The organism is Streptomyces albiaxialis (genome assembly GCF_039530985.1).
In the GTDB taxonomy this organism is placed as follows: Bacteria; Actinomycetota; Actinomycetes; order Streptomycetales; family Streptomycetaceae; genus Streptomyces; species Streptomyces albiaxialis.
In genome coordinates, this window is sequence record NZ_BAAAPE010000012.1 from 57,043 (window position 1) to 113,712 (window position 56,670).

The window sequence follows — 56,670 nt, forward strand, 5'->3', positions numbered from 1 at the left end:
GCCCGACGCCGGGGAGCGCGGCGCGGTGCTGCCCGTACGGCAGAGCACGGCGCTGCCGCGCGAGGTCACCGCCGAGCTGGCGGCGTGGGCGCGGGCGCGGGGGCTGACCCTCAACACCGTGGTCCAGGGCGCCTGGGCGGCGACGCTCGCGGCGCTGACCGGGCAGCGGGACATCGTGTTCGGCGGCACCGTCTCGGGCCGCCCGCCCGAACTGCCGGGCGTGGAGACGATGGTGGGGCTGTTCATCAACACCCTGCCCGTACGGGTGGACCTGGACCCGGCGAAGCCGTTCGCCCGGATCCTGGAGGAGCTGCAGGAGCGGCAGGCCGCGCTCCTGGCCCACCAGCACCTGGGGCTGACGCGTATCCAGCAGTGCGTGGACGCGACCGAGCTGTTCGACACCGTCCTCGTCTTCGAGAACTATCCCCTCGACCCCGGCGAGATGGAGGAGCCCGCGCCCGGGCTGCGGATCACGGACCTCCAGGCGAAGGACGCCACGCACTATCCGCTGAGCCTGACGGTGCTCCCGGGCGAGAGCCTGCGGCTCGACCTCGGCTACGCGCCGGACCTGTACGCGCCGGGGCAGGCGGCGGAGATCGCCGCCCGGCTCGTCCGGGTGCTGCGCGGGCTGCTGGACGCGCCGGACGTGCCGTTCGGCCGCCTGGACACGCTGCTGCCGGGCGAGCGCGAGGCCCTGCATCTGCGGCCCGCGCCGCCCGCCGCCGACGACCTGTTCCGCGATGTCGTCGCGCGGGTCCGCGAGACGGCCGCGCTGCGCCCGGAAGCGGAGGCCGTCTCGGACGGCACGACGTCGCTCGGCTACGCCGCCCTGGCCGCCCGTTCCGGCGCCCTCTCCCGCGCCCTGAGGGACCGGGACGTCGGCCCCGGCTCCCTCGTCGGCGTGCTGGCCGCGCCGGGCGTTCCGTTCGTCACGGCGGTCCTGGGCGTCCTGGGCGCCGGCGCCGCCTGGGTCCCCCTGGACGTGGAAGCGCCGGTGGCCCGCACGGCGGGTCTCGTCACGGACGCGGGCGCGGACCTCCTCCTGGCCGGCCCGGAGCACGCCGCTCTGGCCGGGGCGGTACGGGGGACCGGCGGCGCGGAGATCCCCGTACTGCCCCTGGACGGGACCGGAACGCCGGAGGACGGCGCGCTGCCGCCCCTGTCCGGACAGGACGGCGATCTCGCGTACGTGATCTTCACCTCGGGGTCCACCGGGAAGCCCAAGGGCGCGATGGTGCACCGGCGCGGCATGGTCAACCACCTCCACACCAAGATCGAGGACCTGGGGATGGGCGAGGGCGACGTGCTGGTGCACAACGCGCCCGTCACGTTCGACATCTCCGTGTGGCAGATGCTGGCCGCGCTCACGAGCGGGGGCACCACGCGGGTCGTCTCGCGGGAGACGGCGGCCGATCCGGCGGCGCTCTTCGGGCTCGTGGACGACGAGGGCGTCACCGTCCTGGAGGTCGTACCGTCCCTGCTGCGGGCCGCGCTCGACGGCTGGGAGAGCGGCGATCCGGCACCCACGCTCGGCACGCTGCGGCGCCTCGTCGTCACCGGCGAGGCCCTCCCCGCCGACCTCGCCGCGCGCTGGTTCGCCCGCTTCCCCGGCATTCCGCTGGTCAACGCCTACGGGCCGACCGAGTGCGCCGACGACGTCACCCACGCGACCCTCGCGGGGCCCGAGGCGCTGACCCCGCCGCACGCGCCGATCGGCGCTCCGGTGCGGCACACCGCGCTGTACGTCCTCGACGACGGGCTGCGCCCGCTGCCGCCGGGCACGCCGGGTGAGCTGTACGTGGGCGGGCTCGGCGTCGGCCGCGGGTATCTGGGCGACCCGGCGCGCACGGCGTCCGTGTTCGTCGCGGACCCCTTCCACCCCGAGCCGGGCGCGCGGATGTACCGGACGGGCGACCGGGTGCGGCAACTGCCCGACGGGCGGCTCCAGTTCCTCGAACGGCTCGACCACCAGGTCAAGATCCGCGGCCACCGCGTGGAGCTGGGCGAGATCGAGGCCGCGCTGCGCGCGCTGCCGGGACTGACGGACGCCGTCGTGACGACCGCGCCCGACGCGCACGGGACGACGCGGCTGATCGCCCACGTCGCCGGGGCGCCGCAGGCCCCGGGCCCCGACGCCGTCAAGGCCGCCGTCGCCGAGGTGCTGCCCGCGTACATGGTGCCCTCGGCCGTGGTCGTCCTCGACGCGCTGCCGCTCACGCCCAACGGCAAGGTGGACCGCAAGGCCCTGCCCGCGCCCGACCTCGTGGGCGCGACGGCGGGCCGGGAGCCGCGCACCCCGCAGGAGGAGCTGCTGTGCCGCGCGTTCGCGGACATCCTCGGCGTGGAGAAGGTCTGGGCGGACGACGACTTCTTCGACCTCGGCGGCCACTCGCTGCTCGCCACGCGCCTGGTCAGCCGGGTGCGGGCGCTGCTCGACGCCGAACTCGCCGTCCGTACGGTCTTCGACGCGCCGACCCCCGCCGCGCTCGCCGCCCGCCTGGGCGCCGCGGCCGAGGGGCGCCCGCCGCTCGTCGCCCGTACGGGCGGTGAACGGCCCGCCGAGCCGCCGCTGTCGTACGCACAGCAGCGGATGTGGTTCCTCAGCCGGCTCGACGGCTCGTCCGCCGCGTACAACCTGCCGTGGCGGCTCGGGCTCGCCGGGAAGCTGGACACCGACGCGCTCGCCGGGGCCCTGGGCGATGTCGTCGCCCGGCACGAGAGCCTGCGCACCGTCTTCCCCGAGGGCCGGGACGGCACCCCGTACCAGGCGGTCAGGGAGAACGTGCGGATCGCGCTGCCCGTGCGCGCCGTGACCGGCGAGGAACTGGACGACGCGGTCGCGGAGTTCGCACGGGAGCCGTTCGACCTGACGCGGGAGATCCCGCTGCGCGCCGCGCTCTTCGCGCTCGGCCCGGCCTCGCACGTGCTGGTCACCGTGATCCACCACATCGCCGCCGACGGCTGGTCGAACGCGCCGCTCGCGAAGGACCTCAGCGCCGCCTACGCCGCGCGGCTGGGCGGCGCGGAGCCCGGCTGGGAGCCGCTGCCCGTGCAGTACGCCGACTACGCGCTGTGGCAGCGCGAACTGCTCGGCGACCCGGCCGACCCCGGCAGCCTCGCCGCGCGGCAGCTCGCGCACTGGCGCGAGGCGCTGGCCGGAATCCCGGACGAGCTGCCGCTGCCCACCGACCACCAGCGGCCCGCGTTCGCCAGCTACCAGGGCGGCACGGTCGGCTTCACCGTCCCGCCGGAGGTCCACGAGCGGGCCGCGGCGCTCGCGAAGGAGTGCGGCGGCAGCCTCTTCATGGTCGCCCAGGCGGCACTGGCCGCGCTGCTGTCCAAGCTCGGCGCGGGCGACGACATCCCCGTGGGGACGCCGGTCGCGGGCCGTACGGACGAGGCTCTCGACGACCTGGTGGGTCTGTTCGTGAACACGCTGGTGCTGCGCACCGACGTCTCGGGCGACCCGACCTTCCGCGAGCTGGTGGGGCGGGTGCGCACGGCGGGCCTCGCCGCTTTCGAGCACCAGGACGTGCCCTTCGAGCAGTTGGTGGAGGCCCTGGCCCCCGGCCGTTCCGTGGCCCGGCATCCGCTCTTCCAGGTGATGCTGGCGTTCCAGAACAACGCGGCGGCCGACTTCCGGATGCCGGGCCTCACCGCCCGCGCGGGCTCGGCCGGCACGGGCGGCGCCAAGTTCGACCTCGCCTTCGACCTCGCGGAGAGGCGCACGGACGCGGGCGGGCCCGGCGGGCTGGCGGGGCGGCTGGAGTACAGCGCCGACCTGTTCACCGAGGACGGCGCCCGTACGCTCGCCGAGCGCCTCTGCCATCTGCTGGAGCTGCTCACGGCCCGGCCCGGGGTCCCGCTCGGGGAGATCCCCGCGCTGCTGCCCGGCGAGCGCGCCCGCGTCCTGGAGTCCTGGAACGGCGCCCCCGCCCATGTGGTGCACGCCCCGCTGCACGCTCAACTGGACGCGGCGGGCGAGGAGTTCGCCGACCGCACGGCGCTGCTGTACGAGCACCACGACGCCCCGGCGAAGAAGGGGCGGCGGCGCGAGCGGAAGGCCGAGTCCGCGCTGCGCGGGATGAGCCACCGCGAGCTGCACGAGGAGTCCAACAGGCTGGCCCGCGCGCTCGTCGCGCGCGGCGCGGGCCCCGGACGGCTCGTCGCCATCGCGCTGCCGCGCCGGCCGCGGATGGTCGTGGCCGCGCTCGCCGTCCTCAAGGCGGGCGCCGCCTACCTGCCGGTCGACCCGACGTACCCGCCGGACCGCATCGCGTACATGATCGAGGACGCGGGGCCCGTGCTCACACTGACCGACGGCGCGGTGTGCGAGACGGTGCCGGAGCTGAAGGCCGTACCGAGGCTGCTCGTGGACGAGCGGGAGGCGTACGGCGCGCTGCCCGCGCACCCGCTGACCGCCGCCGACCGCGACGGGGAGCCCACCCCCGACGACACGGCGTACGTCATCTACACCTCGGGCTCCACAGGCCGCCCCAAGGGCGTCGTCGTGCCGCGCCGGGCGTTCACCAACTTCCTCACGGACGCGGCGGGGCTGCTGGAGCTGGGCCCCGGGGACCGGTTCGTCTCGGTGACGACGTTCGGCTTCGACATCGCCAACCTGGAGCTGTTCGGGCCGCTGCTCACCGGCGGCACGCTCGTCCTGGCCGGGCACGGGACCGTCCGCCACCCGGCGGCGCTCGCCGCGCTGCTCGACCGGTGCGGCGCCACCGTCCTCCAGGCCACGCCGACGCTGTGGCACACCCTGGTCACCGAGCACCCCGGGGCGCTGCGCGGCGTGCACGCGCTGACCGGCGGCGAGGCCATCAGCCCCGCGCTGGCGGCGGCGGTGAGCGGCACGGCACGGCGGCTGACGAACCTGTACGGGCCGACGGAGACCACGATCTACTCCACCGCAGCGCGCCTCGACGGCACCGGCACCCCGCCCATCGGCCGCCCCCTCGCGGGCAACCGGGTCTACGTCCTGGACGCGGCCCTGCGCCCCGTGCCCGTCGGCGCCGTCGGTGAGCTGTACATCGGCGGTACGGGCGTCACGCGCGGCTACCACGGGCGCCCCGGACTCACGGCCCAGCGCTTCACGGCCGACCCGTTCGGGGAGCCGGGCTCGCGGATGTACCGCACCGGCGACCTGGCGCGGTGGCGGCCGGACGGCGCCGTGGACTATCTGGGGCGCACCGACCACCAGGTGAAGATCCGCGGCTTCCGCATCGAACTCGCCGAGATCGAGGCGACGCTGCTCAGCCACCCCCGCGTGGACCGCGCCACGGTCGTGGTCCGTACCGACCCGGCCGACGGCACCGACCGGCTCGCCGCGTACGTGGTGCCGTGCGGCGAACCCGGCCTCGACCTGGCCGACCTGCGGGCCCATCTCGCGCTCGGGCTGCCGGACTACATGATCCCGGCGACCTTCACCGAGCTGGCCGAGCTGCCGCTGACCCCGAACGCGAAGGTGGACCGCAAGGCGCTGCCCGACCCCGCGCCGGTGGAGGCCGGCGGGGGACGGGAGCCGGAGACGGCCGTCGAACGGGCCCTGTGCCGGGCCTTCGCCGATGTCCTCGGGCTCGAACGCGTGGGCCTCGACGACGAGTTCTTCGCGCTCGGCGGCGACTCCATCCGCTCCATCCGGCTGGTGGGCCGCGCCCGCGAACTGGGCGTGGACCTCACCCCGGCCGACGTCTTCGTCCACCGCACGGCGGCGGGGCTCGCGACGGTCGCGGTGGAGACGGAGACTCCGGGGGCGCCGGGGGCCCTTCTCACGGGCGGCACCGAGTTCACGGGCGCCATCGAGGCGTTCGGCAGGGTCCTGGCCGTACGGCCGCGGGGCACGCGCGAACCGCTGTTCTGCGTGCACGGCGGCGTGGGGCTGGGCTGGCCGTTCCTGGAGCTGGCCGGCGCGCTGCCCGAGGGAATTCCGGTGCACGCCTTCCAGTCCGGCGGAATTCTGGAGTCCGAGGAACTCCCCGGCAGCGTCACGGAATTGGCGAAGGAATATGTGGCGCGAATACTGGAAATTCAGCCCACCGGGTCCTATCGTATTCTCGGATGGTCCTTCGGCGGCCTGGTCGCCCATGAGATCGCCGTGCAGCTCCGCGCGCTGGGCCGCGAGGTCGGCCTGCTGGCCAATCTCGACGGATTCCCCGCGGGCGGCCCGGGCGGCACGGACCCCGGGTCCGACGAGCCCGACCTGAGCGAGCGCGCCCTCCTCGCGCAGCTCCTCACCCGCTTCGGCCTGGAACACCCGGCGGACGCCGAGCCGACGCCGGCCTCGGTCCTCGCCCTGCTCAAGCGGCACGCCAACCCCCTCGCGGAGCTGGACGAGCGCCGGCTCCGCAATCTCCTCGGCGTCATCCGGCACCTGAGCGCCCTCGGCGCCGCGCACCGCCCGGGGACGTACGACGGCGAGCTGCTCTTCTTCGCCGCCACCCGGGAGACCCCGGACACCCCGGACACCCCGGACGGCCGCCCGTCGCCCGAGGAGATCTGGGCCCCGTACGCGGCGGGCGGAATCGTCCGCCACGACGTGAATTCCGACCACGACGGAATGCTGGACACCGGCCCCGCGCAGGACATCGCGGAAATCCTGGGCCGGTCACTGGAAAACCGGTAACGGGAAAAAGGGAGCGACCCCGCAATGACGAATCCGTTCGACGACGAGTCCGGCACCTTCGTGGTGCTCGCCAACGACGAGGGCCAGCACTGCATATGGCCCACCTTCGCCGAGGTGCCGCCCGGGTGGACGGAGGTCCTCCCGGCGGCCACCAGGGCCGAGGCGCTGGCCCACATCGAGGAGACCTGGACCGACCTGCGGCCCAAGAGCCTCGTCCGTTCCTGACCACCCCTGACGAACCCGCACATCCACAACGGAGGAACCCGCCATGAGCACTGTCGTGATCGACGAGAAGACCGAGGCCACCGTCCGCGAGATCCTCGTGAACTCCCTCGACCTGGAGGGCGAGGAGCTGACCCGCACCGGGCTGTTCGTCGAGGACTACGGCGCCGACTCGCTCGGCGCGATCGAGGTCCTGTCCGCGCTGGAGAAGACCTTCGACGTCACCATCGAGCAGGAGGAGCTGCCCGCGATGGTGAACCTGGAGGCCGTGCTCGACGTGCTGTCGCGGGCGGCGGCCCGATGAGCGGCACCGGCGAGCGCCCCCCGGGCGGAGGCGGAGGCGAGGGCAGGCGCGTCGTCGTCACCGGCATCGGCGTCCTGTCGAGCATCGGGAACGGCGCCGCCGAGTTCACCCGGGCGCTGCGCGCCGGACGGTGCGGCGCCGGCCCCATCACCCGCTTCGACGCCACCGGCTTCCGGCAGCAGCTCGCGCACGAGGTCAAGGACTTCGACCCGGCCGACTGGATCCACCACCTGCCGCACGAGGAGCTGGGCCACGCCACGCGGTTCTCGCTGGCCGCCGCGCGCATGGCGGCCTGGGACGCGGGCCTGGAGCCCAGCAGGCTCCGCGACCTGCGCGGGCTCGTCACCATCGGCACCACCGACGGGGAAGCGGCGGAGCTGGAGGAGATCGTCGAGGCCGAGGTGACCGGCGGCGGACCCGAGGGCATCGACCCGTCGGCCGTCCGCCGGCTCCCGCCGCACCGGCTGGCGCTCGCGATCGTCCAGGAGCTGCGGCTCCCCGACGCGGCCCCGTCCGTCGTCGGCACGGCCTGCGCCGCGGGCAACTACGCGGTGGGCGACGGCTTCGACGCGATCCGCTCAGGCGAGGCCGACTACGCGCTGGTCGGCGGCGCCGACGCCCTCGCGCGCCGCACGTTCGCCGGGTTCTCCCGGCTGGGGCTCGTCGCCTCCGACCGGTGCCGCCCCTTCGACGCCAACCGCGAGGGGCTGCTGACCGCCGAGGGCGCCGGGGTCCTGCTGCTGGAGAGCCTGGACGCGGCCCGCGCCCGCGGCGCCCGGATCTACGCCGAGCTGCTCGGCTACGGCCTGAACTGCGACGCCCACCACCCCACGGCGCCCGACCTGGAGAGCGTCGCGCGCGTCATGGAGCTGGCGCTGTCCGACGCGGGCGTGAAGCCCGACGAGGTGGACCTGGTCTCCGCGCACGGCACCGGCACGAAGACGAACGACGTGACCGAGGCCCGCGCCATCCGCCAGGTCTTCGGGGACGACCCGCCGCGCACCGTCGCGCTCAAGTCGATGCTCGGCCACTCCATGGGCGCCGCCAGCGCCCTGGGCGCCGCCGCCTCCGCCATCGCGCTGGCCCGCGGCTTCGTCCCGCCCACCGTCAACCACCGCTCCACCGACCCCGACTGCGGCATCGACTGCGTGCCCAACAGGGCGCTCCCGGCGCCGCTGCGCGTGGTCGTCAACAACGGCCTGGCCTTCGGCGGCAACAACGCCTCCCTCGTGCTGGGACGTCACGAGGAGGATCAGCGATGACCAGCGACACCACCGGGCATCCGGTGATCACCGCCTGGTCGGCCGTCTCGCCGTACGGTCTCGGCCGTACGGCGCACGCCGAGGGGATCACCTCCGGGGGCCCCACCGCCGCCGCGCTCGACACGGAGGTCTGGCGCGGCCCCGACACCACCGCGTGCCTGGTGCCGGACTTCGAGGTCCGCACGGTCCTCGGCAAGGCCGGCACCCGCACCATGGACCGGATGACGGGCCTGGCCGTCACCGCCGTCCGCGAGCTGTTCCAGGAGGCGGAGGACGCGGGCAGTCCGGTGCCCGACGGCACGGGCACGGCGCTCGTGCTGGGCACCGCGCTGGGCAGCGCCCAGACCCAGCACACCTTCGTCCGCGCCTCCTTCGAGGAGGCCAAGCCCTACGACGTGCCCGCGCAGATGATGCCGAGCGTCCTCATGAACTGCCCGGCGTCCGCGACCGCGATCCGCTTCGGCCTCAAGGGCCCCAACACCACGGTCGCGGGCGGCCGTTCGGCCGGTCTGCTGGCCCTGGCGTACGCGCGCAGGCTGCTGGCCGCCGGGCGCGCCGAGCGGACCGTGGTGGGCGCCGTCGAGGAGTACTCGGCCGCGCGCGCCTGGCTGGAGAAGCACGGCGCGGAGGCGCCCGGGACCGTGCCGCTCGGAGAGGGGTGTGCCGTGCTCGTCCTGGAGCCCGGCGACGCGGAGGGCGCACACGCGCACCCGCCGCTCGCGGAGCTGCTCGCCATCGACGTACGCGCCGACGTGCGCGGAGACCTGCCGGGCACCCTGGCCGCCTGCGTCGACGAGGCGCTCGCCCGGTCGGGCACCGGCACCGAGGAGGTGTGGGCGGCGCTCGGCGGCGGCCTGCCCGGCGCGTACGGCGCGGCCGAACAGGAGCTGCTCGCCGCCCGGTTCGGCACCGAGGCCGCCGAGCGCCTCGCCGGGCACGAGCTGATCGGCGACACCTCGGGCGCCTCCGGCGCCTTCCAGCTCGCCGCCGCGCTGGTCGGCGCCGCCGACGACCCGGACTCGGCCGGCCGTACGGCCGTCGTCACCTCGGTGGACCGGGACGGCCTGGTCGCGTGCGCCGTGCTGCGCCTGTGCGGGAACGGCGGTGCCGGGCGATGAGCGCCGTGACGGCCGGGAAGCTGCCCGTCGCCCTGGTCAGCGGCGGCTCCCGCGGCATCGGCAGGGCCGCGGCCCTGCGCCTGGCCCGCGACGGCCACGCCATCAGCTTCTGCTACCGCTCCGACGAGTCCTCGGCCGAGGCGCTCGGCAAGGAGCTGGACGCGATCGGCGTGGAGTGGCTGCCGCAGCGCCTCGACATCAGCGACCCGGAGGGCGTACGGGCGTGGGTCGCACGCACCGAGAAGGAACTGGGCCCGATCTCCGTCGCCGTGGCCAGCGCGGGCGTCACCCGCGACAAGCCGCTGCTGATGATGTCCGACTCCGACTGGCAGGAGGTCATCGACACCAACCTCGACGGCGTGGCCCACGTGCTGCGCTCCGTGCTCTTCCCGATGGTCAAGCGCAAGGCCGGGTCGATCATCACGCTGTCCTCGATCTCCGGGGTCTACGGCAACCCGGGGCAGGGCAACTACTCCGCCTCGAAGGCCGGGATCATCGCCCTGACCAGGGCGCTCGGCAAGGAGGTCGGCAAGTACGGCATCCGCGCCAACGCCGTGGCCCCCGGAATGATCGAGACCGACATGACCGGCGTGCTCGGCGAGACCGCCCGCCGCCGCGCGCTCGACGCGATCCCGCTCGGCCGCTTCGGCACCGCCGAGGAGGTCGCCGAGGCCGTCTCGTTCCTGGCCTCCGACAAGTCCGCGTACATGACGGGATCCGTGCTCCAGATCGACGGCGGGATCGTCCTGTGACCGCCGCGCCCCTGCTTCCCACTCCGACAGAGGAGACCACCATGTCCGTCACCACCGTCACCACCGTCGCCGCGTCCGCGCGGATCTCCGTCGAGCCCTCCGCGAACCTCACCCCGCTCGTCGACACGAGCCGGTTTCCGGACGGGAGCCCGGGCGAAGTGCGCGCCGCACACCGGCTGTACGAGCACCTCATCGGCATGTGGGCGCCGGGCGTCATCGAGGCGGCTCAGGACCTGGGCGCGTTCGCCGCGCTCACCGAGGGCCCCGCCACCGCGGCCGGCCTCGCCGAGACCCTGGGCACCGACCTGCGCGCGACCCGCGTGCTGCTGGACGGGCTGTCCGCGTACGACATCGTGGAGCGCACCCGCGGCACCGACGGCCAGGCCGTCTACACCCTGCCCACCGTGCTGCACGGCGTCTTCGCGCCCGACGGGATCTTCAGCCTCGCCGGGAAGATCGGCCACGACCGCAACGTCGCCTGGCACGCCTGGCGCCACCTCGCGGGCAACGTCCGCGACGGCGCCCGCTCCACCGAGGGCGAGCAGCGGCTGAACCAGATATCCGAGGAGGACTACACCTCCCTGGTCCGCGGCATCAACTTCTGGGCCCCGCCCATCGTCCGCTCCCTCGCCGAGGAGCTGCGCGGCCAGGGCTGGACCTCGGGCGCGGGCCGGAAGCTGCTCGACGTCGGCTGCGGCACGGGCATCTACAGCCATCTGCTGCTGGGCGAGTTCCCCGAGCTGGAGGCCGCGGGGCTGGACGCCGAGCGCATCATCCCGATCGCCGACCGGCAGGCCGCCGACCTGGGCGTCGCGGGCCGCTTCCACGGCCGTACGGGCGACTTCTGGAACGACGACTGGGGCACGGGCAGCGACCTGGCGCTCTTCGTCAACATCTTCCACCTCCAGACGCCGGAGTCCGCGCGGGACCTGATGCTCAAGGCGTCCAAGTCCGTCTCCGACGACGGGGTCATCGCCATCGCCGACCACATCGTCGACGAGGACGGCGGCGAGGGCACCACCCAGAACCGCTTCTTCCGCCTCTTCGCGGCCTCGATGCTCGCCACCGGCGGCGGCGACGCCTTCTCGGTCCAGGACTACGACCAGTGGCTCTCCGACGCGGGCCTGCGCCGCGTCGCGCTCCTGGACACCCCCATGCACCGCGTCCTCCTGGCCCGCCACGCGTGACGCCCGCCGCGGTGGCCTCGTGCCCGGGGTCCCGGGCGCCGCACGGCGGAGGCCACCCGCCGGTACCCCGCGCCCGACCGACACTCCGCCACACAGCCACTCCGCCACACCCGGACACACCACGGAGGAGGTTCCCATGGACCATCCGATACCCCGGCTCCCCGCCGGAGGCGCGCAGGTCTGGTGGGCCACCCCGACCCACGGAACGGACGAACGCACCGATCTGCGTGCCCTCCTGGACGCCAGGGAGCACACCCGCTGGCAGCGGCTCCGCCTCCCGGCGAGCCGTGCCCTCTACCTCACCGCGCACGCCCTGGCCCGCAAGGTCCTCGGCGCGCACGTCGGACGGCCGCCGCAGTTGCTGGAGTTCAGCGCCGTGTGCGCGCACTGCGGCGGCCCGCACGGCAAGCCCCAGCTCCTCGCCCCCGGCGACTGGCAGCTCTCCCTCTCGCACTCGGGACAGCGCGTCGCCGTGGCGGTGGCCAGGGGCGCCCCGCTCGGCGTCGACGTCGAGCAGGTCACCGGGCGGCCCGACGACCTCGTCGAGACGGTCCTCACCGAGGCCGAACGCGAGGCCCTCGCCGGGTGCCCGCCGGGCGACCGTGCCGCCGGCTTCATCCGCTACTGGACCAGGAAGGAGTCCGCGCTCAAGGCGACCGGGGACGGCGTGATGATCGAGCCCGTCCAGCTCTCGGTCAGCCCGCCCGACGCGGAGGCCGAGCTTCTCGCATGGCGGGCCCGCCCCCGGCCGCTCGTCCTGCCCCACCTCACCGACCTCGCCCCGGGGCCCGGCTACCGCGCCTGCCTCGCCGTGCTCGGCCCGCCCCCGCGCGTCACCGAGCACGACGCCTCGCCCCTGCTCCTGCCGTCCCCCGTGCCCGTGGGGGCGGGCGCCGGGGCCGGGGTCTGACCACCGAAGGGAGAGAACCGTGCTGCGGACAGCCGCCCAGGAACTGGGCCGCCTGCGTGACGAGATACGCGAGGGCCCGGGCCCCGCCACCGAGGCCCAGCACGCGAAGGGCAAGCTCACGGCGCGCGAGCGCATCGAGCTGCTCTTCGACGAGGGCACCTTCACCGAGATCGAGACCCTGCGCCGGCACCGCGCCACCGGCTTCGGCCTGGAGAACAAGCGCCCGCACACCGACGGCGTGATCACCGGCTGGGGCGAGGTCCACGGCCGTACGGTCTACGTCTACGCCCACGACTTCCGGCATTTCGGCGGCGCCCTCGGCGAGGCCCACGCCGAGAAGATCCACAAGGTCATGGGCCTCGCCGAACAGGCGGGAGCCCCGCTCGTCTCGCTCAACGACGGCGCGGGCGCCCGTATCCAGGAGGGCGTCACGGCGCTCGCCGGGTACGGCGGCATCTTCCGCCGCAACACCCGCGCGAGCGGCGTGATCCCGCAGATCTCCGTGATGCTGGGCCCGTGCGCGGGCGGCGCCGCGTACTCCCCGGCGCTCACGGACTTCGTCTTCATGGTCCGCGGGACCTCGCAGATGTTCATCACCGGGCCCGACGTCGTCCGCGCCGTCACCGGCGAGGAGATCACCCAGGACGGCCTCGGCGGCGCCCAGGCCCACGCGACGATCTCGGGGGTCGCCGCGTTCGCCCACGACGACGAGGAGTCCTGCCTCGCCGACGTGCGCCACCTGCTCTCCCTGCTCCCGCAGAACAACCGCGAACTCCCGCCCGCCGAGCACTGCGCCGACCCCGTCGACCGGCGCAACGATGCCCTCCTCGACCTGGTGCCCGCCGAGCCCACGCGCGCGTACGACGTGCGGGACGTGATCGAGGAGATCGTGGACGACGGCGACTGCTTCGAGGTCCACGAGGGCTGGGCCACCAACGTCGTCTGCGCCCTCGCCCGCCTCGGCGGGCAGGTCGTCGGTGTCGTCGCCAACCAGCCCTCGTCCATGGCCGGCGTGCTCGACATCGGCGCCAGCGAGAAGGCCGCCGCCTTCGTCCAGACCTGCGACTCCTTCAACATCCCGCTCGTCACGCTCGTCGACGTCCCCGGCTTCCTGCCGGGCGTCGGCCAGGAGCACGGCGGGATCATCCGGCACGGCGCGAAGCTGCTGTACGCCTACTGCAACGCGACGGTGCCCCGGGTCTCCGTCGTGCTGCGCAAGGCGTACGGCGGCGCGTACATCGTCATGGACTCCCAGTCCATCGGGGCCGACCTGACCTTCGCCTGGCCCACCAACGAGATCGCGGTCATGGGCGCCGAGGGCGCCGCGAACGTCATCTTCCGCCGCGAGATCGCCGCCTCCGACGACCCGGAGACCCTCCGGGCCCAGCGCATCAAGGAGTACAAGGCCGAACTCATGCACCCCTACTACGCCGCCGAGCGCGGGCTCGTGGACGACGTGATCGACCCGGCGGACACCCGCCGGGTCCTCATCGGCGCCCTGCGCAGCCTGCGCGCCAAACACGCCGACCTCCCGTCCCGCAAGCACGGAAACGCGCCGGTGTGATGGCCGCGCCGACGATCCGCGTCGTCCGCGGAAACCCCGACACCGAGGAACTGGTCGCCCTGACCACGGTCCTGCACGCCATGTCCCGCGCCAACGCCGAACTCCCCGCAGTACGCCAGGAGTTCGCCGCCTGGGCCCGCGCCCGCCTCACGGACCACCGCCCGGCGACCTCCTGGCGGGCTGGGCCATGACAGGTTGTGGGCAATCACCCCGCTGGGCGTGGGGGCACCTCCCGGACGGAGTCCGGGGGAGGGTGGGCACAACCGGGCCGCACCCGCCCACCGGCCGCACCCCGCACCCGCCGTGGGCGCACTCCTCACCACGCCAAGTGGTACGAGGCGGCAACCCCAAGGACCAGCGCAGCAGCAACGGCGACAGCCGCGTAGTGGATGCGGGCGGCAACTCCCCACCACCCCCGCCACCAACTCAGCACGGCGCACACCACGACACATCCCGCGACGCCCATCGCGATCCGCAACAGCACCGGCACCGCGCCCATCAGCGCGGAGTCGCCGAGGAAGACGGCCTCGTTCATCACGTTCGGATCGGACACCAGCTTCAGGAAGCAGGCGACGGCGGCGCCGACCAGCCCGAGCACGCACCACACCAGTCCCCGCGCCACGCGCGCGCCCGGCGGCGGCGCGGGGAGCCCGCGCGCGGCGCGCACCAGCGCCGCCACGCCCCAGCCGAGCGCCGAGAGGACGAGCGCCGCCAGCCCTCCGAGCAGCACGCCCCGGTGGAGGGACGGGGCCTCGTACCAGGGCGCGCGCTCGTAGGCGACGCTCGGGTCGGAGGAGACGGTGAGCCGTCCGTCGCGGAACCCGAGCAGGTCCTGCCCGTCGCCGCCCTTCTCCCGGAACTCCCCGTCGCCGACCGGCACCCAGTGGCGCTCGGTCACGTCGGGGTCGCGGCTCAGCGGGCCCTCGGTGGTCAGCGTGCCGTCGTCCCCGGCGCTGACGGTGACCGCGCCGGTGAGGTCGGCGGCGCGGGTCAGATCGGAGCGGCTCGTACGGGTCGAGCGGTACTCGCCCTCGTACGCGCCGGCGTCGTCCCCGTCGGCCTTCTTCGCGGAAACGGGGCGCGGCTTCCCGTACAGACGGTCCGCGACGCGCTCCGCGACCTCCTGCCCGGCGAGCGCCGCGCGGCCGTCCTCGCCGTCGCCGTTGTACGCGACGTAGACGCCCGCCCCGCGGTCCGGGAGGAGGGCCATGTTGTCGTGGAAGCCGGGCATGTCGCCGTCCTTGACGAGCATGCGGTGGCCGCCCCGGCGGCGCTCCTCCAGGATGTAGCCCATCCCGGGCAGCCGCGCGTCGTTGCCGAACTGCCGCTTCTGCATGGCGCGGTACGAGCGCTCTTCCAGCGCGCCCTTCCTGGCGAGCTGGGCGCGCATCAGCCGCCCCATGTCGGCCGCCGTGGTGACGGCCCCGGCGCCGGTCGGGGACCAGGCGCCGTACTGGCCGCGCGCGGTGGTCTGCCCGTCGCCGCCGCCCGAGGGGCGGTGGCCGCGCGCGACGTCGCGCGCGAGGCGCGCGGGCAGCGGCTGCGCGAAGCTCGTGTCGCGCATGCCGAGCGGGCGCAGCACGTGCCGTTCGACATAGCGCGCGAAGGGTTCCCCGGAGACCTCCTCGACCAGGTGCCCGGCGAGCGCGACACCGTAGTTGTCGTAGCTGGCGACCCTGCCGGGCGGGCGTACGCGGCGGGGCTGGTGCGCGGCGAGGCTCTCGCCCAGCTCGCCGGGGTCCTTCACGGGCCCGTCGGCGGCCCGGCCGACGATCGCGTTGTCGAACCCGGCGGTGTGCGTGAGGAGATGGCGGGCCGTCACCGGACGGCCCGGGTAGGTGTCCTCGATCTCGACGTCGTCCAGGTAGCGGTTGACGTCGGCGCGCAGGTGCAGCTTCCCGCTCTCGGCGAGCCTGAGCACGGCCATCGCCGTGAACACCTTCGCGTCGGAGCCCATGAAGAAGCCCGTGCGGTCCGGGCTCACCCGCTTGCCGCCGTCCGCGTCGGCGACCCCGTACCCCTTCGCGTACACCTGCCTGCCGCCGGAGACGACGACCACGGCGGCGCCCGGGATGCGGTACGCGTCGAGCTGGCGCCGCACCGTCCGGTCGACGGTCTCGCCCAACGAGGGCTCGCGCGCGTCCCCTTCGCGCTCCGCCCCGTACGCCGTCCCCGGCACTCCCGTGCCGAACAGCACGGCCACCAGGGCCGGCAGGCCCAACAGCCGTACCCATAACCGCTTCCGCGCGTGCCTGTCCATCCGTCGCCCCTCCCACGAGAACGGAACTCCCATGCCCCACATTCAACGCTCCGCGTCAGCGCCCTCACATACGGTGGTGTGGCCTCCCGGGGGGTACCTGGCTACACCCCCGCAGACGCCACAGAGGTCCAGTGACCCCCCGTGCCCGCCCGAACAGACTGGAGAACACAGCGCGGCACCGGGCCGCGCGAGGGAGGGGGCCGCGATGAGCAGCACCGCGATCAGGGGAACGCACGGGAAGCAGCACGGCGGCCACGGCGGACACAGCGCCCACGGCGGCCTCGTCGTCCGGCATCTGCGCGCCGCGTTCCAGGGGCTCGCGCTCGCGGGCCTCGCCGTCCTCAACGTCCTCGCGTTCAGCGCCGTCCTGGTGGCCGTCGCGCTCCTCGGCGTCGGCGTCGGCGTCTTCCTGGTGCCCCCGGCCTGCCGGGCGCTGCACCGCTCGGCCGACCTCACCCGGCGCGTCTCGGGCCGCTGGTCCGGCGTGGAGATCGACGAGCCGTACATCCCGCGCGCCGAGCCCGAGGCCGGGGTCAAGGGCTGGGCGCAGCGCACCCAGTGGGCGCTGAGCGACCAGGGCACCTGGCGCGACATGGCCTGGGCGCTGGTGAGCTGCTTCGCGGGGCTCGTGCTGGCGCTGGTGCCGCTGGCCGTCGCCGGGTACGGGCTGATGGGGCTGCTGATGCCGCTCCTGTGGGAGCCGATCACCGACGCGGGCGGCAACAACTGGTACCTCGCGCTGAAGGTGACCGACAGCGGTTCAGCGCTGACGGCCGCCGCGCTGGGACTGCCGGTCCTGCTCGCGGGCCTCGCCGCCGCCCCGCACGTCACGCGGCTGCACGCCGGGTTCGCCCGTACGCTGCTCGCGCCGACCGAGATGGCGCGTCAGGTCCGGCACCTGACGCGGACCCGTACGGACGCGGTCGAGACGTCCGCCGCCGAACTGCGCCGTATCGAGCGGGATCTGCACGACGGCGCGCAGGCGCGGCTCGTCGCGATGGGCATGAACCTGGGCGTCGCCGAGCGGCTGCTCTCCAAGGACCCGGAGGCCGCCCGCGCGATCCTCGCCGACACCCGCGACGCCTCGGCCAACGCGCTCAACGAGCTGCGCGACCTGGTGCGCGGCATCCACCCGCCGGTCCTCGCCGACCGGGGCCTGGCCGACGCGGTCCGCGCGCTGGGCATGGACAGCCCCCTGCACGTCGAGGTCAACACCGAGCTGGAGGGCCGGTTCGAGGCGCCCGTCGAGTCCGCGATGTACTTCGCGGTCTGCGAGGCGCTGACCAACGCCGCGAAGCACGGCGGCGCCCAGCGCGTCACCGTCGAGCTGTGGCACACCGACGGGCGGCTGCGCGCCACGGTCACCGACGACGGGCACGGCGGCGCCGACCCGGCCGACGGCACGGGCCTGCGCGGCATGGAACGCCGCCTGGCCACCTTCGACGGAATCCTCGCCGTGCACAGCCCTGTGGGCGGCCCGACGACCCTGACCATGGAGCTGCCGTGCGCGTCGTCCTCGCCGAAGACCTCTTCCTGCTGAGGGACGGACTCGTCCGCCTGCTCCAGGCGTACGACTTCGAGATCGTCGCCTCCGTCGACAACGGTCCGGAGCTGCGCCGGGCGCTCGTCACCGAGCGCCCGGACGTGGCCGTCGTCGACGTCCGTCTCCCCCCGACGTTCACCGACGAGGGCCTCCAGGCCGCGCTGGAGGCCCGCCGGGAGGTCCCGGGCCTGCCGGTGCTGGTGCTCTCGCAGTACGTCGAGCAGCTCTACGCCAAGGAGCTGCTCGCCGACGGCAGCGGGGGCATCGGCTATCTGCTCAAGGACCGGGTCTTCGACCCCGACGCCTTCGTGGACGCCGTGCGCCGCGTCGCCGCGGGCGGCACCGCGATGGACCCGCAGGTCATCGCCCGCCTGATGGCCAGCTCCGCGCAGCCGGGTGCCCCGGGCGCCGCGCCGCTCGGGCGGCTCACCGCGCGGGAGCGGGAGGTGCTGGACGTGATGGCGGAGGGCCGGTCCAACGCGGCCATCGCCGAACGCCTGGTGATCACCGAACGGGCCGTCATCAAGCACACCTCGAACATCTTCGGCAAGCTCGGCCTGCCGCCCTCCGACGACGACAACCGCCGGGTCCTCGCGGTCCTGGCCTATGTCAAGGACGCCGCCCAGGAGGCAGGATGAGCCCATGGGACGACCTCCACTCAACAGCCGGCTCGCCGAGTTCGGCACGACGATCTTCGCCGAGATGTCCGCGCTCGCCGTCCGCACCGGCTCGATCAACCTCGGCCAGGGCTTCCCCGACGTCGACGGCCCCGAGTCCGTGCGGGAGGCGGCGGTCCGCGCGCTGCGCGACGGACGCGGCAACCAGTACCCGCCGGGCCCCGGCGTCCCCGAGCTGCGCGAGGCGGTCGCCGCCCACCAGTCCCGCTTCTACGGCGAGCTGGGTCTCACCTACGACCCGGACACCGAGATCCTGGTCACGGCGGGCGCGACGGAGGCCGTCGCCGCCTCGCTCCTCGGCCTGGTCGAGCCCGGCGACGAAGTGATCGCGCTGGAACCGTACTACGACTCGTACGCGGCCAGCATCGCCCTCGCGGGCGGCACCCGCGTCCCGGTCACGCTCCGCCCGCGCGACGGCGCGTACGCACTGGACCTGGACGAGCTGCGCGACGCGGTCACCGACCGCACCCGCCTCATCCTCCTCAACACCCCGCACAACCCCACCGGCACCGTCCTCACCCGCGACGAACTCGCCGCGATCGCCGGACTCTGCGTCGAGCGCGACCTGCTGGCGGTCACGGACGAGGTCTACGAACACCTGGTCTACGACGGCGAGCACCTCCCCCTGGCCTCCTTCGAGGGCATGCGCGAGCGCACGGTCACGATCTCCTCGGCGGGCAAGACCTTCGCGTTCACGGGCTGGAAGGTCGGCTGGGCCATGGCCCCGCCGGAGCTGCTGGCGGCGGTCCGCGCGGCCAAGCAGTACCTCACGTACGTCGCCTCGGGCCCCTTCCAGTACGCGATCGCGGAGGCCCTGGCGCTCCCGGACACGTACTACGAGGGGCTGAGAGACGACCTCCGCACGAAGCGCGACCTCCTCTCGGCGGGCCTGCGCGACGCGGGCTTCGAGGTCTTCCGCTCGGCGGGCACGTACTTCATCACCACCGACATCCGCCCCCTCGGCGCCTCGGACGGCATCGACTTCTGCCTCTCGCTCCCGGAGCGCTGCGGCGTGGTCGCGGTCCCCACCCAGGTCTTCTACGACCACCAGCCCGAGGCCGCGCACCTGGTGCGGTTCGCGTTCTGCAAGAGGGAAGAGGTGCTGCGGGACGCCACGAGCCGCCTCAAGGGCCTCACGTCCTGAGCGGCCGGCCAGGGAGCGGAAGCCCGGAAGCTACTCGGTGTCCTTCGGATGGCGCGGTGAGGCGTACACCAGAATCACCGTCGAGGTCTCCATGCTGACCAGGTAGCGCACCCGCCCCCCGCTGGTGATCTCGTACTCCCACTGCTCCAGCTCGGAGCCCTTCCACTCCTTCGTGGCGTGCCTGCCGCGGAGTTGGTGCTGACGGTTCCAGTTGGCCCGCGACAGCGGGTCCGTGCGAAGGGCCTCCAAGCAGCGGTGCGCGTTGGGCAACGCCACCCGACACAGCTCTTCCCAACCGGTCGCGGCCTCTGTCGTCCCGTAGACCACATTCCAGCCGCTCAGGGGAGGGACGCTGACCCGGTCGCCCTTCTTCGGGCTCACTCGTCCACCTCGACTGGGCCGAGGTCGGCGTCGCCGAGCGGGCGGAGTGCTTCCCTGAGCTGGTCGGGGTCGGCATTGATCCGGGCGGTCGCCCGCCAGGAGACGATCGCCCGGTGCACGGCCTCCCTCGCGCCCAACTCCGCGGCGTCGGACAACGCGTCCAAGAGCTCGACGGTGAACTCCCTGACTTCTTCCTCATCCAGGTGACGCACCCACGGGAACACCTCGGGCAGCGCGACCAGAAGCGACCTGGCGCCTTCGTCCTGCTTCATCAGGGCGAGGAACAGCCGGGACGCGGTGGTCAGGTTCTCCTCGGCCCGCTCTGCCTGTATGGCCGTGGTCAGCACCATGTCCGGGGCGTCTCGGTGCGTCACGCGCACGCATCCCAGCGCGGCGGCCTTGGCCGCGACGGCCTTCGGGTTCCGCGACAGATCAGTGAACGAGACGGATTCTGCTTCGGATGCCGAGTGCGCGATACTCATTCTCAGAGCGTACTCTGAGTGCACTCTGATCGCCAGGCGACGGGTTACGCCGATGGCCAGTCGCGCAGCGCCGCGTCGGCCATGGCCTGGAGGCCGGGCGCGGCGACGCCGCTCGCGGCCTGGACCGCGATGCCGAAGATCATGGTGGTGACGTAGCGGGCCAGCAGGTCCGGGTCGGCGTCGGCGGGCAGGTCACCCTCCTCGACAGCGCGCCGGAACCGGTCGCGCACCCGGCGGCAGCCCTCGTTGCGCCACTCCGCGAGGAGGTCGCGGACCTCGCGTCCGGGCTCGCTCGTGGCCAGGGCGCCCTGGACGCCCAGGCAGCCCCGGGGGCAGGAGGGGCGGGTGGCGGAGCGGATGGAGCCGGCGAGGAGCGCGGCGGCGACCTCGCGGGCGGTCGGCTCCTCCAGGGCCCGCTCGACATAGCCGCCGGGGCCCTCCGTGTAGCGCTCCAGGGCCTTGCGGAAGAGGTCCTCCTTGCTGCCGAAGGCCGCGTACATGCTCGTGGTGGAGATGGCCATCGCCCCGGTCAGCCGGGACAGGCTCGCGCCCTCGTAACCGTGCTCCCAGAAGACGAGCATGGCCTTCTCCAGCGCCTGTTCGGCGTCGAATCCCCGCGGCCGTCCGACGGTGCCGCTCTTCTTCGTTCCTCGGGTTCCCACCCTCGCAGCCTACCTTTTCCGTATCGACCGATGCAGAAGTGCTACGGTCGAGTTCTGCATCGATCGATGCAGAAATAAGGGAAGCAGGGGAGAGGTGTGTCCACATGGGACGAGGACTTCTTGAGAGCAGGACCGCGCTCGTCACCGGCGCCGCCGGCGGAATAGGCCTGGCCAGTGCGGCGCGGCTGGCGGAGGAGGGCGCGCACGTCTTCCTCACCGGCCGCCGCAAGGCCGAGCTCGAAGCGGCAGCGGAGATGATCGGCCCCGCGGCCACCCCGGTCGTCGGCGACATCTCGGACGTGGCCGACCTGGACCGGCTCTACGCGACGATCGCCGCCCGGGGCACGGGCCTGGACGTGCTGTTCGCGAACGCCTCCGTCGCCGAGTTCGCGACGCTCGAAGAGATCACCGAGGAGCACTTCGACAGGCTCTTCGGCATCAACGCCCGCGGCACGCTCCTCACCGTCCAGAAGGCACTGCCCCTGCTCAACGACGGCGCGTCGGTGATCCTCAACGGCTCCACCAACGCCGACTCGGGCGACGTGGCGATGGGGGTGTACGCGGCGTCCAAGGCCGCCACCCGCTCGTTCGCCCGCACCTGGGCCAACGAACTCAAGGGCCGCGGCATCCGCGTCAACGCCGTCACCCCCGGCCCGACCGACACCCCCGGCCTCTCGGGCCTGACCCCCGACGCGGACGCGCCCACCGGCCTCAAGCAGCACCTGGCGACCCGGGTACCCCTGGGCCGCCTCGCCCGCCCCGAGGAGATCGCCGCCGCCGTGCTCTTCCTCGCCACGGACCAGAGCAGCTTCCTCACCGGCACGAGCCTCTACGCCGACGGCGGCATGAACCAGATCTGAGCCCCCGCCCTCGTCCCCGGGCTACCCGCTACCCGCTACCCGCTACCCGAGAAGCTCCGCGACGAGGCCGCGTACGTACGCCTCGTCCGTGCCCGGGATCGAGAAGACGACCCGGAAGTAGAGCGGCGCGACGATCCGGTCCAGCACCTGTTCCAGGGACGGCGGCGAGGCGCCGCGCTCCCGCTCGGCGTCGAGCACGGGCACGAACCGCTCGCTGACCCGGCGCAGGCACTCCCGCATCCCCGCGTGCCGCTCGTCCACGTCGGACGCGACCTCGGCCCGGAAGAACGCGATGCCGCCGGGCCGGGACAGCTCCTCCAGCGTCCGGAGCGCCCGGTTCTCCAGATCGGCACGCAGGTCACCGACGAGCGGAAGCGCGTCCTCGCCGTCCCGGCTCTCGGCGACATCGGCCAGCAGCGCGCCGACCGTGCCCCAACGCCGGTAGAGCGTGCTGGAGTTGACCCCCGCGCGCTGCGCCACGGCCGGGAGGGTCACCTGATCCGCGCCGCGCTCGGCGACGAGCGCCGTCGCCGCGCCGTGCACGGCGGCCCGGACCCGGGCACTGCGCCCACCGGGCCGCCGTCGCGCTGCCTCTGTCCCCGTCTCCGTCTCCGCGTTTACGTCCACGCCCCCACCTTAAGGCAAAGATTTGCGCGTTAACGAGCGCGGGGCGTACGGTCGCCTTAAAGCAGAAAGCTCCGCTTTAAGAAGCTCCGCATTGAGGAAGCCGCTTCACGAAAGCCGCTGTGAGGCAGCCAGAAAGGACCCGTGACCACCATGTCCACCATGTCCGCCGAGAACACCGCGGCGCTCGCCCTGGGCCGCACCTTCCACCAGGCCCTCACCACCGGCGACTGGGCCGGCATCCGCGCTCTCCTCCACGACGACGCGACCTGGACCCTCCCCGGCGACAACACGATCTCCGGCACGGCCGAAGGCGCCGACGCCGTGGTCGAACGAGCGAAGCTGATCGCCTCCTACGGCCTCCGCTTCGAACTGCTGCACCTGCTGGTCAGCCGCGAGAACCTGGCCCTCTCCCTCCACAACACCGCCCACCGCGAGGACGCCGACCTCGACGAACACCTCTCCACGGTCTGCCGCCTGCGCGACGGCAGGATCGCCGACATCGAGACCTACCTCTCCGACGTCCCCGGCATGAACGCGTTCTTCGTCTGAGCGTCTGAGCGACGGAGCGTCCGAGCACCGCGGGACAGACGAAACGGCCCCCGGGCGGAACCCGGGGGCCGTCTCGCGCTGCGGTGAGGGTTACTCGCTGTCGTCGCCCTCGGAGGAGTCCACGTCCTTCTCCAGGCCGAACTGCTCCACGAGCCACTTGTCGAACTCGATCGAGGCACGGACCCAGCTCACCGTCGAGGAGACGAAGTGCTCCAGCGCGACACCGGTGCCGATCAGCATCTGGGCCTCGCCGATGAGGCGGACGCTGCCGTCGTCGTGGGTGTGGCTGTAGACCTTCGGCCACAGGGTGCGACGGTTCCAGTCGTCGATGGCCTCCAGCAGCTTCGGCTTGTCCTCGATCGTGTGAGGACGGTCGTAGAACGTACGGACCGAGAAGACCTGCTGGCTCGCCTCCTCCTCGTTCTCCGGGCTCTGGGGCCGGAACATGAAATAGGTCCGGAACTCCTCCCACGGCGCCGCGAGGTCTCCCTCGTCGTCGACGACGTACTTCAGCTCCATCTGGTCGAGAAGCTGCTTGACGAGGTCCTGGTCCGGAATGACGGGTCCGGCCGGACCGGTCTCCTCCGGCTCGGGCTGGCCCCCGAAGTTCGGGATCGAGGACGGGTCGATGCTCACGTGGGTGTTCCCTTCATACGGCTCCGGCCATCCTCCCGCACCGGGGGGCCGTGATGACAACCCCGGGGGCAACCCGTCGCACGCCTGTGGCGTCCGAGATCGAGAACCGGGTAGGCGCGGGGGAACCGGCACCGAGGGGACAGGACCAGATGAGCCAGCAGCGCATGATCTTCCAGTCGGCCGCGGCCCTCGTCCTCGCCGCCGCGGCGCTGGCCCTCTTCGGCACCTCGGTGCACTCCGTCTTCACCGGGAACGGCGTCCTCGGCCTCGCCACGGGCCTCGCGCTGCTCTGCCTCATCGTCGCGTTCCACCTCGCGCGCGGCGTCGCCCGCCGCAGGGGCTGGATCAAGGACACCGGGCGCGACAGCGACGGCGACGCCTGGGTCTCCGGCGGCGGAAGCGGCGGAGGCGGCGGGATGAGCTGCGGCGGCGGCTGTGGCGGAGGAAGCGGCGGGAGCTGACCGCTCCCGCCACCTCACTCGCTCAGCTCTTCTCGGCGGCCGCCCCCACCATCAGGCCCTCCCAGCCCTCGACGTGGTCCACGCGGACCGTGTCGCCGTCCTTGACCTCGCCCGCGAGGATCTCCCGCGCGAGCTGGTCGCCGATCGACGTCTGGACGAGGCGGCGCAGGGGCCGCGCGCCGTACGCCGGGTCGTTGCCCTCGCTGGCCAGCCAGTCGAGCGCCGCGTCGGTGACCTCCAGGGTGAGGCGCCGCTCGGCGAGCCTGCGCTGGAGCGCGTCGATCTGGAGCTGGGCGATCCGCCGCAGCTCGTCGCCCGCCAGCGCGGAGAAGACGACCAGGTCGTCCAGCCGGTTCAGGAATTCCGGGCGGAAGGCCGCACGGACGGCGGCCAGGACCTGCTCCCGCTTCTCCTCCTCCTTCTCCAGGGGGTCCATGAGGTGCTGGGAGCCCAGGTTGGAGGTGAGGATCAGGATCGTGTTGCGGAAGTCGACCGTACGGCCCTGCCCGTCGGTGAGGCGGCCGTCGTCGAGGACCTGGAGCAGCACATCGAACACGTCGTGGTGCGCCTTCTCGACCTCGTCCAGCAGGACCACGCTGTACGGGCGCCGCCGCACCGCCTCCGTGAGCTGGCCGCCTTCCTCGTAACCGACATAGCCGGGGGGCGCGCCGACGAGGCGGGCCACGCTGTGCTTCTCGCCGTACTCGCTCATGTCGATGCGGACCATCGCCCGCTCGTCGTCGAAGAGGAAGTCCGCCAGCGCCTTCGCCAGCTCCGTCTTGCCCACGCCCGTGGGGCCGAGGAAGAGGAAGGAGCCGGTGGGGCGGTTGGGGTCGGCGATCCCGGCGCGCGTGCGCCGTACGGCATCCGAGACCGCGCGGACCGCCTGGCCCTGGCCGATGAGCCGCTTGCCCAGCTCGTCCTCCATGCGCAGCAGCTTCTGCGTCTCGCCCTCCAGCAGGCGCCCGGCCGGGATGCCGGTCCAGGAGGCGACGACGTCGGCGATGTCGTCCGTGCCGACCTCCTCCTTGACCATGCCCGTCTTGGAATCCGCAGTCTTACGGGCCTCCTCCTCGGCCTCGCTCGCCGCCGCCAGTTCCTGCTCGACGCCGGGGATCTCCCCGTACAGCAGCTTGGACGCGGTGTCGAAGTCGCCGTCGCGCTGGGCCCGCTCGGCCTGGCCGCGCAGCTCGTCGAGCTTCTCCTTCAGCTCGCCGACGCGGTTGAGCCCCTGCTTCTCCTTCTCCCAGCGGGCGGTGAGGCCCCGCAGCTCCTCCTCCTTGTCGGCCAGCTCGCGGCGCAGCCGCTCCAGGCGCTCGACGGAGGCGGGGTCGGTCTCCTTCTCCAGGGCCAGCTCCTCCATCTTCAGCCGGTCGACGGAGCGCTGCAGCTCGTCGATCTCGACGGGGGAGGAGTCGATCTCCATACGGAGCCGGGACGCGGCCTCGTCCACCAGGTCGATGGCCTTGTCGGGGAGGAAGCGGGAGGTGATGTAACGGTCGGAGAGGGCCGCGGCGGCGACCAGCGCGCCGTCGGCGATCTGGACCTTGTGATGCGCCTCGTACCGCCCCTTGAGGCCGCGGAGGATCGCGATCGAGTCCTCGACGGTGGGCTCGGCGACCAGCACCTGCTGGAAGCGGCGCTCCAGGGCCGGGTCCTTCTCGATCCGCTCCCGGTACTCGTCGAGCGTCGTCGCGCCGACCATGCGCAGCTCGCCGCGGGCCAGCATCGGCTTCAGCATGTTCCCCGCGTCCATCGCGGAGTCGCCGCCCGCGCCCGCGCCGACGACGGTGTGCAGCTCGTCGATGAACGTGATGATCTGGCCGTCGCTGTCCTTGATCTCGGCCAGGACGGTCTTCAGCCGCTCCTCGAACTCGCCTCGGTACTTCGCGCCGGCGACCATCGCGCCCAGGTCGAGCGCCACGATCCGCTTGTCCCGCAGGGACTCGGGCACATCGCCCTTGATGACGCGCTGGGCCAGGCCCTCCACGACCGCGGTCTTGCCGACGCCGGGCTCGCCGATGAGCACCGGATTGTTCTTCGTACGCCGCGAGAGGACCTGCACCACGCGGCGGATCTCCTGGTCGCGGCCGATGACGGGGTCGAGCTTGCCGTCGCGGGCGGCGCGGGTGAGGTCGGTGCCGAACTTCTCCAGCGCCTTGTACGTCCCCTCGGGGTCCGGGTTCGTCACGCGCTTGCCGCCGCGCGCCGCCTGGAACGCCTCCAGCAGCTTCTTGTCGCCCGCGCCCTGCTCCGTGAGGAGCCGCCCGGCGGCGCCGCCCTTGGCGGCGATGCCGATGAGCAGGTGCTCCGTCGACACGTACTGATCGCCGAGCTCCTTCGCGCGCTGCGCGGCATCGGCGATGACGGCGAGCAGCGCGCGGTCGGCCTGGGGCTGGGAGACGGTCGAGCCCTGCGCCGCGGGCAGCGAGCCGAGCAGCCGCTCGGTCCCGGCGCGCAGCGCGGCCTGGTCGGCTTCGACGGCGGCGACGAGGTCCTGAATGTTCTCGTTGTCCTCGCCGGTCAGGAGGGCGAGGAGCAGGTGGGCCGGGGTGATGTCCGGGTGGCCGTCGGTCACCGCACGGCTGTTGGCCGCGCTGATGGCGTCCCGGCTCTTGTTGGTGAGCTCCGCGTCCATGTCCTGGCGTCTCCTCCTACGACTTCTGCTGCTCCGAATCGCGGCTTGCCGTCTCCAGTATGCAGCAAGTTGAGTGTGACTCGCTCAAGTCTACGTTCCGTACAACCGTCCGGGGCCCGGATCCGTTCCCGGCTCCCGCCCCCGCTCTGGCAAAACCCTGGTGAAAAGCGCGGCGGGGGCGCATCCTCCGGGCAGCATCGGGGGTCTGAACAGGGTGCGGCACACCCAGCGGCCGCTCTCAGGGGTATTCAGGGGTATCGGGAGCACATAGTGAATATCGGCATCAACGTCCTCGCCCGGGTCTCCGCGGTGACCCTCACCGCGGGATCCGTCCTCGCGGCGGGGGCGCTCGCCACCCCGGCGCACGCCGCCGCGGCCCGCAAGCCGTCCATCGCGGCCAAGGGCGGCTTCGTGATGAACAACGGCACGGGCAGGACCCTCTACACGAAGGCCGCGGACACCCGGCGTTCCACCGGCTCGACCACGAAGATCATGACCGCCCGGGTGGTGCTGGCCCAGCGGAACCTCAATCTGAACGCCAAGGTCAAGATCCAGAAGGCGTACAGCGACTACATCGTCCGGAACACCGCGTCCTCGGCCCGGCTGATCGTCGGCGACAAGGTCACCGTCCGCCAGCTCCTCTACGGGCTGATGCTCCCGTCCGGCTGCGACGCGGCCTACGCGCTGGCCGACAAGTTCGGCAACGGCTCGACCCGGGCCAAGCGCGTGAAGTCCTTCATCGGCAAGATGAACGCGACCGCCCGCGACCTGGGCCTGCGCAACACCCGCTTCGACTCGTTCGACGGCATCGGCCGGGGCAACAACTACTCGACGCCGCGCGACCTGACGAAGATCGCCAGCAGCGCCATGCGCTACTCGACGTTCCGGACGATCGTGAAGACCCGCTCGACCACGCAGCGGACCACCACGCGGAGCGGCGGCTACCGCAACATGAAGTGGACCAACACCAACAATCTGCTCGGCTCCTACTCCGGCGCGATCGGCGTCAAGACGGGCTCCGGGCCCGAGGCCAAGTACTGCCTGGTCTTCGCCGCCACCCGCGGCGGCAAGACGGTCATCGGCACGGTCCTCACCTCGACCTCCGCCGCGAAGCGCACCTCGGACGCGAAGAAGCTGATGAACTACGCGTTCAGCCGATGACATAGGGGGTGCCCCATAAGGGGCGCGGGGAACTGCGCGAGCGGCCACGGCAGCGCGGCACCCGGCAACGCACCGGACGGGGCACCCCAGTGGCCGCAATAAGCGACTAGCGGTCCCTCTTCGGGCGCCATACGACCAGCGCACTGGACTGCCGCACGTCCTCGTAAGGGACCAGATCCCTCCGATAGGAGGCGTGCACCTGCGCTTCACGCTGCTGCATGGCCGCCGCCGCGCCCTCGACCGCCGAGGACAGCTCGGCGACCCGAGCCTGGAGCGCAGCGACTTGGTTCTCCAGCTCGATGATCCGCTTGATCCCCGCGAGGTTGATGCCCTCGTCCTGGCTGAGCCGCTGCACTTCCCGCAGCAGCTCGATGTCCCGGGCCGAGTAGCGGCGCCCGCGGCCCGCGGTGCGGTCGGGCGAGACGAGCCCGAGTCTGTCGTACTGCCGCAGGGTCTGCGGATGCAGACCCGAGAGCTGAGCGGCGACCGAGATGACGTAGACCGGAGTTTCCTCGGTCAGCTCGTAAGCACCCATGCCCCGCCTGCGTCCGCCTCGGCCGTCCACTTCAGTCTCCCTTCGCGGCCTTGAAGAGCTTCGCGCGCGGGTCCTCGCCCGACGTCGCGTCGCGGTATGTCTCCAGCGAGTCCTTCGCCTTGTCGCTCAGATCCTTCGGCACGGACACCTCGACCGTCACCAGCAGATCGCCCCGTGTGCCGTCCTTGCGCGTCGCGCCCTTGCCCCGGGCCCGCATCGTGCGCCCCGAGGGGGTGCCGGGCGGGACCTTGAGCGTGACCGGGGGTCCGCCCAGCGTCGGGACCTTGACCTCGCCGCCGAGCGCCGCCTCCGGGAACGTGACAGGCACGGTCACCGTGAGGTTGTCGCCCTTGCGGCCGAAGACCGGGTGCTTGTCGACATGGACCACCACGTACAGATCCCCGTTCGGTCCGCCGCGCTCGCCCGGCGCGCCCTTGCCGCGCAGCCTGATGCGCTGCCCGTCGCTGACGCCCGCCGGGATACGGACCTGCATCGTCCGCGAACTCGTCGCGCGCCCGGAGCCCTTGCAGGTCTCGCAGGCGTCCTGCGCGATGAGGCCGCGGCCCTTGCAGTCCACGCAGGGGTCGGTCAGCGAGAATCCGCCGCCGCCCCCGCGCGAGACCTGGCCCGTGCCCACACAGGTCGGGCAGACCCGCGGCGTGCCGTTCTTGTCGCCCGTACCGGCGCACTCCTTGCACGCCGCGCTGGACGACATCCGCAGCGGGACGGTCGCCCCGTCCACGGCCTCGGTGAAGCTGAGCGTGACCTCGGACTCGATGTCCTGGCCACGGCGCGGTTGCGTACGGGTGCCGGTGCCGCCCCTGTTGAAGAGGCCGCCGAAGACGTCGCCGAGTCCGCCGCCGAAACCTCCGGCGCCGCCGGGACCTCCCGCGCCCCCGCCCTGGGTGCCTCCGAAGAGGTCGCTCAGGTCGAAGTTGAAGGAGCCCCCGCCGGGTCCGCCGGCGCCCCCGGGCGACCGGAAGCCGCCGTTGCCGAAGAGCGCCCGCGCCTCGTCGTACTCCTTGCGACGCTTGGCGTCGCCGAGCACGTCGTACGCCTCGGAGGCGTCCTTGAAGCGCTCTTCGGCCTTGGGGTCACCGGCGTTGGCATCCGGGTGGTTCTCGCGTGCGAGCTTGCGGTACGCCTTCTTGATCTCGGCCTCGGTGGCGTCCTTGGGGACGCCGAGAACCTTGTAGTAGTCCTTCTCGATGAAGTCCTTGGTACTCATCCCCGACGTCCCTCCTCCCGTGCCCCTGCGATATCGCCTCCGTAAAAAGCGGAGTCAGCCCTCCTCCGGGCCACCGTTCTCCTCTTCTGCCGCCGCGTCCGCGTCCGCCGACTCGCCCTTGGCGCCCGGCTGGGGCTCGGCGACGCCGACCCGCGCGGGGCGGATGGTGCGCTCGCCGATCCGGTACCCGGGCTGGAGGATCTGCACGCACGTCGTCTCCGTGACATCCGGGGAGTACGAGTGCATGAGCGCCTCGTGGACGGTCGGGTCGAAGGGCTCGCCCTCCTTGCCGAACTGCATCAGGCCCATCTTGGCCGCGACCATCTCCAGCGACTCGGCGACGGACTTGAAGCCGCCGACCAGCTCGCCGTGGTCACGGGCGCGGCCGATGTCGTCGAGCACCGGCAGCAGCTCGGTGAGCAGGTTCGCGACGGCGATCTCCTTGACCGCCGCGCGGTCCCTGTCGACCCGTCGGCGGTAGTTCTGGAACTCCGCCTGGAGCCGCTGGAGGTCCTGCGTGCGCTCGTTCAGCGCGGTGCGGACCTGGTCCAGCTCGGCCGTCGCGGCCACGTCCTGGCCGGATCCGGCCTGGGACCCCTGCTCTTCGTGCATGTCGTTCTCATCGCTCTGGGCGTCCCCGGCCAGCGGCCCCGGGGCCGCCGCCTCGTCGGGAGAGGCGGCGGCTTCGGCGCTGCCGTTGGCGTCGGCGGGGACGTCGGACTTCTCGTCGAAGCCCGGAGTGTCCTCCGTCACGCGGCACCGTCCTTCGGCTTCTGCTCGTCGTCCACGATCTCGGCGTCGACGACGTCGTCGTCGGCACCGCCGTCGGTCTTCGCCTGGCCCGCGTCCGCGCCCGGGGCGCCCTCGGCGCCGCCGGCCTGCGCCTGCTGCGCGTCGGCGTAGAGCGCCTGGCCCAGCTTCTGGCTGGTCGCGGCGACCTTCTCGGAGGCCTCGCGGATCGCTGCGGTGTCCTCGCCCTTCAGCTTCTCCTTGAGGTCCTCGACGGCCGACTCGACCTCGGACTTGGTGTCGGCGGGGACCTTCTCCTCATTGTCCTTGAGGAACTTCTCGGTCGTGTAGACGAGCTGCTCGGCCTGGTTGCGCGTCTCGGCGGACTCGCGGCGCTTGGCGTCCTCGTCCGCGTACTGCTCGGCGTCGCGCATCATGCGGTCGATGTCGTCCTTCGGCAGCGCGGAGCCGCCGGTGACGGTCATCTTCTGTTCCTTGCCGGTGCCGAGGTCCTTCGCGGCCACGTGCATGATGCCGTTGGCGTCGATGTCGAAGGTGACCTCGATCTGCGGCACGTTGCGCGGCGCCGGGGGCAGACCGGTCAGCTCGAACATGCCGAGCTTCTTGTTGTACGCCGCGATCTCGCGCTCGCCCTGGAAGACCTGGATCTGCACCGAGGGCTGGTTGTCCTCGGCCGTCGTGAAGGTCTCCGAACGCTTCGTCGGAATCGTCGTGTTCCGCTCGATCAGCTTCGTCATGATGCCGCCCTTGGTCTCGATGCCCAGGGACAGCGGGGTGACGTCGAGCAGCAGGACGTCCTTGACCTCGCCCTTGAGGACACCGGCCTGGAGGGTGGCGCCGATGGCGACGACCTCGTCCGGGTTCACGCCCTTGTTGGCGTCCTTGCCGCCGGTCAGCTCCTTGACCAGCTCCGCGACGGCGGGCATACGGGTCGAGCCGCCGACGAGAACGACGTGGTCGATCTCGGAGAGCTGGATGCCCGCGTCCTTCATGACGTTGTGGAACGGCGTCTTGGTCCGCTCCAGCAGGTCCTGCGTGAGCTGCTGGAACTGAGCGCGCGTCAGCTTCTCGTCGAGGTGCAGCGGGCCCTCGGCGGAGGCCGTGATGTACGGCAGGTTGATCGTCGTCTCGGAGGACGAGGACAGCTCGATCTTCGCCTTCTCCGCGGCCTCGCGGAGGCGCTGGAGGGCCATCTTGTCCTTGCCCAGGTCCACGCCGTGGCCGGACTGGAACTGCTTGACCAGGTAGTCGACGACGCGCTGGTCCCAGTCGTCACCACCGAGGTGGTTGTCACCGTTGGTGGCCTTGACCTCGACCACACCGTCGCCGATCTCCAGCAGCGAGACGTCGAACGTACCGCCACCGAGGTCGAAGACCAGGATGGTCTGGTCCTCCTTCTCCAGCCCGTACGCCAGCGCGGCCGCCGTGGGCTCGTTGACGATACGCAGGACGTTCAGGCCCGCGATCTCGCCGGCCTCCTTGGTGGCCTGGCGCTCGGCGTCGTTGAAGTACGCCGGGACGGTGACGACGGCGTCGGTGACCTTCTCACCCAGGTACGCCTCGGCGTCCCGCTTCAGCTTCTGCAGGATGAAGGCGCTCATCTGCTGCGGGTTGAAGTCCTTGCCGTCCAGGTTGATCTTCCAGTCGGTGCCCATGTGGCGCTTGACCGACCGGACGGTCCTGTCGACGTTGGTGACCGCCTGGCGCTTGGCGACCTCGCCCACGAGCACTTCGCCGTTCTTCGCGAAGGCCACGACGGACGGCGTGGTCCTGGCGCCCTCGGCGTTGGTGATGACGGTGGGCTCACCGCCCTCCAGGACACTGACGACGGAGTTCGTCGTACCCAGGTCGATGCCGACCGCACGAGCCATTTCGGTTCCTCCAGCTAAGTCTTGAGTGCTGCTGGCTCAAGAGTGCCTCACGGATCGCGCCGCGTCAAAAGAGGTGAGTTACCGAGGCTCAACTTTCTGTCTTCTCGCAGCTCAGGGGCCCGGAAGAGGACCAGATCGCACCGGAGCATCCGGCCCGAGGACGGCTCGACGGGTCCGGGGAGCACGGCCATCGGCGTCAGCCCCGCGCCGCTCGCCCACACCAGCGCCTCGTCGAGGAGCAGCTCCCCCTCGTGCAGGGGGACCAGCGGCGTCTCCATCTGCACCCCCACGCACTCCGCGAGCCGGGTGCCCGCTCCGCGCAGCACATGCCCCTCGTACCCCCGCACGCCCAGCCGGAGGAAGACCCGCTCGCCGGGCGTGACCAGGCCGTCCCACAGCCCGTCCAGGCGGCGGGCCTCCGCGCGCTGGCTGCCCGGGTGCGCGGCACCGGGCGCGGTCTGGCCTGGCCGGGCCCGTACGGGCAGAACGGAACTGCCCTCCCCGTCGTTCCCGGTGACGCGCAGCCGGACGCCGCCGTCCTCCTCGCCCAGCGCGTACGGGCGCACCGACCACAGCGGGTCGCGGGAGGCGCGCCGCTCCAGCGTCGCGCGGGGCCCGGCCAGCGGCTCGAACGAGACCATCCGCCCCTCGTAGCCGCCCGCGCGCAGCCGTTCCCCGTAGCCGCCCGCGTGCGCGCCGACGTCCAGGACGGCGTTGACGCCGTACGCCCGCAGCAGCGGCACGGGCTGGGGCGGCTCCGGTGACGGCCGCCGGGTGGAGCGGCGCGCGAGGGACGAGGCCAGGGCGCGTACCGCAGCGGCGGGCCTCATCGCGCGACCACCTCGGCCGCGCCGGACGCTCCCGCCGCGCCGGACGCTCCCGCCGGGCGCGCGACCACGGGCGCGAGCAGGGCCGCGAGCGCCGTGACCGCCGTGTCCGTCGCCGCGAGGCCGCGGCGCAGCGCCCGTACGGACAGCCCGCCCGGGTCGGCCAGCTCGTCCCCGTCGTACGGCGGGGGCGGCGCGGCGCCCCGGCGCGCCGCGGCGCGCTCGACGGCCGCCGCGAGCCCCGCCCCTCCCGCCGGGCCCGCGCCTCCCGCCGTGCCCTCCGCGCTCAGCCGCAGGAACTCCCGCAGCGTGAAGCAGCGGCGCAGCGCCGCGGGCCACAGCCGGACGGCGGCCTCGCGGTGCGCGGTCTCCATGCCGAGGACGAGCCCGGCCCGCGCCACCATCGGCGCGGTGAGACGACGGGTCCCCGCGAACGCGCCGGGCTCGCCGCCCCGCTCGCGGACCAGCGCCGCCGTCGCCGCGTCCAGCCCGTGCCCGGGCACGGCGCGGGTGCCCGCGCTGGCCGCGCGCACGGCGCCTCCCGTACGGGCGGTGAGCAGCAGCTCGGCGGCGGGCGACCGGTAGCGGTTCCCTGTGCAGACGAACAGCACCTCAGGCACGTGCGTGCCCCTTTCACGGGTGGGCGGGTCTCACGGGCGGGTCTCACGGGCGGTCGGGCTTCACAGGCGGTCGGTCGGGCGATCTCGGTCGGTCTACTCCGCGTGGGGCAGCGCCATCTCCGGGCGCACCGGGCGGCTCCCGGCGTCCCGCCCGTAGCCGTACCGCCGGTCGGCGCCCAGGTCGGCCATGGTCAGCACCGCGCCGACGAGCGGGGCCCCCGCGGTGCGCACGGCGGCCACCGCCTCCTCGACGCGGGCGCGCGGGGTGGCGCCCGCGCGGACGGCGAGCAGGCAGCCGTCGGCGGAGGGCAGCACTCCGGCGGTGTCGGCGACGTTGAGCAGGGGCGCGCTGTCCAGGACGACGACGTCGAAGCGGCCCCGCAGCTCGGCGAGGAGCGAGGACGCGCGCTCCGAGGCGAGCAGCTCGGCCGGGTTGGGCGGCAGCGGCCCCGCGGCCAGGACGCTGAGCGCGCCGCCCTCGGGCCGCTGGAGCACCTCGTCGAGGTCGGCGCGCCCGATGAGCACGGTGGTCAGGCCCGCCTCCCGGACGAGCCCGCAGGCGGCGGCGATCCGGGGGCGCCGCAGGTCGGCCTCGACCAGGCAGACGGAGGCACCGCCCTCCGCGAAGGCGGCGGCGAGCCCGGCGGCCGTGGCGCTCTTGCCCTCGCCGGGCAGCGCGCTGGTCACCACGAGGAGCCGGGCGCCGTCGCCGCCCCGCGCGAAGCCCGTACCGGCGCGGATCACCCGGTGCGCCTCGGCCCGCTCCCCGAACGGGTCGCCGAAGCAGGCGAGGGGCTCCCGGCCGGAGTCCCGGTCGTACGGGACGGCGCCGAGCACCGGCAGCCCCGTCGCCTCGGCGAGGTCCCGGACGGTGCGCGGCGCGGTGTCGCGCAGGTCGCGCACGAGCGCGACGGCGAGCCCGGCGCACAGGCCGAGGAAGAGCCCGGCGAGCACGGTGAACGCGGGGTCGCGGGAGACCGGGGAGCCGGGCGGCGTCGCGCGCTTGGCGACGACGGCCGTCGTACGGGCGCGCGCGGGCCCCTCCAGCTTGGTCATCTGGGCGTCGAACTCGGCGGCGACGGCGTTCGCGAGCCGGGCCGCGCCCCGTGCGTCGCCGTCGGTGACCGTGATGTCGAGCAGCGAGGTCCCGGGCACGGCCCGCGCGCTCACGCGCCGCGCCACCGCGTCCGGCGTCTCGTCCAGCCGCAGCTCGCGCACGACGGGCGCGGTGAAGCGGGGGCTGGCGACGATCCCGGCGTACGAGCGCACGCGGTCCCGCGCGAAGGCGGTGGAGCCGTCGCCCGCGTAGAGGACCCGGGTGCTCGCCTCGTACGCGGCCGACGTCGTCAGCGCCGCCACGCCTCCGGCCAGCAGCCCGGCCAGCGCCAGCACCACGACCGTGCGCCAGCGCCGCGCGAGCACGCCGGGGAAGCCTCGGAAACCCCTCGTCATGTCCCGACGTTAGGCACCGCTCCCGCCGCCCCGCGCCCCGGGAGAACGGCACGGGTGAGCACCTTCACTCCGTTGCCCTGCGCGGAGGCGCCCGCGGGCGCCGCCCCGCCGTCCTGCCGCGCCGCCGCCCTGCCGCACCCCCGCGCCGCCGTCAGGCGCCCAGCAGCCGCTCGACCCCGTCGGCGAAGCGGCGGCTCATGCCCTCGACCGTGTACGAGGCGGCCTCGGCGCGGCAGGCGGTGCGGAGCATGGCCAGCCGGGCGGGGGCCGCGAGGAGACCGGCGACGGCGTGCGCGTAGGCGTCGGGCCCGCCGCGTACGACCAGCGCGTTGCGCCCGTCCTCCAGGTACTCGAACTCGGCTCCGTGCAGCGGCCAGGGCGTCGTCACGATCGGCAGGCCCAGCACGAAGGAGTCGACCGCGCACAGCCCGACGCGCCCGGGCACCAGCAGAACGTCGGCCGTGGCGCCGTACGTGGCCAGCTCGCGGGGCGTCGGCGGCCCGAGCGCCACCACGGGGCTGCGCCCGTCCCCGCCGGGGCCCGGGCCCGAGGCCGCCGCCTCGGCGAGTCCGCGCAGCTCCCCGTCGCCCGCGACCAGCAGCGTGAAGCCGGGCAGCAGCTTGGCGAGGGCGTGCGTGGCGGCCAGGAGATAGGGGATGCGCGCCGCCGCGTCGAGCCGGCCCGCGAAGAGCGCGGTACGGCCCGGCTTGAGCCCGTGCCGCAGGCGCAGCTCCCGCATGTCCTCGGCGCGCACGGCGTCGCGCGCGGTGCGGAGGGCCGCGGTGTCGGTGGTGTTGCGCAGCACGGTGATCCGGTGATCGGGGACGCCCCAGCGCAGCGCGTCGCGGCGGCCGCCCTCGGTGTGCGCGAAGTACCGGTCGCCCAGCACCGCGAGGCGGGCGCGTGCGGCGCGGGCCAGCGGCGCCGGGCGGTACGCGCGGGGCTCGCCCGCGCCCCACAGGGCGAGCGGCGGTCCCTGGCCGAGGCTGCCGCGCAGGAGCGCGGGGTACAACTCGGCGCCGGACAGCGCGTGTTCCATGATCAGCGCGTCGGAGCCGCGCGCGAGGGGCCCGCCGAGCGGGGTGCCGCGCGCGCCCCGCGTGACGACCAGTTCGGCGCCCCGGGCGTCCAGTTCCCGGCTCAGGTGGCGGAAGAACGGTGCCCGGTGGGACGGTACGGCACGCTGGACGACGGTCACGCGGGGACGGCGCCGCGACCCTTTTTGCCTCTTTGGCCCGTTTTGCGGCGCGAGGGAGAATTTGCGGAGAAGATACGTCACGTCCGTGAATAAACCATATGCACCCCCGTCCATAGGTGACCCTCAGCGACGCACATCACCGCATGTCCGGGTACAGAGCGCTGCGGAAAGTGGGTAGTCTCGTACGGACTGGATAAGTTACCGATTAGTAGACCGACGTACACCGACGCTCAGCCACCCCGTGGTGCTCCGAGGGAGCCGTTATGCAACTCGCCGCGATCATCGTGTCGCTGGTCCTCATCGCGGTCGCACTCGCGCTGTTCGGCCGCGCTCTCCTCCAGATCCTCCAGTTCGTGCGGCTCGGCCAGCCCGTGCCCGCGGGATCGCGGACGGGCGACCCGAAGCAGCGCACCGTCACGCTGGTCAAGGAGTTCCTCGGCCACACCCGGATGAACCGCTGGGGCGTCATGGGCGTCGCGCACTGGTTCGTCGCGATCGGCTTCTTCACCCTGCTCCTGACGATCGCCAACGCCGTCGGGCAGCTCTTCAAGGCCGACTGGCTCATCCCGTTCATCGGCGACTGGCTGCCGTGGGCGATGTACGTCGAGTTCATGGGCACCATGACGGCCGTCGGGATCGCGGTCCTGATCGTCATCCGCCAGCTCAGCAAGCCCAAGCCGGGCCGCAAGTCCCGCTTCACGGGCTCGATCACCTGGCAGGCGTACTTCGTCGAGGCCGTCATCCTCATCGTCGGCGTCTGCATCGTGGTGCTGCACGCGCTGGAGGGCGCCCTGCACGGCGTCGAGCACTACGAGGCCGAGTTCTTCCTCTCGTACCCCCTGGTCGCGGGCTTCAGCGAGCTGAGCACGGGGACGCTGCAGAACCTCGTGTACTTCTTCGCGATGCTCAAGATCGCGACATCCTTCATCTGGATGATCACGGTCTCCCTCAACACCAACATGGGCGTGGCCTGGCACCGCTTCCTCGCCTTCCCCAACATCTGGTTCAAGCGCGACTCCCAGGGCGGCACGGCGCTGGGCGAGCTGAAGCCGATGGCCTCGGGCGGCAAGGAGATCGACTTCGAGACGGCGCTGGACGACGACAACGAAGAGGAAGTCCGCTTCGGCGTCTCCCAGGTCGAGGACTTCTCCTGGAAGGGCATCCTCGACTTCTCCACCTGCACCGAGTGCGGCCGCTGCCAGTCGCAGTGCCCCGCCTGGAACACCGGCAAGCCCCTCTCGCCCAAGCTCCTGATCATGTCCCTGCGCGACCACGCGCACGCCAAGGCCCCGTATCTGCTCGCGGGCGGCGGCAAGGACATGGAGGGCAACGAGAAGGCCACCGAGGAGCAGCTCAAGGACGTCCCGCAGGCCGCGCTGGACGAGGCGGCCCGTCCCCTCATCGGTACGGCCGAGGAGAACGGCGTCATCGACCCCGATGTCCTGTGGTCCTGCACCACCTGCGGCGCCTGCGTCGAGCAGTGCCCCGTGGACATCGAGCACGTCGACCACATCGTCGACATGCGCCGCTACCAGGTGATGATCGAGAGCGCGTTCCCGTCCGAGGCCGGGACGATGCTGAAGAACCTGGAGAAGAAGGGCAACCCCTGGGGTCTCGCGAAGAAGCAGCGCCTGGAGTGGACGAAGGAGGTCGACTTCGAGGTGCCGGTCGTCGGCAAGACGGTCGAGGACCTGACCGAGGTCGAGTACCTGTACTGGGTCGGCTGCGCGGGCGCGCTGGAGGACCGGGCGAAGAAGACGACCAAGGCCTTCGCGGAGCTGCTGCACATCGCGGGCGTGAAGTTCGCGATCATGGGCGGCGACGAGAAGTGCACCGGTGACTCGGCCCGCCGCCTCGGCAACGAGTTCCTCTTCCAGCAGCTCGGCGAGGAGAACGTCGCCACGCTCAACGCCGCGTTCGGGGAAGACGACGAGGACGAGAGCACGAAGAAGCCGAAGTCCTCGAAGAAGATCGTCTCGACCTGCCCGCACTGCTTCAACACGCTTGCCAACGAGTACCCGCAGCTCGGCGGCGAGTACGAGGTCATCCACCACACCCAGCTCCTCCAGCACCTCATCGACGAGGGCAAGCTGGTCCCGGTCACGCCGGTCGAGGGCCTGATCACGTACCACGACCCCTGCTACCTGGGCCGCCACAACAAGGTCTACACGCCGCCGCGCGAGATCATCGGCCGCGTGCCGGGTCTGCGGAACGAGGAGATGCACCGCCACAAGGAGCGCGGCTTCTGCTGCGGCGCGGGCGGCGCCCGTATGTGGATGGAGGAGCGGATCGGCAAGCGCATCAACAACGAGCGCGTCGACGAGGCCCTCTCCCTGAATCCGGACATCGTCTCCACCGCCTGCCCCTTCTGCCTCGTGATGCTGACCGACTCGGTCAACGGCAAGAAGGCTGCGGCTGATAGTGGCTCCGCCACGGGCGTCAAGGCCAAGGAGAACCTGCAGGTCGTGGACGTGGCGCAGCTTCTGCTCGACTCCGTGAAGACCCCCGAGGAGCCGGCCGGGGACGCGGCGGAGTCCAAGGAGCCGGAGCCCGAGCCCGCGAAGTAGAACGGCCCGGAGAGAAAAACAAGAGGTCAAACCCAACCGCCATAAAGCGCCACAACGGCCGGATTCGCACTCTGCGGAGCCGGTCGTTGTGGCTTTTCCCGCAAGGCGTGGTCAAATGCGATCAGTTGATGCACCACACGAGCCAATCCTTCGTCGCGGTATACCCATCGACCAGTCCCCGTCCTAGCCTCCTAAGCGGCGAAGCGGAGGAGGCGCGCGGGCGCGTCAGCGCCAGTGTGGGAGCGCGCCCGGACGCGCCCGGCGACGCGAGGAGGCGACGCGAGGTGTCGGACCGCGAGGCACCCGGCAGGACCGACGTGCCCGGCCGGCCGACGGCCCTGGCCGCGGACGCCCGGACCCTCCCCGTCCAGCGCATACGCCCCGGCCAGCACGCCTTCACCGCGTACGACAGCGAGACCACCCAGTGGGACGTCGTCGGCGCCTTCGTCCGCCAGGGCCTCGCCCTCAGCGAGAAGGTGCTGCTCTTCCTCCACCCCCGGGTCACCGGCACCGAGCTGCTGCGCCGGATCGACGCCGCGACCCCGGCACTCGCCCGGGCGTGGGACCGCGGCCAGGTCGCGCTGAGCAGCATGCGCGCGCTCATCGCCCCGGACGAGGTCTTCACAGCCGCACGCCAGTGGGACCGCATCACCGAGGAGTCCGAACGGGCCGTGCGGCAGGGGTATTCGGCCATGCGCGCGTACATCGACATGGCATGGGTCCACGACCTCGGCACCGACGTCCGCGACGTGATGCGCCGCGAGCGCAGCTCCGCCCACCTCTTCGAGGGCCGCCGCTACAGCGAGGTCTGCGCCTACGACGGCCGCGCGTTCAGCCCCGAGGTGCTGCACGCGATGCAGGAGGCGCATCCGGTCAATCTGCTCGGCACGGTCGGCTCCCTGCGCGCGGTCCCGGCCACCGGCGCCACGACCGGCGACGGCACGACCGGCGACGCCCCGGCCACCAGCGGCACCCCCGGCGACGGCGAGGCGCACCGCACGACGGCCGTACGGCTCGTCGGCGAGGCCGACATCGCCACCCACCGCGACTTCACCGCGGCCCTGCGCGAGGCGTACGCCCACGCCGGGACGGGCCGCACCCTCCTGATCGACCTGCGCACGCTGCACTTCCTCGGCGCGAGCTGCGCCGCCGAGCTGCTGCGGATGAGCGCGGCCGCGGGCACCACCGCGCACGGCCGCGCCGCCGCGTGCGGCACGACCGTCCACTGCACCCCCGTCCAGGCGCGCACGCTGCGTCGGCTCGGCTCCGACGCCGTCCGTTCGCTGACCCTCGTCGAGGAGGGAAACGGATGCTGACTCCCGAGCTGCTCTGCCGTCTCCGCTTCACCCTCAGGGACCTGCCACGGGTCAGGATCGAGGTCGACACCTGCGCGGCCTGGGCCGGACTCGGCGAACCGCGGAGGGGGGAGTTCGTGGTCGCGGTCGACGCGGTCGCCACCAACGCGGTCGAGCACGCCGGCGGCCGCGGCCAGCTCCTGCTCCGCCATCTGGGCAACGAGCTGGAGTGTCAGGTCACCGATTCGGGCCCCGGCTTCTCCGAGGACGTCATCCCCGAGCTGCTGCCCGGGCTCGACGGCGCGACGACGGGCCGCGGGCTCTGGCTCGCCCGGCTCGTCACCGACCGGCTCACCATCACCCCGGCCGACAAGACGTGCGGCTCCGGCTCCCTCGTCACCCTCGCGGTGAAGCTGCCCGGCGGCTGAACGCGCCGCGTGCCCGGGGGTGGTGCTGGGTCCACCCCGTGGTGGAGACCGCACCACCGGGTCCCCCTAGGGGATGTCACAGGTCAGCAGCGATGTCCGGCCAGTTCACCCCGCTGTGGCACCCAGGTCCGCGCGACACGGTACGTTCGATTACGTGGCAGGTTTCAGGAGCGGACGCGGCCGGGGTTCCCGGGGCGCGCAGCAGCAAGGGCAGTATCCACCGCAGCCCCCGCAGCAGGCGCCGGGGCAGGGCTGGCCGGCTCCCCCGCAGGGGCCCGGCCCGGGGCCGTACGCGCACGGCCAGGGCGGCCGGCCCCCGTACGGCGGACAGGGCGGCCAGGGCGGCCAGGGGGGTTACGGCCAGCAGGGCGCCCCCGGCGAGCCCGAGTACTTCGGCGCGCCCGGCCCCGATCCGTACGCCAACAATCCGGGGCACACCCAGTCGTTCAGCGTCCCCGATCCGTACGGGCCGGACCACGGCCCCGGACCGGACGGGTATTACTCGGACGGCAGCACCTACTCCGCCGGGAACGCACCGGCGCCGCCCTCCGGGCCCCGGCTGCACTGGAAGGACCTGCTGCGCGGCATCGTCACGCGCCCCGACGGCACCTTCTGGCAGATGCGCGACTACCCCGTCTGGGGCCCCGCGCTCATCGTCACGTTCCTCTACGGCCTGCTGGCCGTCTTCGGGCTCGACCAGGCCCGCGAGGACGTCATCAACACCACGATCTCCAGCGCGATCCCCTACGTCATCACGACCGGCATCGCCGTCGTGATCGCGGGGCTGATCCTCGGCTCGGTCACTCATACGCTGGCCCGCCAGTTCGGCGGCGACGGCTCGTGGGCGCCCACCGTGGGCCTCGCGATGCTGATCATGTCGCTGACGGACGCGCCGCGGCTGGTCTTCGCGATGTTCATGGGCGGCACGGCCACACTCGTCCAGATCATCGGCTGGGCCACCTGGCTCGCCGCCGGCTATCTCTTCACCTCGATGGTGAGCCGCTCGCACGACCTGCCCTGGCCGAAGGCCCTGGGCGCCTCCGCGATCCAGCTCCTCGCGCTGCTCGCCCTGATCAAGCTCGGCACCCTCTGAGAGAGCCTCTCTCCCGAGGAGCGCCTAGCTCTTACGGCCCCGCTTGCGCGGGGCCGTTTTCGCGCCGCCCGTCCCCGCGTGCCGGGCGTTCCCCGGCATCAGGTGCGGGGTCAGCAGCTTGAGGCAGGCCAGCGCGGCGACCGGGGGCAGCATGCCGATGACGACGGCGACCGGGTTCCGGGGCACCTGGGTGACGTACAGGACGACGGTCACCGCCGAGAAGAGGATCAGCACCGACCAGGCCACCAGCGCGTGCTGTCCGCGCACGGTCCGCGTCCGCAGGATCGAGAGCACGGCCGCCACCCACGGCCCCTGGATCAGCAGCGGCCACCAGTCGGAGAAGTCCCCGACGACCGGCTCCACCAGCCGCCGCAGCGGGCCCGTGGTCACCATCCCGCTCAGCAGACTCACCGTCACGAAGATCACCAGCAGCGCGCCCGTCGCCGCGAACGAGATCGAGTTGCGCACCATCGCGACCGTGATCCGGCGCCGCACCCGGCGGTGGTGCCCCGGACCGCGCACCCGGCGGTGCGGCGTCCGCTCGCCCACGGGCTCGGGCTCGGGCTCCGCACGAGGGTCGGGCGGGGAGTGGGGGTGGCGGGGGGAACCGGGCGGATCGTAGGCCGGGTCGAAGGCGTGCGCGAACGCCGGGTCGTAGGCGGGGTCGCCCGGGACGGGGTCCTGCGGAATCGTCTCTTCATGTGCCGCCGCGTCCTGCAGGATCTGCGCCAGCTCGTGCTCCAGGTCCCAGTGCGCGACCTGCACGGCCGGCGGCGGGGCCCAGGGGCTGCGGAACTGGTCGGCGTGCGCCATCCGTTCGTTCACGCGATACGGCCCTCGCCGTTCCGGGCCGTCCACGCGCGGTGGAACTCGGCCTCCACCCCCGCCATTCGGGACAGGAAGTCGTCCAACAGGGCACCGGATTCCGGCCGTCGGGCCCGCGGCGTGGCCGTATCGCCGTCCCCCGCGACGGGTGCGGGGGGCGGCGGCCAGCAGAACACATGGGCTTCTTCCGCTACGTTCACATCTCGTCAACGACTGACGGACTGCCCGCCGACGTGGCAAGCGGGTGAACGGATGCGGCAACGGAGTGAACGGACGCGTGGGCCCCGCGCGCCGAACTGCCGTGTCACCAGCGGCGGATGCCCGTTCGACGCCCCCGCGTGCGCGACGCGGGGCGTTAGCCCGGACGGGGGCGGGGAAAGGCCCGTACGGCCCACCGGACGGAGGGGTCCGAGAGGCCGTACGGGTGTTCTTCGCCGCGCCTCCTCCGCGGCGCGGGCGTGTCGCCTCCTCCGCGGCGCGGGCGTGTCCGGGGACGTGTCAGGCGAAGCGCTGGGACGGCGAGCCGTCGCAGGCCGCCAGGCGCGCCCGCGCCTCGGCACCGGAGAGCGTCACGCACAGGTCCTTCGCGGCGGCGGGCCGGAAGGTCTGCCCGTCCCGCACGAAGCGCTGCGCGTCACCGCCCGCGCAGTTGCCCAGCTCCAGCGCGGCGCCGCTGCGCACGCCGCCCTCGGGCTGCACGCAGCGGTCATGGGTGAGACCCGTGTAGAGCGCCCCGCCGCCGCTCGCGTCGTGCCACCAGGTCTGGTTGCGCTGGTCCTTGCAGGCCCAGCCGCGCACGTCGGTGCCGATCGCGCTGCCGCCGCCGTCCGCGTCCAGGCAGGTGCCCGTGCCCGCGTTCTTGAGGGGCTTGAACACGTCGTCCCAGGCCAGCCCGTACAGCTTCGGCTTGCCCGCGCCGTCCGGGTCGGCGCAGGAGGCCTCGCGTACGCCGTTCGCCCGCCCCGCCTCGTAGATCCGCGTGAAGCACTCGGCGAAGGCGCCGTGGCCGCGCTCGTTGGGGTGGAAGGACTGGCGCACGGAGTTCGCGTCCGGCGGGAAGGGGTTGGTCACGTCGACGTACAGGCCGCGCGCGAAGGTGTTCTCCATGCACACCTCGTGGCCGTGGAAGAGGCGCGAGGCGTCGAGGTAGGTCGCGCCGGACGCCTTCGCGGCCTTGCGCATGCCCTTCTCGAAGGCGGGCACCGCGGCATTGCGGCCCCACGCGGAGTCGCTGGTGTAGCCGACGCAGCCGCCGATCAGCTTGCCGGGGAACCTCGGGTTGTCCTCGAAGTCCGGGCCGATCGGGCTCGGGTAGCCCATGACGACCAACTGGTAGTCGCCGTCCGCGTAACCGGCGTCCCGCATCACGGACTTGAGGTCGCCGACCGTCCGCTCGACCTTCGGCGCGAGCCCGTCCACGCGGGCCTGCCACCCCGGCTCGTACTTGGGCCGGCACGCGCCCTGGAACGTCAGGTAACGCGTCACGCAGTCCGTCATCACGGGCCCGAACTGGAGATCGTCGTTGGCCCCGACGACCAGCACGACCTGCTTCAGCCGGGTGTTGCGCGCCTTGATCGCGAGGCTGTCGCTCTGCACCAGTTCGTCGGCGTACTGCTTGGTGCCGCCGATCCGTACGTTCTCCGTGCTCGCGCCCGAGCACGCGACGTTGTACGTGACGTCCGCCTGGATGCCCGTGCGGTGCACGGCCGAGTCGGGCGAGCGGTGGCACCAGTTGTCCGGGCCGTTCGTCCCCGGCTCGTACGTGCCGACGCCCTCGCCCGAGATCTCGCTGTCGCCCAGCGAGATGAGCGAGGTCTTCCGCTCGGCCAGGGGGCGTTCGGCCGGGCTCCCGTACAGCTTCTGAGCCTCGGCGGCCCTGATCCTCTCCAGCTCGGGCGGCAGCGGCGTGGCGGCCGCCGACCCGTCCCCACCCGCCCGGGCGGCGTCCGGCTGCGCGGCGGCCACACCCGCGCCGCCCGCCCCGCCGAGCGCCATCACCAGTGCCGCCGTCACCGCTAACGCGGGTCTCACACGTGCCATGAGGTGATCCCCCCTCTACCTGGCCACTGTTGTTACCAGCGGTACTTACCTGTAGGTAGGAGAGAAGGGAACCTCTCGCGCGAGCTTTGTCGCAGGGCACTTTGCCGCAGGGCATTTTGCCGTCGGGCCCTTTGCGCCCCGGCCTCGCTCTCAGGCGTCGAGGACCTGGCCCTCGCGCCGCACCACGGGGGGCTCGACGGACCAGGGCGAATGAACTGAATGACGGTAGTAGGCTTTTCCTGCACCGGCGCCGTCCGTCGGAGGCAGGGGAGGGCCCGAGCGTGGCACGCAAGGTGGGGATCTACACGCGCATTTCGCGTGATGACGAGGGTGAGTCGCTGGGCGTCGCACGCCAGCGCGAGGACTGCGAGCGCCTGGCGGATCTCCGGAACTGGCAGGCCGTCAAGGTCTACGAGGACAACGACGTATCAGCGTTCAAGCGCAATGTGCGACGTGAAGAGTTCGAGCTGATGCTGACCGATCTACGCGCAGGGCTGATCGACGGAATCGTCGCGTACGACCTTGACCGGCTGGCCCGCAAGCCGCAGGACCTTGAGCGACTGATCGAGATCTACGACGACCGACCCCGGCTGGAGTTCGCGACCGTCACCAACGACGTCAACTTGGGGACCGCCGACGGGCGGACGATGGCCCGCGTCATGGTGGCGTTCGCCAACAAGTCGTCCCACGACACGTCACGCCGACTCAAGCGCAAGCACCTGGAACTGGCACAACAGGGCAAGGCGAGTGGTGGGCCAGCGCCATACGGATGGCAGAAGGGCGACCCTGAGAAGGTTGACCAAGAAGCGGCACGGCACATCAAGGAGGCGCAGAAGGAATTGCTGGCCGGAGTGCGGATCGGAACAATTCGCACGCGGTGGCAGGAACAAGGATTGGGAAATCCCCGCGAGGGCACCAAGCGCATGGCGCATCACCGTGTGACGCACATTCTGACGAATCCCCGACTGGTCGGATACCGCACATACCACGGCGAGATTCTGTACGGCGAAGACGGCAGCCCGGTTATGGGCGACTGGGAGACCATCAACACCGTTGAGGAATGGGAAGCAGTCTGCGCCGTTGTCGCTGAACGCCAGAAATCTCAACCGGGGCGCTCACTCGCACGCACGTACTTGCTGTCCGGAATCGCTCGGTGTGGCCTGTGCAAGAGCAAGATTCGAGGGCAGACCAACCACAAGTGGCAGCCGGGCTCCAAGGGAGCGCGGTACAAGTACCAGTGCTCGAAGGTCAACGGCGGATGCGGGAAGGTAGCCCGGGTCGGCGAGCCCGTTGACGAGCTGATCGCACAGCTTGCGCTTGAGGAGCAGCGCGACAGAGCGGCATCCGCAGACGTTTCTCCTGAGCGTCGCTGGCCCCGTGAGCAAGAGCTCAACGACCTGAACACTGACATCGCGCAGCTCATCGAAGCCGAGAAGAACAAGAGCATCAGCGTTTCCACGCTCTTGCAGGTCCTCCCAGAGAAGGAACGCCAGCGCGACGAACTGAAGTTGGACCGCGCGCGGTTCTACAAGGAGCAGAAGCAGGCCGAAGCCAAAGACGATGCCGTAGACCTCTCCCTGGAAGAGTTCTTCGATCTCCCCATCGAACGGCAACGTGAAATCGTGCTGCACAGCCTGTCAGCAGTCTTCATCCATCCGTCCGGACGAGGGAAACGGGTATTCGACCCGGACCTGATCGAACCAGTCTGGCGCGAGTAATACGGAAGGGCCCCGGGAATCGGGGCCCTTCTTCTTTCACCTACGATGCAATATACGAATGCGCCGCACCCATTCCGAATCGCGCTTGGGTGCTCGCGCAAGATGCTTCCTTAACCATTCTTCGCGAGTAATGACCTCCCGGATTTCTGTCGCCATCGTCACCCGCCGTCTTCCCACGCTTCGCGGGCGAGTTGGCGTGACAGGGCTTGGTCCTCTGCTATTCCGCGTGCGATTTCGGCGGCGCCGGGCGTGTGGCCGGAGCCAGCGAAGCGGAAGTCAGATTCCGTGGTCGTGTCCGGGTAGTCCGGCATGCCGAGGTTGGCGCGATGGTGTGTAGCGCGTTCACCGCGCAGTGCGGTGTAGGTGGTGGAGTAGCGGCGGGACTTGGTGAGGATGTGGCCCCGGTAGCCGAGCGTGTGAGCCCACGCGCGCAGCCGCGGCGGCGCCAGTTCGGCGAGCCCGCCCAGACGCCAGCAGGTTCCCATCAGCGCCCGTACGTGATCGCTGACGGCCGCCGCCTGGATATCGGCGTACCGCACGACGCGGTAGTCCAGGCCCGCGCCGGTATCGGCGGCGCCTTTGCTGACGTACTTGGCCACGTATCCGGCGACGGCGTCATCTGACAGTTCGTCACCTTCGACGAAGGAGCGGATGACCTGGATATCGAGCCGATCTCCCCAGGCGCACCGTTCGGTGCCGTAGGCGTCGGATTCCGGCACCGTGACGAACGCGGACGCGGCAGCGTGTTCCACCGCCTCCCGCAGTTCCTCCGCTCCTGCCCAGTCGGGCGGGGGCGAGGCGGGGCCGTTGGGGCCGTCGAGGCGCACGACCGCGTGGAAGTGCACGGCCGCGCGCTGCTGGAACTCGGCGACCTTGGCGAAGGAGACGATCAGGTGCTCACCGAGCCGGGAACGCGCGATGCCCCCGGCAGAGGCCAGGTGTCGGCGTACGGCGGTGGTGAAGCGGTCCCACAGCCGCCCGGCATGCGCGTGCCACAGCACGTGCCCGGCATAGTCGTAGCAGGCCGCACACACCGGGGTCCCGACCAGCGGATCCATTTCGGCATGGACGAGGCCGCAGACGAGCGGCAACCCGTGCACGCAGATGCCCCCGTCGCGGCGCGGACGGCAGGGCCCACCCTGCGTGATGCGGTGGACCGGGCCGAAGGACGGGGCCGTCAGGGTGACGAACAGCCGGGGCCGCTCACGCACCGCTTCCGGCACACTCTTGCCACCGGACAGCCCCGCCCGCATCAGGTGGAAGGTGTCCCCGGCATGCAGCCGTGAGCACGGCTCACACACCGAGGCTCGGCGGTTACGGCACCGCACCGGCAGCCGCTCACCGGGCTCACCGCGCGTGGTGTAGGAGGAGATCACCTCACCCGTGGACGCGCGGTAGGTGACGCTGGCCCCGGTCAGATAGACCGGTTTCTCGCAGCCGCCAATGGCGGCGATCTGTTCACGCCAGCGAGCGAATCCGGGATCTTGTGCCAGGCGTATCAAGTCCCGGTCCCGCTCGGACAAGCGCTTGAGCGCATCGTGTCGCGCGAGCTCGCCGGACCGTGCGGACTGCTCGGAGCACGGCCGCGTGGTTCGCGCGGAATATTCGCCTGATTGCGCAGGCATAATCGGGCCTCCAGTTCTGGAAGTCGGTCAGAGGGAATTGCGTGTTCATGAGCGCTCCTTTGATTTCTTTCGATGAAGTGTCAGATGAGAATGCGACGCGATGGTTTCTGAATTCGTCTGTGGAATATGCGTCGCGTTAGTTCGATGATGAGATCACTTGATGCAGTGTCAGGTGCAGTCTGGAGAGAGGCCGGGCCCGGGATGCATCCGGGCCGGGGCGCTTCTCAACACGCCCTCTCAGGCTACGGTCCGGGTCTGACAACGGCCCGCGAATAAGGCTCCGTTGAGGTCCTCGTGATCAGTGAGCGGCTGCGCACCGGGGATCGTTGCCCGCATGCCGTGTCGGCCCAGCCCGCCCAGCGCCAGGCGCGCAGCCATCCCCCGTGAAGCGACACCGGACGCCCCGGGGCTGGAATGGCGGAGACTGTCTTCACTTCATCAAGGGCGCGCCTGGCGGCGCGCCGCCGGGCGGCTCCAGGCGCACTCGCACGCGCTTCCGCCTTCGGCGGGTCGCGCGCGGCGCGCCCGCCGCCCGGCGCGACCGCAACGCCCCTTGCAGCGTGAACACTCCCGCACACCGCCCCGGAATCCTTGTCGTCCCGGGGTAGTGCGCTATGGCGAGAGCGGGCAGCTTCCACGGCCCTAGGCAGCCACCACGGGCGAGCCTCCAAGATCAAGGGACCGACCACGCCAGCGCGAGCCGACCGGCCCGTTCCATGATCATCATCGGCGCACCGGCGTCGATGCCGGGAAACGATCAAGGAACAGGTCTGCCGACCGGGCGAGCGCCGACCCCAGCGCTACGGACAGGGGCACCGCGCCTCTGAGACGCAGGGGTGGCGTGGCTGGTGTGAGTGGTGGTGCGGCGAACCACACGCGCGCCAGCCCGTACGACTGCCTCTCTCGCCGTGGCGTGCTGTCTGTGGTGACCGCCGAAGCGGGACCCGGAGTAGCAGCGAAGGCTCAGACGGACCGGTGCTCAGCCAGGAGGCTGGCCACTTCCGGCACTTCCTGGTGCTCCTCCAGCCGACGGAGCACGACGGAGGATCGGTCAGCCGTGCGTTCCGACGCTCCGGCAGTGGACAGTGTGATGACTCGTTCCGCCGTGGCCGCCGCTTCCTCCGGTTCGTTCGCGTCTGCCAGAGCCACCGCCAGCCAGGAGAGGTATAGGGCCAACTCCCGCGTGTGCGTGGCGTCGTACTGACCCAGGACCCGGCGAAGGAGCGGAACGGCGCGCAGAGGGCGATGCAGCTCCGTGAAGACCCGGGCCTCCATGATCTCCAGTTCCCCGGCATTGACCCAGTACAGCCATGCCGGATCCTCTTCCCCGCCGTGCTCCCCCAGGGCCTCCACTGCGCGGCCCAGGGCCTTGATCGCTGGCTGGGTCTGTCCGGCCTGAGCGTGGGCCCACGCCACCCGGTCCAGATTGAGCGCACGGGCCCGGGGGGGAGCGTCTGGCCCGGCGATGGAGGACGCCGCCACGGCCATTTCCACGGCTTCCTGGGGGTCCCCGACGTTCGCCACCTGGTAGGACAAGGAGCCCAGGAGCTGACCTGCCAGTGTGCCGTCTCCGGCCGTCTGAGCGGCGGACAGGCCGAGGCGGTAGATGCGCTCGGCTTCCGCGTACTGTCCCGCATCGGAAGCTACCCATCCGGCGATCTGTGCCAGTTCGCCGATGACACGGAGGAGTTCGCGGCCCACTGCGTCCGAGTGCGAGCCTTCCCGGTACACGCGAACGGCGGCCCTCAGCTCCCGAAGAGCAGGGCCTACCAGGTCGTGACCGTAGACCACGTCATCGGCCAGGCGGAGGGCGTGGACCCGCTGGGACAGGTCGGCCACGGTGTCCGGTCCGACCCGGCGGCCGGTGCGTACGGCCAGGGGCTCCAGGGGGGCGCCAGGCGGGAGGAAGCCCTCCACGGAGGCCGGTGCGGGTGGAGCCGTCCCGGCGCCGGGCTCCGGGTCCTCCAGTCTCGCAGCCAGCTCCTCCAGGTCGCCGTCAGCACCCAGCAACCGGTCCAGGCCCTGCGCCAGTTGGGGGGACGGGCTCTGTTTCCCGGACAGGACCCGGATCAGGTACGCGTGGTCGTAGTTGAGAGCGCGCGCGGCTGAACGAATCGACATGCGCCGACTCTTCAATGCCGCGCGGACGGATTCCGCGAACTCGCCGTAGACGCCCATGGGTTCAGCGTAGCTGTCACCACTCAGTCACCACCTAGTCACCGGATGCCATTGCGTGACGAGCGGAGACTGTCGTTCACCACAACGAGACCCCCGCACCGGAGCGACCCGGCCGGGGGCGTGGCCGACGCTACGAAGGAGCGACGACTCATGGAGGTTACCGGCTTTCGCCGACTCCCTTGGAACGGCGCCGAAGGGCAGCCCGAGTACATCCGAGACGACAATCCAGACGGCCCCATGGCGCGGCTGGCGGACACCGTGGAGAAGGACCAACTCCAGGCCGGGGAGGCCGTACTCCAGCACACCCGGGAACTGATGACCGAGAAATCAGGAGAGCTATCTCCGGAGGAGAGCAACTACGTAGTGAACCGGCTGGCCGAGTGCCTGAATGATGCCCTTCTGGTGGCGAAGTCCCGGGGGCAACGGACCCCGGGCCAGCAGCGCCCCAAGAACCGCCACTCCAGCAAGCTCTACGGGCCAGAGCGCAGCGGCCCCCAGGGGTAAGCCGCCATGCGCTACCGGCCCGCTCGGGACGCCAACCGGCTGGCTTGGCATGTGCTCGATCTCCGCGCCGGGGAATTCTGCACCCTGCCAGGTCAACCGTGGCCGCTCACCTGGCCCGACGAGCAAGGCGCGAACGCGTGGCTGGCGTGGTGTTACCAAGCCTGGACCAACGGCACGGCGCCAGCTCCCGACGGGTGGGAGCCCTCTGATGTCGGCCCTTCCCCGTTCGCCCCTGAACTGCGCCCCTCGTGAGCTGGCACCCCCGGCCCTCACGAGGGGCGTCCCCAAACCCGCCCCGGGCTCCAAGCGTCCCCGGAGCGGGCCCTGCCCGAACGACGAGAGGAGGTGACTCATGGGAGAGATCAACAACCCGGGCGACGCGCGAGCCGCCGGGGAACAGATGGAGAGCCTTGCCGAAGAGGCCCAGGCCGCGAGCAACGAGGGCGACAACGACACCGCCAACGCGAAGCTGAACGAGATCAGCGCCCTGAAGGAGGACATCCAGTCCTACAACCAGAGCAGGTACTCCCAGTAGACGGCCGCCCCGGACGATCGCTCCGAGCCCTGGACAGGACGAGCGAGATCCGAGACGGCCTCCGGTGAACCCGTAGAGGAGAACACCAGGCCATGACCGTATTACAGGAACAATCCTCACCGGCAGATGCGCGGGAGCTGATCAACACGGAGGAATTCGCTGCTGTCACCGCCACGGTGAGCCGCGCGAACCCGGACATGAAGCAGGAGACGGCAGAGCGGATCGTGGCGGACGCCTTGGCGTTCACTGCGGCTGGCGCCGTGTACCCCATGGCACGGCTCCGGCCCAGCCGCATCGTGGACGAGGGATGGCATGCCCTCATCCTCAACACCCGCGTGTACGAACGGCTCTGCACACGCCTGGGCCGCTTCGTGCACCACGTACCCGAACCGGGCGACCCGTCACGCCATGACGCATCCGAGCTGGCGCGCACGCAGGCCATGATCCGCCAGGCCGGGTACACGACCCACGCGGATCTATGGCGTCCGCCGACAGACCGCACGATCCTCGTCGCAGCGAACTGCGAGCACTCGCCACCCCCGCCGGAGGGAGCGTGCGAGGCAGGCGACTGCTCCAACACCGGGCCGAACTAGTAGCCACGCCGGTACGCTGAGTGTCTGGACTCAGACGCCAAGGGGGCCCGCAATGGACGCCGACAGCTCCCCGGGAGAATGGACCGATCCCCGGTACGCCGACATGGTCGCGGAGATGGAGGACCACGCCGACATGGCGGAGCACGGTCCCCGTAGACGGCCTGAACGCGTTTGGCGAGGAGACTGGTTCCCCAAGTGCCCGTGTGGCGGGCGTCCGGCATTCATCTACCGGAAGAACGGCGGAGAGCGCGTCCTCTGCTGTGACTGCGTAACCGGCTGCTGAGCGGCCAGTTACAAGCCAGTGCCCCCGCGAGATCTCACTCGCGGGGGCACTGTTGCGCGCGCACTCCGATCATCAGATCGGGCGTGACTCAGGTCACAGAAGGGCGTCTTTCGACGGCGTGACCGGGGTGCCAGACTTACGACATGGAGGCAATACGGACCAGGGGAAATTGATCCACTGGTCCGTGCGCTTCCACACGTAGTCGCACTTCACGAGCGAGTGCGACTTCTCGTAGATGACGGCGCTGCGCGCCTCCGCGACGTGCTCGGCGCAGAAGTCCTGCACGAGCTTGAGCGTCTTGCCGGTGTCCGCGACGTCGTCGGCGATGAGCACCTTCTTGCGGCTCAGGTCGACGACGTTCGGCACCGGCGGCAGCATGACGGGCATGTCGAGGGTCTCGCCGACCCCGGTGTAGAACTCCACGTTCATGACGTGCAGGTTCTTCACGTCGAGCGCGTACCCGAGGCCGCCCGCGACGAAGAGTCCGCCGCGCGCGATGGACAGCACGATGTCGGGCTCGTACCCGTCGTCGGCGACGCTCTGCGCCAGCTCGCGGATGGCCGTCCCGAAGAGGGAGTACGTCAGATTCTCGCGCTCGCCGTCGCTCATGCCGTCACTCATGCTCGCCGTTCTTTCTCACACCTGGGTCCGATGGAAGTTCAGGAAGGAGCGCGACGGGGTGGGCCCGCGCTGCCCCTGGTACCGCGATCCGTACCGCGCCGAGCCGTACGGATGCTCGGCCGGCGAGGTCAGCCGGAACATGCACAACTGCCCGATCTTCATCCCCGGCCACAGCTTTATCGGGAGCGTCGCGACGTTCGAGAGTTCGAGCGTCACGTGGCCCGAGAAGCCGGGGTCGATGAACCCGGCGGTGGAGTGCGTCAGCAGCCCGAGCCGCCCCAGCGAGCTCTTGCCCTCCAGCCGCGAGGCGACGTCCTCGGGCAGGCTCACGACCTCGTACGTCGAGGCCAGCACGAACTCTCCGGGATGGAGGATGAAGGGCTCGTCCCCCTCGGTCTCGATCAGCCGCGTGAGGTCGGGCTGCTCGACCGCGGGGTCGATGTGGGGGTACCGGTGATTCTCGAACACCCGGAAATACCGGTCGAGCCGCACATCGATACTGGACGGCTGCACCATGGCCGGATCGTAGGGATCGACCCGCACCCGTCCGGCGTCGATCTCGGCCCGGATGTCCTTGTCAGAGAGAAGCACGGGCCGAGACTACGCGCACGACACGGGGCCGGCCCAATCGGACCGGCCCCGGGCCGCGGATGTCTCCGGTGCCCTCACTCAGCGCTTCTGCTCCACCACGGGGACCGCGTGCCGGAGCCGCCCGCAGCGGGGACAGCGCAACAGCCGTCCGGGGCCGATGCGCCCCACCCCCAGATTCTGCATCGGGAACGTCGAGGTGCTGAACACGTGCCCTTCGGCACACCGAACGACGGTGGACTCCATCGCTTCCCTCTCCCCAGTACGTACATGGACGTGGCGGCGGCGATGGTCGCGGCGAACCCGGCACGACCGGGAACCGGCGGTACGGCGAACCCGGCGGAACGGGTGGGCCGACGCGACCAACAATTGCCACATTAGGGGATCAACCCGACACCCCCACGCCCGGCACTCCGCCCACCACCGTACGCCCCAACTCCCTTCCCCCCGTGCTCCCCCACCGCCCCTTCACTCCACCCACAACCCACGAAAAAGGACCCCTCACCTGTGCGGCGGGGGTCCGGCATGGGGTACAGTATCCGGCGAAGAGCCACCCTTTCTCCGGCTCCTCGCGGGCGTAGTTTAATGGTAGAACATGAGCTTCCCAAGCTCAGAGCGCGGGTTCGATTCCCGTCGCCCGCTCCACGAGAAACCCCCAGGTCAGTGACCCGGGGGTTCTTTGTTGCCCTGAAGTACTAGGGCTCGCGTGCCCGTTGCGTGCCCGATCCGTCGTCGTGCCCGTCTTCTTGCTGCTCCCGTTTCCGGGCGGCGGCTTCACGGTCGGCTCGTACACGGGCGTCGATGCCCTCAGCGACCTCGCGCTGCCGATCCCGCGTCGAGTGCTGGTAGATGAGCGCGGCCCGCTCGGACGACTGCCCGGCCCGGACCATCGTGTCCTTCAGCGTCGCGCCGCTCTGCGTGGAGAGCGTGTGCCCGGTGTGGCGAAGATCGTAGAAGCGGAATCCGTCGGGCATGCCGACCTTCACACGAGCCCGGCGCCACTTCCGTCCGAAACTGGTCCGCCGGAAGGGAGCTCCCTTTTCTCCGACGAAGAGCAGCCCGTTCGGGTCCTTCTCGGCGTACCAGTCGAGATGCCACACCAGCTCTCTGTGCAGAAAGCGCGGCAGTGCGAGGAATCTCCTTCCCGCTTCCGACTTGGTGTCGCCAACCACACGCCGCCCCGTGGTTAGCTCCGGGGCAGCCCGACGCACCCAGACTCCGACAGCATCGAGGTCGACGTCAGTACGCCGCAGCTCGGCTTGCTCCTCCGGACGAGCGGGCCCATACGCCGCGAGGTAGACCATGAGGCGCCAGCGCGGCCCGATGGCGTCGGCGAGTGCGTCGACCTGGTCGACGGTGGCGACCGGACGTTCCTCCGCCGACTCCTTGCCCGCACCTCTGATGCGGCATGGGTTCCGGCGGATCAGTTCATCGTCAGAGGCTGTCTCCATGATCGCTTTCAGGAGGCGGTAAGCCTTCGCGACGGTCGTTGGCCCGGTCACCTTCAGACGCTCGGCCCGCCACGTACGGACGCGAGGCGGGGTGACCTCGTCCAGGTCCCGGTCACCGAAAGAGGGAAGGAGGTGCAGGCGGAGGAGCCGCCGGTACAGCTCATCAGTGGTGGCCGACAGCCCGCGCTCATCGACCCATTGCAGCGCGTACTTCTCGAAGGCGACGGCCCCGGCGTCCGGATCGTGCCACTCACCACGTCGCAGTTCGGTCTGCTGCTCGGCCAGCCAGTCATCGGCGTCGCGACGGGTGTCGAACGTCGTCGGTGCGGGGTGGTCCGCCCCGTCCGGGCCGAGATAGCGCGCCTGGAAGCGACCCGAGGGCAGCTTGCGGATACGCCCGAAGCTCCGCTTCTTCTTCGCCATTACGCGGCCCTCCCGTACCTCATGCGAGCACGACGAGGGCGGACCGGCTGCACGGTGTGCGCCTCGATGTACTCGGCGAGCGCGCTTTCGGGGATGCGGACGTGTCGGCCGACCTTGACGAAGGTGATGCGGCGCTCGGCGATGAGGCGGCGCGGGAAGCGGGACGTGGTGCCGAGGAGTTCGGCGACCTGGTCGACGTTGAGGTAGCGATCGCGGCCGGTCATCGGGCGCTGTCTCCTTCCGGGGCGGTCAGGTCGGCGAGGGATGCGGATAGCCACTGTTCGGTGGGGGTGAGGCCGGTTCCGGTGTACGTCCAGTGGGCGAGGACGAGTGTCGTCTTCTCGTCGGGGCCGTCCACAGGGTGGGGATCGTCGCCGCGTGCGATGGCGGCTTGGAGGCGGCGCCATTCGGCGCGGGCGGTGCGGAGGGCGCCGAGGGTGGTGGAGTAGCGGCGGGTCTTGGTGGAGAAGTGGCCTCGGAAGCCGAGCATGTGGGCCCAGGCGCGGAGGCGGAGGTGTTCGAGGTCTTTGCGGGCGCCGAGGGCCCAGGCGGTGCGGATGAGGCGTTCGGCGTGCGCGGGGAGGTTCATCGTTGCCAGCTCGGCGACGAAGCGCAGGCGGCGATCCAGGGTGCCGGTGGCGGTCTCGGCGCCCTTGGTGGCGTACTTGGCGATGTACGCGGCTACGGCTCGGTCGGTGAGGGCTTGGCCGTCGGGGAAGTCGGGGCCGTGGATGGTGCGGATGTCGAGCTGGGGGCCGAAGGCGAAGGTGTGCGTGCGGCCGTCGAGGACCGGGCCGGGGACGAGGGCGCGGGATGCTGCTGCGCGGATGGCGTCGGTCAGTAGCTCGGGCGTGGCCCAGTGCGGGGGTGCGGTCTCGCCGCCTGCGGGGCCGTCGAGGCGGATGACGGCGTGGAAGTGGACGGCGCCGCGCTTTTGGTACTCGGCGACCTTGGCGAAGGAGACGCGGGCGCGGTGCGGGAGTTCGCGTTGGGTCAGCCCGGCGTGGTGGGCGATTTCGCGGCGGAGGTGGATGGTGAAGCGGCGCCAGAGCATGCCTGCGTGGGCGTTCCAGAGCACCGCGGATTCGTAGTCGTAGCGGTCGGGGTTGAGTGGGGTGCCGAGGGCGGGGTCGTCGGGGGTGTGGCGGGCGCCGCAGCGGCAGGGGCGGGGGCCGGGGCGGTTGTGGACTGGGCCGAAGCTGGGGGCGGTGAAGGTGGCGAAGACGCGGGGGTGGGTGGTGACCTGTTCCGGGGTGCCTTTGCCGCCGCGTAGTCCGGCGGTGATCAGGTGGAAGGTGTCGCGGCGGTAGGTCTCGGCGCAGGCGGGGCAGCGGGTGGTGCGGCGGTTGCCGCAGCGGACGAGGAGGTCTCCGGCGGGGAGGTCGGTGGAGTTG

General features: G+C 71.9%; 49 protein-coding genes and 1 tRNA gene (2 of these 50 cut by a window edge). 26 read left to right on the plus strand and 24 right to left on the minus strand.

Features of this window, described 5'->3' with window-relative positions; genetic code table 11:
- From ABD343_RS22525 to ABD343_RS22570, 10 genes are all read left to right on the plus strand, one after another.
- Positions 1-6,628, plus strand: partial view of an amino acid adenylation domain-containing protein gene (locus ABD343_RS22525; RefSeq protein WP_344531033.1) — the 3' portion only. It extends 602 nt beyond the left edge of the window; the window shows 6,628 of its 7,230 coding nt (coding positions 603-7,230); its start codon lies off the left edge, out of view; the stop codon is at positions 6,626-6,628.
- 24 nt (positions 6,629-6,652) lie between these two features.
- Positions 6,653-6,853, plus strand: a complete 201-nt coding sequence (locus ABD343_RS22530) for an MbtH family protein (protein WP_344531035.1) — start codon at positions 6,653-6,655, stop codon at positions 6,851-6,853.
- A 43-nt stretch (positions 6,854-6,896) separates the two neighbouring features.
- Complete coding sequence (locus ABD343_RS22535; protein WP_344531037.1) at positions 6,897-7,154, plus strand: acyl carrier protein; 258 nt, start codon at positions 6,897-6,899, stop codon at positions 7,152-7,154.
- On the plus strand, positions 7,151-8,416 hold the full coding sequence (locus ABD343_RS22540) for a beta-ketoacyl-[acyl-carrier-protein] synthase family protein (protein ID WP_344531038.1): 1,266 nt from the start codon (positions 7,151-7,153) through the stop codon (positions 8,414-8,416). The genes ABD343_RS22535 and ABD343_RS22540 overlap by 4 nt, the downstream gene beginning before the upstream one ends.
- Positions 8,413-9,534, plus strand: coding sequence for a beta-ketoacyl synthase N-terminal-like domain-containing protein (locus tag ABD343_RS22545; protein WP_344531040.1), 1,122 nt, complete (start codon positions 8,413-8,415; stop codon positions 9,532-9,534). Before ABD343_RS22540 ends, ABD343_RS22545 begins: the two co-directional genes overlap by 4 nt.
- Entirely contained in the window at positions 9,531-10,286 is a 756-nt protein-coding gene (gene fabG / locus ABD343_RS22550; RefSeq protein ID WP_344531042.1) for a 3-oxoacyl-ACP reductase FabG, read from the plus strand. The genes ABD343_RS22545 and fabG overlap by 4 nt, the downstream gene beginning before the upstream one ends.
- A gap of 41 nt (positions 10,287-10,327) precedes the next feature.
- Positions 10,328-11,473 (plus strand): methyltransferase, encoded by a 1,146-nt coding sequence (locus ABD343_RS22555; RefSeq protein WP_344531044.1) that lies wholly within the window; start codon positions 10,328-10,330, stop codon positions 11,471-11,473.
- Between the two features lie 136 nt (positions 11,474-11,609).
- Positions 11,610-12,383: a 4'-phosphopantetheinyl transferase family protein gene (locus ABD343_RS22560; protein WP_344531046.1), complete on the plus strand. Its 774-nt coding sequence runs from the start codon at positions 11,610-11,612 to the stop codon at positions 12,381-12,383.
- A gap of 19 nt (positions 12,384-12,402) precedes the next feature.
- Positions 12,403-13,947, plus strand: coding sequence for an acyl-CoA carboxylase subunit beta (locus ABD343_RS22565; protein ID WP_344531048.1), 1,545 nt, complete (start codon positions 12,403-12,405; stop codon positions 13,945-13,947).
- Positions 13,947-14,138, plus strand: coding sequence for an acyl-CoA carboxylase subunit epsilon (locus tag ABD343_RS22570; RefSeq protein WP_344531049.1), 192 nt, complete (start codon positions 13,947-13,949; stop codon positions 14,136-14,138). The genes ABD343_RS22565 and ABD343_RS22570 overlap by 1 nt, the downstream gene beginning before the upstream one ends.
- Before the next feature lie 125 nt (positions 14,139-14,263).
- On the opposite strand, the gene ABD343_RS22575 is transcribed toward ABD343_RS22570, so the two are convergent.
- The gene (locus ABD343_RS22575) at positions 14,264-16,207 is read right to left on the minus strand and encodes a serine hydrolase domain-containing protein (protein WP_344531051.1); all 1,944 of its coding nucleotides are present in this window, start codon (positions 16,205-16,207) and stop codon (positions 14,264-14,266) included.
- Between the two features lie 205 nt (positions 16,208-16,412).
- On the opposite strand from ABD343_RS22575, the gene ABD343_RS22580 reads away from it, so the two are divergent.
- From ABD343_RS22580 to ABD343_RS22590, 3 genes are read left to right on the plus strand one after another with little or no spacing between them, the layout of a single operon-like run.
- Entirely contained in the window at positions 16,413-17,747 is a 1,335-nt protein-coding gene (locus tag ABD343_RS22580; RefSeq protein ID WP_344531053.1) for a sensor histidine kinase, read from the plus strand.
- Positions 17,711-18,388, plus strand: coding sequence for a LuxR C-terminal-related transcriptional regulator (locus ABD343_RS22585; protein ID WP_344531055.1), 678 nt, complete (start codon positions 17,711-17,713; stop codon positions 18,386-18,388). The genes ABD343_RS22580 and ABD343_RS22585 overlap by 37 nt, the downstream gene beginning before the upstream one ends.
- Positions 18,389-18,392: 4 nt before the next feature.
- Positions 18,393-19,571, plus strand: coding sequence for a pyridoxal phosphate-dependent aminotransferase (locus tag ABD343_RS22590; protein ID WP_344531057.1), 1,179 nt, complete (start codon positions 18,393-18,395; stop codon positions 19,569-19,571).
- Positions 19,572-19,601: 30 nt separating this feature from the next.
- On the opposite strand, the gene ABD343_RS22595 is transcribed toward ABD343_RS22590, so the two are convergent.
- Genes ABD343_RS22595 through ABD343_RS22605 form a run of 3 tightly spaced genes read right to left on the minus strand, consistent with a single transcriptional unit; the run spans position 19,602 to position 21,096 of the window.
- Positions 19,602-19,952 (minus strand): hypothetical protein, encoded by a 351-nt coding sequence (locus ABD343_RS22595; RefSeq protein WP_344531059.1) that lies wholly within the window; start codon positions 19,950-19,952, stop codon positions 19,602-19,604.
- The gene (locus tag ABD343_RS22600) at positions 19,949-20,434 is read right to left on the minus strand and encodes a prevent-host-death family protein (RefSeq protein WP_344531061.1); all 486 of its coding nucleotides are present in this window, start codon (positions 20,432-20,434) and stop codon (positions 19,949-19,951) included. Before ABD343_RS22600 ends, ABD343_RS22595 begins: the two co-directional genes overlap by 4 nt.
- A 44-nt stretch (positions 20,435-20,478) precedes the next feature.
- Positions 20,479-21,096: a TetR/AcrR family transcriptional regulator gene (locus tag ABD343_RS22605; RefSeq protein ID WP_344531063.1), complete on the minus strand. Its 618-nt coding sequence runs from the start codon at positions 21,094-21,096 to the stop codon at positions 20,479-20,481.
- A gap of 104 nt (positions 21,097-21,200) precedes the next feature.
- Here ABD343_RS22605 and ABD343_RS22610 point away from each other — a divergent pair, with 104 nt between their 5' ends.
- The gene (locus ABD343_RS22610) at positions 21,201-21,956 is read left to right on the plus strand and encodes an SDR family NAD(P)-dependent oxidoreductase (RefSeq protein ID WP_344531065.1); all 756 of its coding nucleotides are present in this window, start codon (positions 21,201-21,203) and stop codon (positions 21,954-21,956) included.
- Positions 21,957-21,998: 42 nt separating this feature from the next.
- Here ABD343_RS22610 and ABD343_RS22615 read toward each other — a convergent pair whose 3' ends face one another.
- Positions 21,999-22,583: a TetR/AcrR family transcriptional regulator gene (locus ABD343_RS22615; protein ID WP_344531067.1), complete on the minus strand. Its 585-nt coding sequence runs from the start codon at positions 22,581-22,583 to the stop codon at positions 21,999-22,001.
- 159 nt (positions 22,584-22,742) lie between these two features.
- Here ABD343_RS22615 and ABD343_RS22620 point away from each other — a divergent pair, with 159 nt between their 5' ends.
- Positions 22,743-23,132, plus strand: a complete 390-nt coding sequence (locus ABD343_RS22620) for a nuclear transport factor 2 family protein (protein ID WP_425578251.1) — start codon at positions 22,743-22,745, stop codon at positions 23,130-23,132.
- Positions 23,133-23,222: 90 nt separating this feature from the next.
- Here ABD343_RS22620 and ABD343_RS22625 read toward each other — a convergent pair whose 3' ends face one another.
- Positions 23,223-23,768, minus strand: a complete 546-nt coding sequence (locus ABD343_RS22625) for a type III secretion system chaperone family protein (protein ID WP_344531071.1) — start codon at positions 23,766-23,768, stop codon at positions 23,223-23,225.
- A 149-nt stretch (positions 23,769-23,917) separates the two neighbouring features.
- On the opposite strand from ABD343_RS22625, the gene ABD343_RS22630 reads away from it, so the two are divergent.
- The gene (locus ABD343_RS22630; RefSeq protein ID WP_344531073.1) at positions 23,918-24,229 is read left to right on the plus strand and encodes a hypothetical protein; all 312 of its coding nucleotides are present in this window, start codon (positions 23,918-23,920) and stop codon (positions 24,227-24,229) included.
- A gap of 22 nt (positions 24,230-24,251) precedes the next feature.
- Here ABD343_RS22630 and clpB read toward each other — a convergent pair whose 3' ends face one another.
- The gene (gene clpB / locus ABD343_RS22635; RefSeq protein WP_344531075.1) at positions 24,252-26,867 is read right to left on the minus strand and encodes an ATP-dependent chaperone ClpB; all 2,616 of its coding nucleotides are present in this window, start codon (positions 26,865-26,867) and stop codon (positions 24,252-24,254) included.
- Positions 26,868-27,137: 270 nt separating this feature from the next.
- On the opposite strand from clpB, the gene ABD343_RS22640 reads away from it, so the two are divergent.
- Positions 27,138-28,028 carry a D-alanyl-D-alanine carboxypeptidase family protein gene (locus ABD343_RS22640; RefSeq protein ID WP_344531077.1) on the plus strand — a complete coding sequence of 297 codons (891 nt, stop codon included), beginning with the start codon at positions 27,138-27,140 and terminating at the stop codon, positions 28,026-28,028.
- 106 nt (positions 28,029-28,134) lie between these two features.
- Here ABD343_RS22640 and ABD343_RS22645 read toward each other — a convergent pair whose 3' ends face one another.
- From ABD343_RS22645 to ABD343_RS22680, 8 genes are all read right to left on the minus strand, one after another.
- Positions 28,135-28,563: a heat shock protein transcriptional repressor HspR gene (locus ABD343_RS22645; protein ID WP_425578243.1), complete on the minus strand. Its 429-nt coding sequence runs from the start codon at positions 28,561-28,563 to the stop codon at positions 28,135-28,137.
- Between the two features lie 31 nt (positions 28,564-28,594).
- Positions 28,595-29,791, minus strand: coding sequence for a molecular chaperone DnaJ (gene dnaJ / locus ABD343_RS22650; protein ID WP_344531081.1), 1,197 nt, complete (start codon positions 29,789-29,791; stop codon positions 28,595-28,597).
- A gap of 54 nt (positions 29,792-29,845) precedes the next feature.
- Positions 29,846-30,544: a nucleotide exchange factor GrpE gene (gene grpE, locus ABD343_RS22655; RefSeq protein ID WP_344531083.1), complete on the minus strand. Its 699-nt coding sequence runs from the start codon at positions 30,542-30,544 to the stop codon at positions 29,846-29,848.
- Positions 30,541-32,412, minus strand: coding sequence for a molecular chaperone DnaK (gene dnaK, locus ABD343_RS22660; RefSeq protein WP_344531085.1), 1,872 nt, complete (start codon positions 32,410-32,412; stop codon positions 30,541-30,543). The genes grpE and dnaK overlap by 4 nt, the downstream gene beginning before the upstream one ends.
- Before the next feature lie 47 nt (positions 32,413-32,459).
- On the minus strand, positions 32,460-33,242 hold the full coding sequence (locus tag ABD343_RS22665) for an FkbM family methyltransferase (protein ID WP_344531087.1): 783 nt from the start codon (positions 33,240-33,242) through the stop codon (positions 32,460-32,462).
- On the minus strand, positions 33,239-33,859 hold the full coding sequence (locus ABD343_RS22670) for an arsenate-mycothiol transferase ArsC (RefSeq protein WP_344531089.1): 621 nt from the start codon (positions 33,857-33,859) through the stop codon (positions 33,239-33,241). Before ABD343_RS22670 ends, ABD343_RS22665 begins: the two co-directional genes overlap by 4 nt.
- A 93-nt stretch (positions 33,860-33,952) precedes the next feature.
- Complete coding sequence (locus ABD343_RS22675; RefSeq protein ID WP_344531091.1) at positions 33,953-35,311, minus strand: tyrosine-protein kinase domain-containing protein; 1,359 nt, start codon at positions 35,309-35,311, stop codon at positions 33,953-33,955.
- Positions 35,312-35,462: 151 nt separating this feature from the next.
- A complete protein-coding gene (locus ABD343_RS22680) occupies positions 35,463-36,509 on the minus strand; it encodes a glycosyltransferase family 4 protein (RefSeq protein ID WP_344531093.1) in 1,047 nt (348 codons plus the stop codon).
- A gap of 263 nt (positions 36,510-36,772) precedes the next feature.
- Between ABD343_RS22680 and ABD343_RS22685 the strand changes: the two genes are divergently transcribed.
- The 4 genes from ABD343_RS22685 (at position 36,773) to ABD343_RS22700 (ending at position 41,892) form a co-directional block, all read left to right on the plus strand.
- Complete coding sequence (locus ABD343_RS22685) at positions 36,773-39,076, plus strand: (Fe-S)-binding protein (RefSeq protein WP_344531095.1); 2,304 nt, start codon at positions 36,773-36,775, stop codon at positions 39,074-39,076.
- 284 nt (positions 39,077-39,360) lie between these two features.
- Entirely contained in the window at positions 39,361-40,392 is a 1,032-nt protein-coding gene (locus ABD343_RS22690; RefSeq protein WP_344531097.1) for an MEDS domain-containing protein, read from the plus strand.
- The gene (locus ABD343_RS22695) at positions 40,386-40,799 is read left to right on the plus strand and encodes an ATP-binding protein (RefSeq protein ID WP_344531099.1); all 414 of its coding nucleotides are present in this window, start codon (positions 40,386-40,388) and stop codon (positions 40,797-40,799) included. Before ABD343_RS22690 ends, ABD343_RS22695 begins: the two co-directional genes overlap by 7 nt.
- 154 nt (positions 40,800-40,953) lie before the next feature.
- Positions 40,954-41,892 (plus strand): Yip1 family protein, encoded by a 939-nt coding sequence (locus ABD343_RS22700; RefSeq protein WP_344531101.1) that lies wholly within the window; start codon positions 40,954-40,956, stop codon positions 41,890-41,892.
- 24 nt (positions 41,893-41,916) lie between these two features.
- On the opposite strand, the gene ABD343_RS22705 is transcribed toward ABD343_RS22700, so the two are convergent.
- Both ABD343_RS22705 and ABD343_RS22710 read right to left on the minus strand, forming a co-directional pair.
- Complete coding sequence (locus ABD343_RS22705) at positions 41,917-42,717, minus strand: hypothetical protein (protein ID WP_344531103.1); 801 nt, start codon at positions 42,715-42,717, stop codon at positions 41,917-41,919.
- A 498-nt stretch (positions 42,718-43,215) separates the two neighbouring features.
- Positions 43,216-44,757 carry a ricin-type beta-trefoil lectin domain protein gene (locus tag ABD343_RS22710; RefSeq protein ID WP_344531105.1) on the minus strand — a complete coding sequence of 514 codons (1,542 nt, stop codon included), beginning with the start codon at positions 44,755-44,757 and terminating at the stop codon, positions 43,216-43,218.
- A 281-nt stretch (positions 44,758-45,038) separates the two neighbouring features.
- On the opposite strand from ABD343_RS22710, the gene ABD343_RS22715 reads away from it, so the two are divergent.
- Positions 45,039-46,475: a recombinase family protein gene (locus ABD343_RS22715; protein WP_344531107.1), complete on the plus strand. Its 1,437-nt coding sequence runs from the start codon at positions 45,039-45,041 to the stop codon at positions 46,473-46,475.
- A gap of 158 nt (positions 46,476-46,633) precedes the next feature.
- On the opposite strand, the gene ABD343_RS22720 is transcribed toward ABD343_RS22715, so the two are convergent.
- Entirely contained in the window at positions 46,634-47,998 is a 1,365-nt protein-coding gene (locus ABD343_RS22720) for a replication initiator (protein WP_344531109.1), read from the minus strand.
- Between the two features lie 1,065 nt (positions 47,999-49,063).
- A complete protein-coding gene (locus ABD343_RS22725; RefSeq protein WP_344531111.1) occupies positions 49,064-50,278 on the minus strand; it encodes a helix-turn-helix domain-containing protein in 1,215 nt (404 codons plus the stop codon).
- Positions 50,279-50,428: 150 nt separating this feature from the next.
- On the opposite strand from ABD343_RS22725, the gene ABD343_RS22730 reads away from it, so the two are divergent.
- From ABD343_RS22730 to ABD343_RS22740, 3 genes are all read left to right on the plus strand, one after another.
- On the plus strand, positions 50,429-50,782 hold the full coding sequence (locus tag ABD343_RS22730) for a hypothetical protein (protein ID WP_344531113.1): 354 nt from the start codon (positions 50,429-50,431) through the stop codon (positions 50,780-50,782).
- Between the two features lie 352 nt (positions 50,783-51,134).
- Positions 51,135-51,317, plus strand: coding sequence for a hypothetical protein (locus tag ABD343_RS22735; RefSeq protein WP_344531115.1), 183 nt, complete (start codon positions 51,135-51,137; stop codon positions 51,315-51,317).
- 92 nt (positions 51,318-51,409) lie between these two features.
- Positions 51,410-51,910, plus strand: a complete 501-nt coding sequence (locus tag ABD343_RS22740; protein ID WP_344531116.1) for a glycine-rich domain-containing protein — start codon at positions 51,410-51,412, stop codon at positions 51,908-51,910.
- Positions 51,911-52,286: 376 nt separating this feature from the next.
- On the opposite strand, the gene ABD343_RS22745 is transcribed toward ABD343_RS22740, so the two are convergent.
- On the minus strand, positions 52,287-52,814 hold the full coding sequence (locus ABD343_RS22745) for a phosphoribosyltransferase (RefSeq protein ID WP_425578244.1): 528 nt from the start codon (positions 52,812-52,814) through the stop codon (positions 52,287-52,289).
- A gap of 15 nt (positions 52,815-52,829) precedes the next feature.
- Positions 52,830-53,405 (minus strand): dCTP deaminase, encoded by a 576-nt coding sequence (gene dcd, locus ABD343_RS22750; protein WP_344531118.1) that lies wholly within the window; start codon positions 53,403-53,405, stop codon positions 52,830-52,832.
- A gap of 568 nt (positions 53,406-53,973) precedes the next feature.
- On the opposite strand from dcd, the gene ABD343_RS22755 reads away from it, so the two are divergent.
- A tRNA-Gly gene (locus ABD343_RS22755) sits at positions 53,974-54,047 on the plus strand.
- A gap of 50 nt (positions 54,048-54,097) precedes the next feature.
- On the opposite strand, the gene ABD343_RS22760 is transcribed toward ABD343_RS22755, so the two are convergent.
- The 3 genes in view from ABD343_RS22760 to ABD343_RS22770 are tightly spaced (each overlapping or abutting the next) and all read right to left on the minus strand, a layout consistent with a single transcriptional unit that may run on beyond the window.
- On the minus strand, positions 54,098-55,276 hold the full coding sequence (locus ABD343_RS22760) for a tyrosine-type recombinase/integrase (protein ID WP_344531120.1): 1,179 nt from the start codon (positions 55,274-55,276) through the stop codon (positions 54,098-54,100).
- Entirely contained in the window at positions 55,276-55,500 is a 225-nt protein-coding gene (locus ABD343_RS22765; protein ID WP_344531122.1) for an excisionase family DNA-binding protein, read from the minus strand. The genes ABD343_RS22760 and ABD343_RS22765 overlap by 1 nt, the downstream gene beginning before the upstream one ends.
- Positions 55,497-56,670: the 3' portion of a replication initiator gene (locus ABD343_RS22770; RefSeq protein WP_344531313.1), read on the minus strand. Its footprint extends 128 nt past the window's final position; the window shows 1,174 of its 1,302 coding nt (coding positions 129-1,302); the start codon falls outside the window, past its right edge — the gene reads right to left on this strand; its stop codon occupies positions 55,497-55,499. The genes ABD343_RS22765 and ABD343_RS22770 overlap by 4 nt, the downstream gene beginning before the upstream one ends.

Coding starts and splice junctions, on each gene's coding strand:
- ABD343_RS22580 (WP_344531053.1), top strand. CDS start 16,413: ATGAGCAGCACCGCGATCAGGGGAACGCACGGGAAGCAGCACGGCGGC.
- ABD343_RS22745 (WP_425578244.1), bottom strand. CDS start 52,814: ATGAGTGACGGCATGAGCGACGGCGAGCGCGAGAATCTGACGTACTCC.
- ABD343_RS22575 (WP_344531051.1), bottom strand. CDS start 16,207: ATGGACAGGCACGCGCGGAAGCGGTTATGGGTACGGCTGTTGGGCCTG.
- ABD343_RS22760 (WP_344531120.1), bottom strand. CDS start 55,276: ATGGCGAAGAAGAAGCGGAGCTTCGGGCGTATCCGCAAGCTGCCCTCG.
- ABD343_RS22530 (WP_344531035.1), top strand. CDS start 6,653: ATGACGAATCCGTTCGACGACGAGTCCGGCACCTTCGTGGTGCTCGCC.
- ABD343_RS22740 (WP_344531116.1), top strand. CDS start 51,410: ATGACCGTATTACAGGAACAATCCTCACCGGCAGATGCGCGGGAGCTG.
- ABD343_RS22645 (WP_425578243.1), bottom strand. CDS start 28,563: ATGGGTGCTTACGAGCTGACCGAGGAAACTCCGGTCTACGTCATCTCG.
- ABD343_RS22710 (WP_344531105.1), bottom strand. CDS start 44,757: ATGGCACGTGTGAGACCCGCGTTAGCGGTGACGGCGGCACTGGTGATG.
- ABD343_RS22675 (WP_344531091.1), bottom strand. CDS start 35,311: ATGACGAGGGGTTTCCGAGGCTTCCCCGGCGTGCTCGCGCGGCGCTGG.
- ABD343_RS22725 (WP_344531111.1), bottom strand. CDS start 50,278: ATGGGCGTCTACGGCGAGTTCGCGGAATCCGTCCGCGCGGCATTGAAG.
- ABD343_RS22730 (WP_344531113.1), top strand. CDS start 50,429: ATGGAGGTTACCGGCTTTCGCCGACTCCCTTGGAACGGCGCCGAAGGG.
- ABD343_RS22590 (WP_344531057.1), top strand. CDS start 18,393: ATGGGACGACCTCCACTCAACAGCCGGCTCGCCGAGTTCGGCACGACG.
- ABD343_RS22555 (WP_344531044.1), top strand. CDS start 10,328: ATGTCCGTCACCACCGTCACCACCGTCGCCGCGTCCGCGCGGATCTCC.
- ABD343_RS22735 (WP_344531115.1), top strand. CDS start 51,135: ATGGGAGAGATCAACAACCCGGGCGACGCGCGAGCCGCCGGGGAACAG.
- ABD343_RS22665 (WP_344531087.1), bottom strand. CDS start 33,242: ATGAGGCCCGCCGCTGCGGTACGCGCCCTGGCCTCGTCCCTCGCGCGC.
- ABD343_RS22695 (WP_344531099.1), top strand. CDS start 40,386: ATGCTGACTCCCGAGCTGCTCTGCCGTCTCCGCTTCACCCTCAGGGAC.
- ABD343_RS22630 (WP_344531073.1), top strand. CDS start 23,918: ATGAGCCAGCAGCGCATGATCTTCCAGTCGGCCGCGGCCCTCGTCCTC.
- ABD343_RS22620 (WP_425578251.1), top strand. CDS start 22,743: ATGTCCGCCGAGAACACCGCGGCGCTCGCCCTGGGCCGCACCTTCCAC.
- dnaK (WP_344531085.1), bottom strand. CDS start 32,412: ATGGCTCGTGCGGTCGGCATCGACCTGGGTACGACGAACTCCGTCGTC.
- fabG (WP_344531042.1), top strand. CDS start 9,531: ATGAGCGCCGTGACGGCCGGGAAGCTGCCCGTCGCCCTGGTCAGCGGC.
- ABD343_RS22610 (WP_344531065.1), top strand. CDS start 21,201: ATGGGACGAGGACTTCTTGAGAGCAGGACCGCGCTCGTCACCGGCGCC.
- ABD343_RS22685 (WP_344531095.1), top strand. CDS start 36,773: ATGCAACTCGCCGCGATCATCGTGTCGCTGGTCCTCATCGCGGTCGCA.
- ABD343_RS22570 (WP_344531049.1), top strand. CDS start 13,947: ATGGCCGCGCCGACGATCCGCGTCGTCCGCGGAAACCCCGACACCGAG.
- clpB (WP_344531075.1), bottom strand. CDS start 26,867: ATGGACGCGGAGCTCACCAACAAGAGCCGGGACGCCATCAGCGCGGCC.
- ABD343_RS22540 (WP_344531038.1), top strand. CDS start 7,151: ATGAGCGGCACCGGCGAGCGCCCCCCGGGCGGAGGCGGAGGCGAGGGC.
- ABD343_RS22535 (WP_344531037.1), top strand. CDS start 6,897: ATGAGCACTGTCGTGATCGACGAGAAGACCGAGGCCACCGTCCGCGAG.
- ABD343_RS22765 (WP_344531122.1), bottom strand. CDS start 55,500: ATGACCGGCCGCGATCGCTACCTCAACGTCGACCAGGTCGCCGAACTC.
- ABD343_RS22560 (WP_344531046.1), top strand. CDS start 11,610: ATGGACCATCCGATACCCCGGCTCCCCGCCGGAGGCGCGCAGGTCTGG.
- ABD343_RS22545 (WP_344531040.1), top strand. CDS start 8,413: ATGACCAGCGACACCACCGGGCATCCGGTGATCACCGCCTGGTCGGCC.
- ABD343_RS22600 (WP_344531061.1), bottom strand. CDS start 20,434: ATGAGTATCGCGCACTCGGCATCCGAAGCAGAATCCGTCTCGTTCACT.
- dnaJ (WP_344531081.1), bottom strand. CDS start 29,791: ATGAGTACCAAGGACTTCATCGAGAAGGACTACTACAAGGTTCTCGGC.